55 protein-coding genes and 3 pseudogenes (1 of these 58 only partly in view) are annotated in these 55,818 nt (G+C 64.5%); 33 read left to right on the top strand and 25 right to left on the bottom strand.

Features of this window, described 5'->3' with window-relative positions:
• On the top strand, positions 1-1,695 hold the 3' portion of the coding sequence (gene traD / locus TMO_RS24060; protein WP_003116813.1) for a type IV conjugative transfer system coupling protein TraD. The gene continues 498 nt to the left of window position 1, outside the view; the window shows 1,695 of its 2,193 coding nt (coding positions 499-2,193); its start codon lies off the left edge, out of view; the stop codon is at positions 1,693-1,695.
• The gene (locus TMO_RS24055; RefSeq protein WP_003105620.1) at positions 1,692-2,441 is read left to right on the top strand and encodes a TIGR03747 family integrating conjugative element membrane protein; all 750 of its coding nucleotides are present in this window, start codon (positions 1,692-1,694) and stop codon (positions 2,439-2,441) included. The genes traD and TMO_RS24055 overlap by 4 nt, the downstream gene beginning before the upstream one ends.
• 40 nt (positions 2,442-2,481) lie before the next feature.
• On the opposite strand, the gene TMO_RS24050 is transcribed toward TMO_RS24055, so the two are convergent.
• The 8 genes from TMO_RS24050 to TMO_RS24015 are packed head-to-tail and all read right to left on the bottom strand — an operon-like array spanning position 2,482 to position 9,720.
• Positions 2,482-5,106, bottom strand: a complete 2,625-nt coding sequence (locus TMO_RS24050; RefSeq protein WP_003116812.1) for an AAA family ATPase — start codon at positions 5,104-5,106, stop codon at positions 2,482-2,484.
• Between the two features lie 9 nt (positions 5,107-5,115).
• The gene (nucC, locus tag TMO_RS24045; RefSeq protein ID WP_003050273.1) at positions 5,116-5,841 is read right to left on the bottom strand and encodes a CBASS effector endonuclease NucC; all 726 of its coding nucleotides are present in this window, start codon (positions 5,839-5,841) and stop codon (positions 5,116-5,118) included.
• Between the two features lie 38 nt (positions 5,842-5,879).
• Entirely contained in the window at positions 5,880-6,782 is a 903-nt protein-coding gene (locus TMO_RS24040) for a CBASS oligonucleotide cyclase (RefSeq protein WP_003105624.1), read from the bottom strand.
• Positions 6,782-7,282, bottom strand: coding sequence for a type III CBASS phage resistance system CD-NTase-associated protein Cap7 (cap7, locus tag TMO_RS24035; RefSeq protein ID WP_003090159.1), 501 nt, complete (start codon positions 7,280-7,282; stop codon positions 6,782-6,784). The genes TMO_RS24040 and cap7 overlap by 1 nt, the downstream gene beginning before the upstream one ends.
• Complete coding sequence (gene cap8, locus TMO_RS24030; RefSeq protein ID WP_003105626.1) at positions 7,279-7,749, bottom strand: type III CBASS phage resistance system CD-NTase-associated protein Cap8; 471 nt, start codon at positions 7,747-7,749, stop codon at positions 7,279-7,281. Before cap8 ends, cap7 begins: the two co-directional genes overlap by 4 nt.
• On the bottom strand, positions 7,746-8,660 hold the full coding sequence (locus tag TMO_RS24025) for an AAA family ATPase (RefSeq protein WP_003105629.1): 915 nt from the start codon (positions 8,658-8,660) through the stop codon (positions 7,746-7,748). The genes cap8 and TMO_RS24025 overlap by 4 nt, the downstream gene beginning before the upstream one ends.
• A 17-nt stretch (positions 8,661-8,677) precedes the next feature.
• On the bottom strand, positions 8,678-9,253 hold the full coding sequence (locus TMO_RS24020; RefSeq protein WP_003109777.1) for a PIN domain-containing protein: 576 nt from the start codon (positions 9,251-9,253) through the stop codon (positions 8,678-8,680).
• On the bottom strand, positions 9,250-9,720 hold the full coding sequence (locus tag TMO_RS24015; RefSeq protein ID WP_003050245.1) for a helix-turn-helix domain-containing protein: 471 nt from the start codon (positions 9,718-9,720) through the stop codon (positions 9,250-9,252). Before TMO_RS24015 ends, TMO_RS24020 begins: the two co-directional genes overlap by 4 nt.
• 203 nt (positions 9,721-9,923) lie before the next feature.
• On the opposite strand from TMO_RS24015, the gene TMO_RS24010 reads away from it, so the two are divergent.
• The 16 genes from TMO_RS24010 to TMO_RS23935 all read left to right on the top strand — a co-directional run bounded on the left by TMO_RS24010 (position 9,924) and on the right by TMO_RS23935 (position 23,963).
• Positions 9,924-10,307: an RAQPRD family integrative conjugative element protein gene (locus TMO_RS24010; protein ID WP_003105635.1), complete on the top strand. Its 384-nt coding sequence runs from the start codon at positions 9,924-9,926 to the stop codon at positions 10,305-10,307.
• Positions 10,304-10,537, top strand: a complete 234-nt coding sequence (locus TMO_RS24005; RefSeq protein WP_003050225.1) for a TIGR03758 family integrating conjugative element protein — start codon at positions 10,304-10,306, stop codon at positions 10,535-10,537. Before TMO_RS24010 ends, TMO_RS24005 begins: the two co-directional genes overlap by 4 nt.
• Before the next feature lie 16 nt (positions 10,538-10,553).
• Positions 10,554-10,913, top strand: a complete 360-nt coding sequence (locus TMO_RS24000) for a TIGR03745 family integrating conjugative element membrane protein (RefSeq protein ID WP_003090173.1) — start codon at positions 10,554-10,556, stop codon at positions 10,911-10,913.
• Between the two features lie 11 nt (positions 10,914-10,924).
• Positions 10,925-11,323: a TIGR03750 family conjugal transfer protein gene (locus TMO_RS23995; protein ID WP_003105639.1), complete on the top strand. Its 399-nt coding sequence runs from the start codon at positions 10,925-10,927 to the stop codon at positions 11,321-11,323.
• A complete protein-coding gene (locus tag TMO_RS23990) occupies positions 11,320-12,012 on the top strand; it encodes a PFL_4703 family integrating conjugative element protein (RefSeq protein ID WP_003105641.1) in 693 nt (230 codons plus the stop codon). Before TMO_RS23995 ends, TMO_RS23990 begins: the two co-directional genes overlap by 4 nt.
• Positions 12,009-12,920 (top strand): TIGR03749 family integrating conjugative element protein, encoded by a 912-nt coding sequence (locus TMO_RS23985; RefSeq protein ID WP_003105643.1) that lies wholly within the window; start codon positions 12,009-12,011, stop codon positions 12,918-12,920. Before TMO_RS23990 ends, TMO_RS23985 begins: the two co-directional genes overlap by 4 nt.
• Positions 12,910-14,328: a TIGR03752 family integrating conjugative element protein gene (locus TMO_RS23980; protein WP_003109776.1), complete on the top strand. Its 1,419-nt coding sequence runs from the start codon at positions 12,910-12,912 to the stop codon at positions 14,326-14,328. The genes TMO_RS23985 and TMO_RS23980 overlap by 11 nt, the downstream gene beginning before the upstream one ends.
• Positions 14,309-14,758 (top strand): TIGR03751 family conjugal transfer lipoprotein, encoded by a 450-nt coding sequence (locus TMO_RS23975; RefSeq protein WP_003109775.1) that lies wholly within the window; start codon positions 14,309-14,311, stop codon positions 14,756-14,758. Before TMO_RS23980 ends, TMO_RS23975 begins: the two co-directional genes overlap by 20 nt.
• On the top strand, positions 14,758-17,649 hold the full coding sequence (locus tag TMO_RS23970; protein ID WP_003105079.1) for a conjugative transfer ATPase: 2,892 nt from the start codon (positions 14,758-14,760) through the stop codon (positions 17,647-17,649). Before TMO_RS23975 ends, TMO_RS23970 begins: the two co-directional genes overlap by 1 nt.
• Positions 17,650-17,673: 24 nt before the next feature.
• On the top strand, positions 17,674-18,441 hold the full coding sequence (locus TMO_RS23965; protein WP_003090202.1) for a DsbA family protein: 768 nt from the start codon (positions 17,674-17,676) through the stop codon (positions 18,439-18,441).
• Positions 18,442-18,616: 175 nt separating this feature from the next.
• On the top strand, positions 18,617-19,111 hold the full coding sequence (locus TMO_RS23960; protein ID WP_003090203.1) for a JAB domain-containing protein: 495 nt from the start codon (positions 18,617-18,619) through the stop codon (positions 19,109-19,111).
• A gap of 164 nt (positions 19,112-19,275) precedes the next feature.
• A complete protein-coding gene (locus tag TMO_RS23955) occupies positions 19,276-19,722 on the top strand; it encodes a TIGR03757 family integrating conjugative element protein (RefSeq protein ID WP_003109772.1) in 447 nt (148 codons plus the stop codon).
• Positions 19,719-20,669: a TIGR03756 family integrating conjugative element protein gene (locus TMO_RS23950; RefSeq protein WP_003109771.1), complete on the top strand. Its 951-nt coding sequence runs from the start codon at positions 19,719-19,721 to the stop codon at positions 20,667-20,669. Before TMO_RS23955 ends, TMO_RS23950 begins: the two co-directional genes overlap by 4 nt.
• 9 nt (positions 20,670-20,678) lie before the next feature.
• Entirely contained in the window at positions 20,679-22,073 is a 1,395-nt protein-coding gene (locus TMO_RS23945) for an integrating conjugative element protein (protein WP_003109770.1), read from the top strand.
• Positions 22,070-22,429: a hypothetical protein gene (locus TMO_RS23940; RefSeq protein ID WP_003090212.1), complete on the top strand. Its 360-nt coding sequence runs from the start codon at positions 22,070-22,072 to the stop codon at positions 22,427-22,429. The genes TMO_RS23945 and TMO_RS23940 overlap by 4 nt, the downstream gene beginning before the upstream one ends.
• Before the next feature lie 13 nt (positions 22,430-22,442).
• Complete coding sequence (locus TMO_RS23935) at positions 22,443-23,963, top strand: conjugal transfer protein TraG N-terminal domain-containing protein (RefSeq protein WP_003090214.1); 1,521 nt, start codon at positions 22,443-22,445, stop codon at positions 23,961-23,963.
• An 11-nt stretch (positions 23,964-23,974) separates the two neighbouring features.
• On the opposite strand, the gene TMO_RS23930 is transcribed toward TMO_RS23935, so the two are convergent.
• The 3 genes from TMO_RS23930 to TMO_RS23920 all read right to left on the bottom strand — a co-directional run bounded on the left by TMO_RS23930 (position 23,975) and on the right by TMO_RS23920 (position 25,696).
• The gene (locus tag TMO_RS23930) at positions 23,975-24,340 is read right to left on the bottom strand and encodes a DUF3742 family protein (protein ID WP_003090216.1); all 366 of its coding nucleotides are present in this window, start codon (positions 24,338-24,340) and stop codon (positions 23,975-23,977) included.
• Positions 24,341-24,424: 84 nt separating this feature from the next.
• On the bottom strand, positions 24,425-25,057 hold the full coding sequence (locus TMO_RS23925; RefSeq protein WP_003090219.1) for an RES family NAD+ phosphorylase: 633 nt from the start codon (positions 25,055-25,057) through the stop codon (positions 24,425-24,427).
• Positions 25,058-25,069: 12 nt separating this feature from the next.
• Positions 25,070-25,696: a hypothetical protein gene (locus tag TMO_RS23920; RefSeq protein WP_003109769.1), complete on the bottom strand. Its 627-nt coding sequence runs from the start codon at positions 25,694-25,696 to the stop codon at positions 25,070-25,072.
• A gap of 315 nt (positions 25,697-26,011) precedes the next feature.
• Between TMO_RS23920 and mobH the strand changes: the two genes are divergently transcribed.
• The 4 genes and pseudogenes from mobH to TMO_RS23900 form a co-directional block, all read left to right on the top strand.
• Complete coding sequence (mobH, locus tag TMO_RS23915) at positions 26,012-27,859, top strand: MobH family relaxase (RefSeq protein ID WP_003109768.1); 1,848 nt, start codon at positions 26,012-26,014, stop codon at positions 27,857-27,859.
• Positions 27,860-28,152: 293 nt separating this feature from the next.
• Positions 28,153-29,349 (top strand): annotated as a pseudogene (locus TMO_RS23910) (efflux RND transporter periplasmic adaptor subunit).
• Between the two features lie 92 nt (positions 29,350-29,441).
• Positions 29,442-29,923, top strand: a pseudogene (locus tag TMO_RS23905) (efflux RND transporter permease subunit); the annotation flags it as partial.
• Between the two features lie 243 nt (positions 29,924-30,166).
• Positions 30,167-31,633: pseudogene (locus tag TMO_RS23900) on the top strand (chromosome partitioning protein ParB); the annotation flags it as partial.
• A 207-nt stretch (positions 31,634-31,840) separates the two neighbouring features.
• Here TMO_RS23900 and TMO_RS23895 read toward each other — a convergent pair.
• The 10 genes from TMO_RS23895 to TMO_RS23850 all read right to left on the bottom strand — a co-directional run bounded on the left by TMO_RS23895 (position 31,841) and on the right by TMO_RS23850 (position 39,908).
• Positions 31,841-32,371 carry a GNAT family N-acetyltransferase gene (locus TMO_RS23895; RefSeq protein ID WP_003107230.1) on the bottom strand — a complete coding sequence of 177 codons (531 nt, stop codon included), beginning with the start codon at positions 32,369-32,371 and terminating at the stop codon, positions 31,841-31,843.
• Positions 32,372-32,376: 5 nt separating this feature from the next.
• Positions 32,377-33,606: a chromate efflux transporter gene (gene chrA / locus TMO_RS23890; protein WP_003107233.1), complete on the bottom strand. Its 1,230-nt coding sequence runs from the start codon at positions 33,604-33,606 to the stop codon at positions 32,377-32,379.
• Positions 33,603-33,905, bottom strand: a complete 303-nt coding sequence (locus tag TMO_RS23885; RefSeq protein WP_003107234.1) for a PadR family transcriptional regulator — start codon at positions 33,903-33,905, stop codon at positions 33,603-33,605. The genes chrA and TMO_RS23885 overlap by 4 nt, the downstream gene beginning before the upstream one ends.
• 98 nt (positions 33,906-34,003) lie before the next feature.
• A complete protein-coding gene (gene arsC, locus TMO_RS23880; RefSeq protein WP_003107236.1) occupies positions 34,004-34,426 on the bottom strand; it encodes an arsenate reductase (glutaredoxin) in 423 nt (140 codons plus the stop codon).
• Positions 34,427-34,440: 14 nt separating this feature from the next.
• Positions 34,441-35,526, bottom strand: a complete 1,086-nt coding sequence (gene arsB / locus TMO_RS23875; RefSeq protein WP_003109696.1) for an ACR3 family arsenite efflux transporter — start codon at positions 35,524-35,526, stop codon at positions 34,441-34,443.
• Positions 35,527-35,536: 10 nt separating this feature from the next.
• A complete protein-coding gene (locus TMO_RS23870; RefSeq protein WP_003107241.1) occupies positions 35,537-36,034 on the bottom strand; it encodes an arsenate reductase ArsC in 498 nt (165 codons plus the stop codon).
• A gap of 12 nt (positions 36,035-36,046) precedes the next feature.
• On the bottom strand, positions 36,047-36,517 hold the full coding sequence (locus TMO_RS23865; protein WP_003107243.1) for an ArsI/CadI family heavy metal resistance metalloenzyme: 471 nt from the start codon (positions 36,515-36,517) through the stop codon (positions 36,047-36,049).
• 13 nt (positions 36,518-36,530) lie between these two features.
• Positions 36,531-36,860, bottom strand: a complete 330-nt coding sequence (locus TMO_RS23860) for an ArsR/SmtB family transcription factor (protein WP_003116799.1) — start codon at positions 36,858-36,860, stop codon at positions 36,531-36,533.
• A gap of 947 nt (positions 36,861-37,807) precedes the next feature.
• Entirely contained in the window at positions 37,808-39,244 is a 1,437-nt protein-coding gene (locus tag TMO_RS23855; RefSeq protein ID WP_051045613.1) for a Cu(+)/Ag(+) sensor histidine kinase, read from the bottom strand.
• A complete protein-coding gene (locus tag TMO_RS23850; protein WP_003097513.1) occupies positions 39,216-39,908 on the bottom strand; it encodes a heavy metal response regulator transcription factor in 693 nt (230 codons plus the stop codon). Before TMO_RS23850 ends, TMO_RS23855 begins: the two co-directional genes overlap by 29 nt.
• Positions 39,909-40,161: 253 nt before the next feature.
• Between TMO_RS23850 and TMO_RS23845 the strand changes: the two genes are divergently transcribed.
• From TMO_RS23845 to TMO_RS23805, 9 genes are all read left to right on the top strand, one after another.
• Positions 40,162-42,063 (top strand): copper resistance system multicopper oxidase, encoded by a 1,902-nt coding sequence (locus TMO_RS23845; RefSeq protein WP_081599071.1) that lies wholly within the window; start codon positions 40,162-40,164, stop codon positions 42,061-42,063.
• Between the two features lie 25 nt (positions 42,064-42,088).
• A complete protein-coding gene (locus TMO_RS23840; protein WP_005408883.1) occupies positions 42,089-43,069 on the top strand; it encodes a copper resistance protein B in 981 nt (326 codons plus the stop codon).
• 37 nt (positions 43,070-43,106) lie between these two features.
• A complete protein-coding gene (locus TMO_RS23835) occupies positions 43,107-43,592 on the top strand; it encodes a DUF411 domain-containing protein (RefSeq protein WP_006226241.1) in 486 nt (161 codons plus the stop codon).
• A gap of 26 nt (positions 43,593-43,618) precedes the next feature.
• Complete coding sequence (locus TMO_RS30860) at positions 43,619-43,960, top strand: DUF2933 domain-containing protein (protein WP_228382394.1); 342 nt, start codon at positions 43,619-43,621, stop codon at positions 43,958-43,960.
• A gap of 170 nt (positions 43,961-44,130) precedes the next feature.
• Entirely contained in the window at positions 44,131-46,437 is a 2,307-nt protein-coding gene (locus tag TMO_RS23825) for a heavy metal translocating P-type ATPase (RefSeq protein WP_232244050.1), read from the top strand.
• A gap of 140 nt (positions 46,438-46,577) precedes the next feature.
• Entirely contained in the window at positions 46,578-46,964 is a 387-nt protein-coding gene (gene copC, locus TMO_RS23820) for a copper homeostasis periplasmic binding protein CopC (protein ID WP_008063308.1), read from the top strand.
• A gap of 4 nt (positions 46,965-46,968) precedes the next feature.
• Positions 46,969-47,895 (top strand): copper homeostasis membrane protein CopD, encoded by a 927-nt coding sequence (gene copD / locus TMO_RS23815; RefSeq protein WP_014747685.1) that lies wholly within the window; start codon positions 46,969-46,971, stop codon positions 47,893-47,895.
• A gap of 128 nt (positions 47,896-48,023) precedes the next feature.
• A complete protein-coding gene (locus tag TMO_RS23810) occupies positions 48,024-48,308 on the top strand; it encodes a CopK family periplasmic copper-binding protein (RefSeq protein WP_003090336.1) in 285 nt (94 codons plus the stop codon).
• A gap of 231 nt (positions 48,309-48,539) precedes the next feature.
• Positions 48,540-49,430 (top strand): LysR family transcriptional regulator, encoded by an 891-nt coding sequence (locus tag TMO_RS23805; protein ID WP_003097524.1) that lies wholly within the window; start codon positions 48,540-48,542, stop codon positions 49,428-49,430.
• Positions 49,431-49,434: 4 nt separating this feature from the next.
• On the opposite strand, the gene TMO_RS30855 is transcribed toward TMO_RS23805, so the two are convergent.
• Positions 49,435-49,740: a helix-turn-helix domain-containing protein gene (locus tag TMO_RS30855; protein ID WP_003097526.1), complete on the bottom strand. Its 306-nt coding sequence runs from the start codon at positions 49,738-49,740 to the stop codon at positions 49,435-49,437.
• 107 nt (positions 49,741-49,847) lie between these two features.
• Between TMO_RS30855 and TMO_RS30850 the strand changes: the two genes are divergently transcribed.
• Positions 49,848-50,489, top strand: coding sequence for a LysR substrate-binding domain-containing protein (locus TMO_RS30850; protein WP_023657317.1), 642 nt, complete (start codon positions 49,848-49,850; stop codon positions 50,487-50,489).
• Between the two features lie 523 nt (positions 50,490-51,012).
• On the opposite strand, the gene TMO_RS30840 is transcribed toward TMO_RS30850, so the two are convergent.
• A protein-coding gene (locus TMO_RS30840) for an IS5-like element ISStma16 family transposase (protein WP_086009121.1) occupies positions 51,013-51,805 on the bottom strand; the annotation gives its coding sequence in 2 pieces (ribosomal slippage) (positions 51,013-51,547 and positions 51,546-51,805; 795 coding nt in all).
• Between the two features lie 206 nt (positions 51,806-52,011).
• Here TMO_RS30840 and TMO_RS23785 point away from each other — a divergent pair.
• A complete protein-coding gene (locus tag TMO_RS23785) occupies positions 52,012-53,319 on the top strand; it encodes a TolC family protein (protein ID WP_003097539.1) in 1,308 nt (435 codons plus the stop codon).
• 212 nt (positions 53,320-53,531) lie between these two features.
• Here TMO_RS23785 and istB read toward each other — a convergent pair whose 3' ends face one another.
• A complete protein-coding gene (gene istB / locus TMO_RS23780) occupies positions 53,532-54,323 on the bottom strand; it encodes an IS21-like element ISPa36 family helper ATPase IstB (RefSeq protein ID WP_003097544.1) in 792 nt (263 codons plus the stop codon).
• Positions 54,310-55,809, bottom strand: a complete 1,500-nt coding sequence (gene istA, locus TMO_RS23775; protein WP_003097546.1) for an IS21-like element ISPa36 family transposase — start codon at positions 55,807-55,809, stop codon at positions 54,310-54,312. Before istA ends, istB begins: the two co-directional genes overlap by 14 nt.
• Positions 55,810-55,818: the final 9 nt, after the last annotated feature.

The raw sequence follows: 55,818 nt of genomic DNA, 5'->3' as shown, positions 1-55,818 counted from the left end.
GGCCTGCCAAGGCTGCACGGCATCGAGCCCGACGAAGTGGACGTCAGCCTGCCGCTGGGCGAGCGCGTCGGGCACTCGCTGGTGCTGGGCACCACGCGGGTGGGCAAGACGCGCCTGGCCGAGTTGTTCGTCACGCAGGACATCCGCCGCAGGAATGCTGCCGGCGAGCATGAGGTCGTCATCGTCATCGACCCCAAGGGGGATGCCGATCTCTTGAAACGGATGTACGTCGAAGCCCAGCGCGCTGGCCGCGAAGGCGAGTTCTACATCTTCCACTTGGGCTGGCCGGAAATCAGCGCCCGCTACAACGCCGTGGGCCGCTTCGGTCGGATCTCGGAAGTGGCGACACGCATCGCGGGGCAGCTCTCCGGCGAAGGCAACAGCGCGGCGTTCCGCGAGTTCGCATGGCGCTTCGTGAACATCATCGCCCGCGCCCTGGTGGAACTGGGGCAGCGCCCGGACTACATGCTGATCCAGCGCCACGTCATCAACATCGACGCGCTGTTCATTGAGTACGCCCAGCACTACTTTGCCAAGACGGAGCCCAAGGCCTGGGAGGTGATCGTCCAGATCGAGGCCAAGCTCAACGAGAAGAACATCCCAAGGAACATGATCGGGCGCGAGAAGCGTGTGGTGGCGCTGGAGCAATACCTCTCCCAGGCGCGCAACTACGACCCTGTGCTCGATGGCCTGCGCTCGGCGGTGCGCTACGACAAGACCTACTTCGACAAGATCGTTGCATCGCTGCTGCCGCTGCTGGAAAAGCTCACGAGCGGCAAGATCGCCCAGCTCCTGGCGCCGAACTACTCCGACCTGGCCGACCCGCGCCCGATCTTCGACTGGATGCAGGTCATCCGAAAGCGGGCCATCGTCTATGTGGGTCTGGATGCGTTGTCTGACGCCGAGGTCGCCGCAGCGGTCGGCAATTCGATGTTCTCTGACCTGGTTTCGGTGGCCGGACACATCTACAAGCACGGAATCGACGATGGCCTGCCCGGCGCAGTGGCTGGCGCTCGCGTGCCGATCAACGTGCACGCGGACGAATTCAATGAACTGATGGGCGATGAATTCATCCCGCTCATCAACAAGGGCGGCGGTGCCGGCCTGCAAGTCACGGCGTACACGCAGACGCTCTCGGACATCGAGGCCCGCATCGGAAATCGCGCGAAGGCCGGCCAAGTGATCGGGAATTTCAACAATTTATTCATGTTGCGCGTGCGCGAGACGGCCACCGCGGAACTGCTGACGAGGCAGTTGCCGAAGGTCGAGGTCTATACAACCACCATCGTCTCGGGCGCGACGGACAGCTCAGACATCCGCGGCGCGACGGATTTCACGTCGAACACCCAGGACCGCATCAGCATGGCCAGCGTGCCGATGATCGAGCCGTCACACGTCGTCGGCCTGCCCAAGGGCCAGTGCTTCGCGCTGCTGCAGGGCGGCCAGCTCTGGAAGGTGCGTATGCCGCTGCCGGCGCCGGACCCGGATGAAGTGATGCCGGCGGACCTGCAGCAACTGGCCGGGTACATGCGCCAGAGCTACAGCGAGGCCACGCAGTGGTGGGAGTTCACCAGCTCGTCGGCCTTGCAGGATGCGGCCTTGCCCGACGACCTGCTGGACGATGCCGCTGCGGCCGAGCCCGGCGCGGTGGCCACCGGCGCCGACGATGGCGCGGGCAACGAGGCCGTGCCATGAAGGATGCCGCCTCGACCGCGCAGCGGGAGCAGAACCATCGCCAAGGCTTGATCGTCGGCACCATCACCTTACCGTTCCGGCTGCTCGGGGTGCTCATTGGCTCGCTGCTGTTCTCGATCGTGGTGGAGTGCGCCGGCATGCACCTGTTCTGGAAGGACCAGGGCTGGCGCCACTCCCAGCAGATGCTGCGGTACGAACTCGGGCACCTGTCCAACCACTTCACGCGCAGCGTGGTGGTACAGGAGCCCGGGCGCACGGCGCACGAGTTGGTGGATACCGGGTACGAGTGGGTGTTCGTGCGCTCGGGGTTGCTGGAGCGCATGAGCCAGACCGCCGAGCGCGTCCGCGCGCCCAGCCACGGGCAGAGCCGCAACTTCCGCTACTACATCAGCCAAGTCTATGTCTGGGCCGAAAGCTACCTGATCGCTGCGGCCTTCACGACGCTCACCTTCCTGGTGCGCCTGCTGGTCCTGGTGCTCACGCTGCCGCTGATCCTCACGGCGGCATTCGTCGGCCTGATTGACGGCCTGGTGCGACGGGATGTGCGCCGGTTCGGCGCGGGCCGCGAATCCGGCTTCATCTACCACCGCGCGAAGGCCAGCCTGATGCCGTTGGCCGTGCTGCCTTGGGCCACCTATCTCGCTCTGCCCATATCGGTGCATCCTCTGGTCATCCTGCTGCCCAGCGCGGCGTTGCTGGGGATGGCAGTCAGCCTGACCGCAGGCAGCTTCAAGAAGTACTTATGAGGTGACACGGGCGGCACGGCTCTGCAAAGCCGTGTGCCGTTCATCGGTTCTGCAGGGTATCAAGAGCAGCATCCAACGCCGTAACCGCCTCGACGACCGTTCTTACCGTCGCCCGATCAAACTCATGATCGCGCTGAGCGTCGTGCACACCGCTATTGAGGTAACCCCATTCAATACTCGTACCGCTGACATTGAGCAGCCGGACCAACGCCCCTACGGCATCCGGCGCACCCGCATGTTGCGCCGCGATACGCTCGACGGCCGACCGCAACTTGGTGCATTTATTGTTCAGCTCCCAAGGCGCGCGGGGCCCGCTCAGCTTGATGTCGATCCGGCCGTCCGCCCGCCGACCCAGCCACGTCCACAGGCGGTCCGTCAGACTCTCCAGCGCCGGCCGGGCCTGACGCAGTGCCTCGCGTTTCTCGTCAGCCGCCAACGCCTGCTGGGCCAGAAGAACATAGTTCTTCGCTGGCGGGTCGCTGTCGACCCGCAGTTCGTGCTCTCCCTGATGCGGGAGAAACTTGTAGCGCTTAATGGCCGCGGCGCGGCGCACGCCCAACTCCTGCTGGATGCGGTGCAGGAACTCCTCTGCGTGCGAGGTGAGGATAACCTGCTTGCCGTGGAGCAAACCGTCCTCGAAGAAGGTACGCCAGATGCCATCGCGATGGTCGTCGTCGATCGCGTTGACGACGTCATCGAATATGACCACGGGGCAGCCCTGCGCGAGGTTCTTGGCAAGCAGAATCGCCAGGCCCAGGCATTTGATGTGCCCTTCGCTGAAGACGATCAACGCGTCGTAGCGCGCGCCCGGCTCGCCGGCGAACTCCACCTCGATCTTGCCGTTCTCGGCCACGGGCAACCACAGCGCGTGCAGCAGATCGCCGGGCGGATCGGCCCGGTTGAATGCGTTGTAGAGATGGCGGGCTTGGTCTCCCAGCCCCTGTAGCAGAACCCCCGGCAGAGCGGTCAGGTATGCCTGAATCTCGGGCAGGAAACCGTCGTAGGCGGCCTTGACCCGCTGATGGTGCACCACCACCGGCATTTCGTCCGTGGCCGCCTGGATCAGGCCGCGGTTCGCGTCGTCGAATTGGGCCACGGTTTGGCGGGCGGCCGCCAGCTCCTGATCCGCAGTCGTGCGCATGGTCCGCAGCCGTTCGATCTCCAGCTGATGCTGTTGCAGGCGGTCCCGCTCCTGGGCCATCGCGCCGCGCTGGGCATTCACGTCGCGCGCCTGCGCGTCGAAGCCTTCGATGATCTGTGCGATCCGTAAGAGGGCTTGCCAGGCGCGCTGGTCCCCATTCACCCCGCCGCCGAGCCAATTGCCCGCCGACGTGGGAGGCAGCAGTGGCAGGCCCGCGGCCTGCGATTCGGCAGGACAAGCGACCCCAGCCGCCGCCACCACGCGGCGCATTTCGTCACACAGCGCTCGGACCGCCTCGCTCAACTGTGTCCGATGCCCGGCCTCCTGCTGCTGCAGGACGGCCAGTTGCGCGAGCTGCTCCAGGCCCATTCGCGCCCTGGCGAACGGGTCCTGCGCCACGGCGGCCAGTTCGGTTCCACATGCCGGACACGCGGTCGCCCCGTCCGCCAACGCTTGCACGGCCTCGTAGAGCTTCGCGTACGACACCTCGCCGGCGCGGGCCGCGAGTTGCGCGGAAGAGGCTTGCCACAGTCCCTGGACGCGGTAGGCCTCTGCCAGCAACGCTTGCAGGCGGGCCTGGGTCACCTCGTGAATGGCAGGCGGGTTGGCGTCCAGCTGAGCCTGGACATACGGTAGCCGTCCTTGCTGCTGCGGCGTACCCAGCAGCCAGTCCACGCAGGTTTGATAGGTCGCGCCAGGTGACATGCGCTGCGCCAAAGCTTGTTCCAGGCCCTCGACCGCTGCGATCTTCTGCGGGTAGGCGGCGATGGTCTGTTCGGAGTTCGCCAACTGCAGGCGACGCTGCGCCAGCTGCGCCGCCTGCACGCCGGCAAGCATCAGGTCCTGATCGAGCGAGGGGTTGAAGCCGCGCACGAACTCGCTGAACTGGTCCACGCCGAACAGGGTGGCGATGAGCTGGCGCTGATCGCTCGGGGTCCGCGCGGCGATTCGGGCGAAATCGTCGAGGCGGTTCTTCTCGATGAAGCAGAAGCGATACTCAGCTTCGTCGGGCTGGACGGCCTGCGCCTCGCCCGCCGCCGTAGACGACAGGACTGGCGCGATGTGGCGGCGCAGGCGAGCGTTGTTGCAGTACGTCCGCTGGTCGACCCGCTTGGCCTGCGCTTCGCTGATCGAACCGAGCATCGCCACTTCCAAGGCTTCGCAGAAGCTGCTCTTGCCGGTGCCGTTGGCACCGTAGACCAAGGTGATGTCATGGCTGAGGTCGAACGTCTCCTGCCGCATGAATCCTCGAAACGGCCCGACTTCGAGCTGGTGCAGTCGCCCGAGCGCCGGCCCGTTTTCGGGGCCGCGCGCGTCCCCGTCGTAGGCGACAGGCATCTGCGCCAGATGCGCGATGGCCAGCGGCGCCAAGCGCGTGGAGCGCCCCCGGCGTGCAGCACCGACCTCGGCCAGTGGCTGCAGGTGATCGAGCACCAGGTGCGCCAGCCGGCGCACGTCGTCGTGCACGTGCCGCTGCGTCAAGTGCGCCAGGAACCGGTGGTACTCCGAACGTATGCTTGCCACAGCGACCCCTCACTTGGTCAACCACTGACCGTAAGCCTCCACATCGATCATGGGGACCGTTCCACTGAACTGAAGCTGCGCGATCAGCTTGAAAAGAAACGCGGTCGCCGGCTTGTTTTCGTTGGTGTAGCTGTACGCGCCGCTGGCTTGGTCATAGAAAAAGTGCCCGTGGGCGGCAACGCATCCGATGTCCAGACGCCCCTCGGTGAGGTTTGCGTTCAGCGCCTTGTCCATGGATGGGCCCAATGCAGGACTCCATTCGCTCTCGAAGGTGAGCAAGCCACCCAGAATCGGAATCAACGGCTTCGCTGGGTAGGTCCCGCCAGCGTGCGGGATCGGCAGGCTCGTGCGGTGCAGCCTGCGCACACTGGCGACCTTCTCCTGGGCATAGGCCACAAGCCCCGCGTCAGCCGTCTGCTTGGCCTCGAACACGGCGTACACGCTTTCGGCTGGAATGATCGTCTCGTTCTCGTAGGTGAAGATAAAAGGCGAATATTGCCGATCAAACACCACCACATCGATCTGCTGGCTGAAGTTCCCCAGGCTGTCCACCACATGCGCCTTCGCCGCCTGGTACCGTTTGGGCAGATAGGTATCCAGCATGTCGATCCAGACGTTCTCGCTCGCATCCCCCTTCGTACCCGGGTGACCGAAGGTCTTGCGTACTACGGACAAGCGCTGCTGGATGTCTTCATGCAGGGACGACAGGAGCTGGGAAAGCGACCACTGGGACATGCTGTACCTCGATGGGACGTGTATGGAAGCCGATGGAATCAGGACAGTGGGAACTTGGGGCCAAACAGTGCGCGCCAGGCGCGAAGCGCTTCGATATTGCGACCACGACGCGCGTGGTCGATGGCGATGCTTGCGTCCTGGCTCGCCTGGAACAGCAGCTGCTGCGCGCGCTGCTTGCGCGCGGCATCCATATCGTTGCTGATCGCCGGGCCAAGTCCGGCGGGATCCGGCCACTCGTCATGAACACGATCGGCAAGCGTGGCAAAGAACGACTGGATCTCGCGATCGAACGATCCTCCCCAGCCGCCGTAAAGACACTCAAGGGCCATTACCTCGATCAGGAACGAGGGCTTCACCGGCTTCTGATCGCCGTGCTTGGGATTGTTGTTCCAGTACTTCACCATGCGCACGAGACCTTTCCACTCATTGCCATAGGCTTGGTGCGCTGCGGTCGCCTTGTCCTTATGGATCTCCGGGTCCGTCTTGATCCACTTTCCGGACGCCGTATCGGGGATCTCATACTGGTCGCCGGTGTCGAATGCGGGCACCGCATCCACGCTGACCACCCGGTAGTCCGTGTTGTCCTCCGCGTCGATGTGAACACCGAAATCCACGTTGATCGAGCGCGCCTGTTTGCGCACGGCCGCCGAACCGTATTTCTCCACCAATGCAGAGTGGAAATCATCCAGCACTACCGATGCGGCCTTGCCGTGGTAATGCTTCTCCGAGTCCTTCAGCACGAAGAAGATGTCGATATCCTTGAGCGGCTTCGTCTTCGTGTATCGAGCATAGGACCCGGTCAGGAAGCTGCGCGCAATGCCGAACTTGGTCTGCAGGTAGTCCCGCACTTCGTTCTGGCGTTGCGAGGCATTCTTCTGTTCGCGTTCGTTGAGTTCCAGACGCGACTTGAACTTGCGAAAAGCTTCATCGATCGACAGCATCAGCGTTGCCTCCAATATCCGGCCTGACCCGCCAGGCCGCTGTGTTCGACAGTCGAGCCTAGGCTCTGCTTGACCATTCCATCCGTCGAGCGATAACTTCCTTTGCTCCACCCCTCCACATCAGGCCGCCCTGGCTTTGTATCGAGCATTAACTTGTACTTGGCCTGCGATGGCAGCAGCCCAGCTTTCTTGATCGCGTACTTCAACTGCTCGGTATCCGTCCAGAAGCTGCCGTCGCCATCGGACCACCCATACACGATGTCGATATCCCATCGGGTCACGAGTTTGTCGGTTGCCGGGTTGTAGATCTCCAGAATCACCTTGCGCAGATCACCGGTCCCGAGCCACGTCTTGATGGCTCGGGTATTGCTCTCCCAGCGATCCGCGAAGTGCTCGGGGTCCAGCCCACTGAGCAGGATGATGTCTTTCAAGCTCTTGAGGATGTTGTCGGTCACATAGGTAACCGAGTGCGTGTACGAGTAGGTGGCGACGGTGCTCATGACTTGAGGAAACCTCCGAGGTCGAGCGACAGCGCTTGTCCAGCATCGGCCTGCGCCTGCGTGGCAATTCCTTGGCTCAAGTCCCGTGCAATGATGCGAGAACTGTGCTTTTTGAGCGCGGTTTGCACCCAGCCGAGCTGCTCCTTCGGACACGGCAGCGAGACTCCCCAGTCTCCCTTCAACGGCTCGAACCCCAAGACTTCTTCGTTGGCATCATCACCATCGATCGCGTCTTCGTCGAAGAGGCAGTAGATCCTGGTCCGTGGTCCATCGCATGTCGCAACGATGGGCGCGCTCTTGGGTGCCTGGTCGGCGATCAAGCTGGCGGCCACGCCCGCCACGGCCCTGAGTTCAGAGCGAGCCGTGCCGTCCTTGCCCTGAGTGAGCAGTTCGACAATGGCATCCCACGTCTGCAACGCATCGCGGTGCGGCGAGCTGCGAAACGTCCGGCTGACAACGGTGGTCATTTTTGCTTCCCTCCTTGAAGGCGCATTTGCGTTGCCTGTCGTATCGCACTGCGCAGGTGCTCTACGGAAAGCTTGTTCGGATCGATAGCCACTTGCGGGTCGGCCGCGAGGGCGTTGGCTACGACCTTGCGAATGGCCCGACCATCCAATCCGACGCACTCGCCAGCGCACGCGTCGAACTGGTGAGCCGAGGAAAGCTTGCCAATCCCCGGAAATGTCTTTGCCAGGCCATTCAGGCAGTCCACCAGGATCTGCTTGCAGGCATCCTTGCCGGGCAGTGGCACCTCCATCACCATGTCGCAACGAGATAGGAAGGCACTGTCGACGGCCTGTGGGAAGTTGCTGGTGGCCACGAACAGCAGATGCGGGTTGCGTTCGGCCAACATGTCCAACTGCACCAACACCGCGTCGGTGGCCCGGTGCACATCAACCGGGTTGGCTTCCAGGCTGAGCTTGGCTCGATCAGCCGCAAGCGTTTCGACCTCGTCCAGAAGGACGATCGTCGGGCCCGCCGCTGCGGATTCTGCGATCGATTGCGAGAACAGGTCTGCCACGGCGCGTTGAGTCTTTCCCATTGCAGAGCTCGTCAGCGTGTGAGGCTCTACTTCCAGCAATCGAAACTTCGCAGAAGAAAAAGATTCGGCCACACGATGCGCCAAGCCCCGTGCCAAGGAGGTCTTCCCAGTCCCCGGCGGGCCGACCAACAAGATCACGCCGTGCAGGGGGAGTACCGTGCGCTCCACCTTGGGGCGCACCGTGAAGTTGACGATCGCCTGTGACAGCAACTGCTTCTTGAGAGCTTCGTCCATGACGATGGAATCCCACAGGGCGCCCAGCGACGTGTCCGGCAGCTTCCAGCTTCGATGGATGCCTTTCGGCAAAGTGGCGTCTGATGAAGGATTCTTGGTCATCCGTGGCTCTCGGCGGGTCAGAGAATGGTGCGATAGGTCGCCAGCACCTTGGTCGTTTGCACAAGGCCCTGGCGCAGCAGGATTTCGAGATAGCGGTCCACCTCGATCGGCGGATGCTTGAGTTGGGCACGCTGGCGCTGCGCAGCCGACACCACGGCGGCCGCGTCCAGATCCAGTAGGTTGTCCACAAACTCATCGGGGTGCTGCGATTCGATGCCGTACGGAGCCAGCAGATCGTTCGGGAAATCCCGTTCGTTGAACGTCACAATCACGCTCGCACCGCAGCGAATCGCCGCAGCCAGGACGTGCCGGTCGTCCGGATCGGGCAATGTCAGGCCTGCCACGAGCGCTTCGTAGCCCTCCACCAAGCCGTCCGGAATTGCCCGGTCCATGAGATCCGACGTCCTGTCGACCTGAACCCGGGTGAGATCGGGGCGGTTGATCAACAGGTTGCGTTTCCACTCCTCATGAATGGCTTGGCTCCACCGCGCCCGGAAGCGGCCAGACAGGCCGAGCCACATCAGGAAATCCCGCAGTGGCGCGGGATATAGAACGCACGCGTCGTAGACGGCGGTGAATGGGGAATGCCTCATTCGTATCCCATTCCCAACTCTTGCGACTGCTGAGCGAGTTCGGCCATCGCCTGCTCACTGGCGCGCTCGCGCGCTTCCTTGTACTGCATCAGATCGGCGAACCTCACCCTGCGGTGCTTGCCGGTGCGATGAAATGCCAACACCCCATCTTCGAGCAGCTTGACGAAATGGGGACGGGACACGTTGAGCAAGTCCGCCGCCTCTTGGGTCGTCAGCTCTGCATGGACGGGCACCACCTTTACTGCATTGCCATCGGCCAACTCGGCCAGGATGTCGACCAGCAGGCGTAAAGCCGAGGTAGGCAGTTCCACCTGATGAGCCTGTTTGTGGTCATCAAAGATCTGGATGTGCTGCGTCTCGAACTGGGTTGCGAGGTAAGCCGCCAAGGCACGTTGACCCTGGACGGCTGCCTTCACCTCTCCCGCGGCGGGAAGGGTCATCTTGGATTGGGCAGTGGCGGTGGTCATGGGTAGCTCCTAAGCGAAAACGGTTGCAGAGCCGATCATATTCGAAATACTCGAAAAACGCAATAATCGAAGCGCGACCCGTGCTTTTGTAGGTTCGCTCGCAGCATGCCCAATCCGGTCGTCCGCCAGTTCCTATTGTTTGCGGCCTGAAACAGCCCTGATCTCCACGATCAACCCATTGCTGATCACACAGGAATGGCGCGATGGTGGCTTCGATCTGGCTGCGCGCCGCGCATCGCGGCGTGCCCACTTGTTTCGTGACGGCCCTCGTGCTGGGCCAGTCCCCGATGGCATTGGCCGAGTCCCCGGCGCAGCGCCAGGAGTTGGTCGCCGCGCTGCGCCAGCTCGACGCGCTGGAACGCACCGTCGCGGACAGCGCCGCGCATGCCCCCATCCAGCCGGGCGAGCGCTACCACTTCGATTACCCACGGCTGCTGGCTGACCTGGCGCGCGTGCGCGCCGGCATCCAGTTCCACCTGACGCCATCACGCGCTCAGCCGCGCGACCCCTCCGAACTGGCCGGCGACTACCGCACCGAGCGGGCCGCTTCGCCATCGCCGAAGACGACTGCGGAGGGCGAGCAATGAACGGCGCCCAGGTCTCGGCATTTCAAGCCAACAGCGGTATCGCGCCTTCCGCGATGGCGACCGTCCTGGTCGGCGTCGTGTTCGCGGTCCTGCTCGTGTGGGGCGTCTGGGCCATCCGAACGGCCTATGTGGGGTGGTCCGAGAGCCGCCTCAACCAGCGCCAGTTCCTCGGCGTCTGCATCCGCTTCGTCGCGATGTACCTCGTCCTGAGTTTCTTCCTCCTGTCCTGACATGAAAGGCCCGACCATGCACAACCGCAACCTCACTTCCCGTTTTGCCCAGCGCGCCGCCGTGGCCCTGGGCGCCGCCGCGCTGCCCGCACTGTCGTTCGCGCAAGGTCTGCCGCAGTTGGAGAACCCGACGCGCGGCACCGGCAACGGCATCATGGAGACCATCCGCAACTACGGCTACGACATCATCATGCTCGTGGCCCTGCTGGTGGTGGCGTCGATGTTCATCGGCGTCTGCTACCACGCCTACGGCACCTACGCGGAGATCCACACCGGCCGCAAGACGTGGGGCCAATTCGGCCTCACGGTCGCCATCGGCGCCGTGCTGCTCGTGATCGGCATCTGGCTGCTCACCGAAGCCACCGGCATCCTGTAAGCGAGGCCGGTATGTCCGAGCAGCAGCACGTCCGTGCGGACGGGACGGTCACGTTCCTTCCGCACCGGCTCAACCGCCATCCCGTGGTCGTGCGCGGCCTCACCGCCGACGAGCTGTGGATCTGCTGCGGCCTGTCCGGCGCGGCCGGCCTGCTGGTCGGCGCGCCGCTTTCGTGGGTGTTCCGCACGATCGCCATCGCACCGACGTTCGTTGTCCTGGGCGTGGCCTTGGGCGTGTTCATCGGCGGCGGCATCCTGCGCCGCCTCAAGCGTGGGCGCCCCGACACCTGGCTGTATCGACAGTTGCAGTGGCGCATCGCAACGCGCCATCCGCTGATGGCCGGCTGGGTGGGCGGCCACGTGCTGATCTCGCGCTCGGGCTTCTGGTCCACCCGCAGGAGCATGCGATGAGCCGCTTCAAGAACGAGATCGCCCACCTGCAGGCGCACATCAAGACCTTGCGCCTGGGCGCGGGCGCGCTGGTCATTGTCGCCCTGGTCATGGGCGGCGGCTGGTGGAGCGCGCCGCGCGACCTGACCATCCACGTCCCGCCCGACCTGCGCTCTGGCAGTACCCGCAAGTGGTGGGAAGTGCCGCCCGAATCGGTCTATGCGTTCACGTTCTACGTGTTCCAGACGCTGAACCGCTGGCCGACCAATGGCGAAGAAGACTACTCGCGCAACCTCCATACGCTCTCGCCGTACCTCACCCCGTCCTGCCAGGCCTTCCTGCGGGCGGACTATGACTACCGCCGCTCCACGGGCGAGCTGCGTCAGCGCGTGCGCGGCATCTACGAGATTCCCGGCCGCGGCTATGGCGACGACCCCACGGCGCGCGTGCGCACCGTATCCGATCGCGACTGGGTGGTGACGCTGGACATCACGGCGGACGAGTACTACGGCGCCGAGCAGGTCAAACGCGCCCTGGTGCGCTATCCGATCAAGGTCACGCGGGTGGACGTCGATCCCGCCCGCAACCCGTTCGGCCTGGCGCTGGACTGCTACGAAGGCGCGCCCCAGCGCATCAGTGCACCGGAGCCGGCGCGCCCGGCGCCGAGTGACCTGAATCCGCAAGCGCCTCAAGGAGGAAACACCCCATGAAGCATCCTGTACTCGCGCTGCTGGGGCTACTGGCCGTGGCCGCGGCACCCGTCGCCCAGGCGGTGGAGATCCTGCGTTGGGAACGCATGCCACTGGCAGTGCCGCTGAAGGTCGGTCAGGAACGCATCGTATTCATCGACCGGAACGTGCGCGTGGGCGTGCCCGCAGGCGTGGGCAAACGCCTGCGCGTGCAGAGTGCGGGCGGCGCGGTGTACCTGCGTGCCAGCGAGCCGATCGAGCCCACGCGGTTGCAACTGCAGGACGCCGACACGGGCGCGCTGATCCTGCTGGACATCGCAGCCGAACCGCCCAAGGACGGGGAAGCCGAGCTGGAGCCGGTGCGCATCGTCGAGGGTGACAGCGCACCGGGACGCTATGGCGAGCAGGCCGACAGTGCCGAGGCCCCGGCACGCGCCCAGGGCCAGGCAGGTGCGCGGACCGCGCGGCGCGAAACTCCGGTCCCTGTCGTGCTGACGCGCTTCGCCGCGCAGAACCTCTACGCACCGCTGCGCACCGTCGAGCCGCTTCCGGGCGTCATGCGGGTCAACCTTCCCCGCGACCTCGACCTGGACACACTGATGCCAACGCTGCCGGTGCGCGCGGCCGTGCTCGCGTCGTGGCGCCTGGAAGACCAATGGGTGACTGCCGTGCGCCTCACCAACACCGGCGCCGACTGGGTCGCGCTCGACCCGCGCGTGCTGCAAGGCGATTTCCTCACCGCCACCTTCCAGCACGAGGCGCTGGGCCCGCGCGGCACGACCGAGGACACGACCGTGCTGTACCTGGTCACGCGCGGCCGCGGCCTCGCGCAGTCGCTGCTGCCGGCGATTCACCGCTTCGACCCTGCCGTGCATCTGCCGCAGCCGGACGGCGACGAGAACGCCAAGGAGGCCCGCCATGCGCAGTAACGGCCTGCTCAAGTGGCTGATGATCCCTGTCGCCATCCTGGTGCTGTTCGCCGGTATCCGGCTGTTCTCGGGTGGAGGCGGCACGGCGCCACCCGCGGCGGACAACGGCGCCCAGCTCACGCCCGAGGAAATGAAGGCGCTGGGCATCGAAGGCGACACCCCGCGCGACACCGTGGCGACGCTCGTTGCCCAAGTGAAGCAGTTGCGCACCGAGCTTCAGACCGCGCTCTCGGACAACAAGTCGCAGCGTGAAGAGAACCAGCGGCTGCGCCAGCGCGAGAACTCCATCGACCAGCGCATCAACTCGGCGCTCGAATCCGAGCGGTCCAACCTGCGCCGCGACCAAGAGCAGGCGGCCAGCGCGCGCCAGCAGACCGAAGGGCTGCTCGCCGACCTGCAGCGGCGCCTGGACAGCATCGGCGGGCGCGGCGGCGGCCATGCGGACCTGCCCGTGGGCCTGGGGCTGCAGGGCGGCGACGAGGCCGGCATGGAGGGCGGCGTGCGGTGGGTCGAGCCGGACGACGCAAAGCCCGCCGAGGGGCGCAACGGGGGGCGTGGCGCGAGCGGCGGCATGAGCTTCCCCACGAGCTTCGGCCCGGCGCAGAGCACGCTCGAAACCACCGCTGAAACCGTGGCCAACGCGGGCGCCCGCGCCGCCGGGGTCAAGAATGCCAAGCCGGTCTATACCGTGCCGACCAACTCGACGCTAATGGGATCGGTGGCGATGACGGCCCTGATCGGCCGCGTGCCGATCGACGGCACGGTCAACGATCCCTATCCGTTCAAAGTTCTGGTCGGGCCGGACAACCTGACCGCCAATGGCATCGACATTCCCGACGTGGCCGGCGCCGTGTTCAGCGGCACCGCCTCGGGCGACTGGACGCTCTCGTGCGTGCGAGGTCAGGTGCGCAGCATCACGTTCGTCTTCAACGACGGCACGATTCGCACGATCCCCGAAGACCGCGAGGGCAACCAGCAGAACAACCAACAGCGCGACGGCTTGGGCTGGATCAGCGATCCCCACGGCATTCCTTGCGTCAGCGGCGAGCGGCGCAGCAACGCCCAGCAATACCTCGGCTCGCAGGCCCTAATCACCGCGGCCGGTGCCGGTGTGGCCTCGCTCATCGAGAGTGGCAGCGGCCGCATGTCCTATGTCGGCTCGGACGGCTCCATCGGCACCGTGGGCATCACCGGCCAAGAAGCGGTCGGCCAGATTCTCGCGGGCGGTGTCCGGGACATGTCGGCCTGGGTCAACAAGCTCTACGGCCAAGCCTTCGCCGCCGTCTATGTCCAACCCGGCGCCAAGGTTGCCGTCCACCTCGAAAAGCCGCTCGCCATCGACTTCGATCCCGAAGGCCGCAAGGTCGATCACCGCGCAGGAGAAAGCCATGCCCTTGAACTTGACTAACCTGGCCCGTGGCCTAGCACTGGCCCTCGCCGTCGCGGTGCTCGCCGGCTGCGCCACCAGCAAGGAAAAGCTGTTGACCCACGGTGACCGCACGATGATGGACATCTGGCAGCAGGAGGCCGGCGACGGCGGTGGCGCAGCCGGACGGAACGCCGGCCGCCAGTTGCTCGATGCGCGCCAGAGCCTGCGTCGGCCCCTGACCGACGCCGACGTGCAGGCCGCACCTGTCGAGCAGATGCGCTACACGCGCACCGCGCGCAATGAGGTTCACCGCCAGTTCCAGCGTCTGCCCAATCCCGATCTCGTGATGTACGTGTACCCGCACCTGGCCGGCACCGACCCCGTTCCCGTGCCGGGCTACACGACGGTTTTCCCCTTGTACCAGCGCGTGCAGTACGCGATGCCTGGCGAGAGGACGGAGGACTACTGATGCGGTGGAAACTTCCATGGCCGAAGCTGGCTGCCGTCAGCGCCGAAGACACCGCCGCCGACGAGCAGCCGGACGGCTGGCAGCGCCACGTCGAGGCCTTGCAGCAAGCCGGCATCCCCGAACCCGGCGCCGCGGTCCAGGGCCGCAAGCCGGCGACCGTGGCCGACGAGCAGGCGCTGTACGACGTCGCACCGTCCTTCGTGGAACTGCTGCCCTGGGTGGAGTTCTTGCCCGAGTCGAAATCGATGCTCCTGGAGGACGGCCAATCGGTGGCCGCCTTCTACGAGCTGGTGCCGCTGGGCACCGAAGGCCGGGAACCCGGCTGGCTCGCGCATGCCCGCGACGCCCTGGAAAACGCGCTTCAGGACAGCTTCGATGAACTGGACGAGAACCCGTGGGTGCTCCAGCTCTATGCCCAGGACGAACCGAGCTTCGACCAGTACATGCAGACCTTGCGCGATTACGTGCAGCCACGTGCGCGCGGCTCGGCGTTCACCGAGTTCTACCTGCGCTTCTTCGGCCACCACCTGCGCGCTGTGGCCAAGCCCGGCGGCCTGTTCGAGGACACGGTGGTCACGCGGCTGCGCTGGCGCGGCCAGACGCGGCGCGTGCGCATGGTGGTGTACCGCCGCGCGAGCGGACAGGGACAGGCAAACCGCCGCGGCCAGACACCCGAGCAGATGCTGGGCATCGTCTGCGACCGCCTGTGCGGCGGCCTGGCGAACGCCGGCATCCAGGCCCGGCGCATGGTCGCGGCCGACGTCCACGACTGGCTGCTGCGGTGGTTCAACCCGCGCCCCACGCTGCTCGGGCCTGGGGTGGAGGACCGGGAGCGCTTCTACGCGTTGGCGCGCTATCCGGACAGTACCGAGGAAAGCGAGGCCGGCGAGATCGAGCTGGCGAGCGGGCGGGATTTCAGCCAGCGGCTGTTCTTTGGGCAGCCGCGCTCGGACGTGGCGCAAGGGGCCTGGTACTTCGACGGCATGCCGCACCGCGTGCTGATCACCGACCGGCTGCGCATGCCGCCCGGCACCGGGCACCTGACCGGCGAGACCCGCAAGGGGGACGCGATCAACACGCTGTTCGACCAGATGCCCGAGGACACCTTGATGTGTCTCACCATGGTGGCCACGCCGCAGGACGTCCTCGAATCGGACCTCAACCATCTGGCGAAGAAAGCTGTGGGCGAGACGCTGGCGTCGGAGCAGACGCTCAAGGACGTGCATGAAGCCCGCTCCCTGATCGGCAGCGCGCACAAGCTCTACCGGGGCACTCTGGCGTTCTACCTACGCGGGCGCGACGAGGCGGAACTGGATCGGCGCGGCCTGGACCTCGCGAACGTGATGCTCAACGCCGGCCTGCAGCCGGTGCGCGAGGACGACGAGGTGGCGCCGCTCAACAGCTACCTGCGCTGGCTGCCGTGCTGCTACAACCCCGGCAAGGACCGGCGCCGGTGGTACACGCAACTGATGTTCGCCCAGCACGCGGCGAACCTGTCGCCAGTATGGGGCCGCGCCCAGGGCACGGGGCATCCCGGCATCACGATGTTCAATCGCGGCGGCGGCCCGATTACGTTCGACCCCTTGAACAGGTTGGATCGGCAGATGAATGCCCATCTGTTTCTATTTGGCCCCACCGGCTCGGGGAAGTCCGCCACGCTCAACAACCTGCTGAACCAGGTGACGGCCATCTACCGGCCGCGGCTTTTCATCGTGGAAGCCGGCAACAGCTTCGGCCTGTTCAGCGACTTCGCCAGGCGCCTGGGCCTGACCGTGAACCGGGTCAAGCTGGCCCCCGGATCGGGCATCAGCCTGGCGCCGTTCGCCGACGCACGCCGGCTGATCGAAACGCCCAGCGACGTACAGACGCTCGATGCCGACGCGCTGGACGAAGACCTGCCCCCCGATGCCTCGGCCATGGAAGCGGACGAGCAGCGCGACGTGCTGGGCGAACTGGAGATCACAGCGCGGCTGATGATCACGGGCGGCGAAGACAAGGAAGAAGCGCGGATGACGCGGGCCGACCGCTCGCTGATCCGCCAGTGCATCCTCGACGCCGCCGAACATTGCGTGGCCGAAAAGCGCACCGTGCTCACGCGCGACGTGCGCAACGCGCTGCGCGCCCGTGGCCAGGACCCGACGCTGCCCGAGATGCGGCGCGTGCGGCTGCTGGAGATGGCGGACGCGATGGACATGTTCTGCCAAGGCACGGACGGCGAGATGTTCGACCGTGACGGCACGCCGTGGCCCGAGGCCGACATCACGCTGGTCGATCTGGCGACCTATGCCCGCGAGGGCTACAACGCGCAGCTCTCCATCGCCTACATCAGCCTGATCAGCACGGTGAACAACATCGCCGAGCGCGACCAGTACCTGGGCCGGCCGATCGTCAACGTGACCGACGAAGGTCACATCATCACCAAGAACCCGCTGCTCGCGCCCTATGTCGTGAAAATTACAAAAATGTGGCGCAAGTTGGGCGCCTGGTTCTGGCTGGCGACGCAAAACATCGACGATCTGCCGCGCGCCGCAGAGCCCATGCTCAACATGATCGAGTGGTGGGTGTGCCTGTCGATGCCGCCGGACGAAGTGGAGAAGATCGCCAGGTTCCGCGAACTCTCGCCGGCGCAGAAGGCGCTGATGCTCTCCGCACGCAAGGAAGCGGGCAAGTTCACCGAGGGCGTCATCCTCTCCAAGAGCATGGAAGTGCTGTTCCGCGCCGTGCCGCCAAGTCTCTACCTCGCGCTCGCGCAAACCGAGCCCGAGGAGAAGGCAGAACGCTACCAGCTCATGCAGCAGCACGGCGTCAGCGAGCTGGATGCCGCCTTCAAGGTGGCTGAGAAGATCGACCGGGCACGTGGCATCGAGTCGCCGACCCTGGACCTGCCCTGAATCTGCCGTACACCGGAGAACGCCATGGAACAGAAACGCCCATCCATTCCGATGCAGGTACAGGCGTTCCGCCGTCGGCGCTGGAGGCTCAGCTGGCCCTGGGTGTTGGCCGCCGTGCTGGTAGCGCTGCTGCTGATCTGGCTCGTGTCCCGCTATTCTGGCAAGTCCACTCCCCAGACTTCAACGCCGGTCAGCGTGACGCAGGTGGCCGGGCCTCCGTGGCAGATGGGAAATCCGGAAGGGCGTTTCACGCTGACGCTCTACGCGGACCTCGAATGCCCGTTCTGCCGATCCTATTTCCCAGTGCTCAAGCGTTGGGTGGCCGGCAACGCGGACGTGGCCTTGCAATGGCACCACCTCCCGTTGGCCGCGCATGAGCCGGCCGCGTCTGCCGAAGCGAGCCTGGCGGAGTGCGCCGGCGAATCTGGCGGCCATGCCGCCTTCTGGCAGGCTGTCGAGTGGGTCTATGCCCACACGCGCAGCGACGGCCAGGGCTTGCCCGAGGACCTGCGGTACCCCGACCTTACGCCAGCCATCGAGCAGTGTCTGGCGAGCGAACGGCCCGAGGCGCCGATCCGCACCCAGACGGCGGAAGCCACGAGCAGCGGCGTGACCGCCACGCCGTCGCTGCGGCTGCACGATCGCGAAACCGGCAAGGCGATCCTACTGCAGGGTCCGATCGAGGGCGATGCCTTGCTGTCGGCCATGGACATGCTCGCGGCCGGCGATCCCGCCGCCACACCTACTACATCGGAAATGCCTGCCGACGTCGTCGGCGACATGCCCAGGTAGCCCCGGTCTTCAAGGCTACGGCGCAGTCCACTGCGCTGACCGAAACCCGTTCGCCTCGCATCCTGGCCGCGAACGATCACCGCTGCCGCGGTGATGGATGCACCTTGTTCGTTCCCCAGGAGGGCTTGCCCTCCCAGGGCGCGCGCCCTCCGATCTCACCGTCTGGAGGTTCGCCATGTCTTTCGTCGTCAATGACTCCTGCCTGGAGTCGCTTTCCGCCATCGCTGCCCAACACGAGGACTGGATCATCCAGCAAGCCATTGCACTGCTGGAGAAGCGGGTTTTCAAAGCGGGTGCGAAACTCCTCGACCCCACGGCCGTGCGCGACTACCTGCGCGTGAAGCTGGTCGCCGAGCCCAATGAGATATTCGCCGCGGTGTTCCTGGACAGCATGCACCAGGTGCTGGCCTACGAGCCGTTGTTCAGGGGCACGATCAACTCGACTTCGGTCTATCCGCGTGTCGTCGTGCAGCGTGTGCTGGAGTTGAAGGCCGCCGCGGTGGTCTTCGCGCACCAGCACCCCTCGGGCATTTCCGAGCCGTCGAGCGCGGATCGCATGCTGACCCAGCAACTGCAGGCCGCGCTGGCGCTCATCGATGTGCGGGTACTGGACCACATCATCGTCGGCCAGGGTGCCCCGTTCTCCTTTGCGGAGTCCGGCCTGCTGTAAGGGTTGCACTGCTTCGTTGATCAGCGCGGAGGCTTCGGCCTCCGCTTTTTTCTTTGCGGCGACGCAAGCAGGTATGCGGGGTGGCCGCGATGCGCATTGTTTGTTGGGGCCGCCTGGGGTTCGGCGTTTGACTATGGCCCTGATCAACTTCCGGGGCACATGACATGCCAGCAGCTTTTACCCGGTTCGCACCAGGCTGGCGAACCCTTGGCCTGGCCGTGGCGCTGCCGACGTCTCTGGCGGTGTTCAGCCCGGCCACCTTCGCCGCCGACGTGGTGGTCGTCACCGACAGCCGCCACCCGGTCAAGACCATGGGCGGCGAGCGACTGATCGAGTTGGGCGAAACGCCCCGGATCGAGGCCGAGCTTTCCGCGAATCTTCCAGCCGACCCTGAGCGGGCAGCAGCCATCGTCCGGCAACGCCTGAAGCAAGGCGGCACCGATCTTCAGCGCCGCATCGGCACCGCCTACCAGGGCGTCACCGACGCATGGAGTTTGGGTGTCACGACCATCCCGGCCGTCGTGGTGGATCAACGCTTTGTGGTCTATGGCGAGCCGGACGTGGCCCGGGCCGTCGCGCGCATCGAGCAACACCGGAGGACGCAGCCGTGACCCATCGCCCATTCGACCTGCTGCGCCGCCTGCGCGTCGCCGTGGCCTCGCTGCTGCTGATCAGCGCCACGGGCAGCTACGCCTTGAACACCGCCACCATCGTGTCCTCCGTCATGTCGCCGGACTGCCTGGAGTACCGGGTGGTGGGCATCTGCTACTGGCTCTACTGCACCTGGACGGGCTGCACGGTGCGCACATCCACCAAGGTCCGGCACTACGTGCCCGATGCGGTCGTCTCCAGCTACAGCAACACCGGAGAGAACCCCTGGGTCGAGGTGCAGGCGATGAGCACGCCCAACCCATCCGCACAGGCAGGTGGGGATGGGACCACGAACGAAGACCACGACAACAACCTCGCCAAATTCAAGAACAGCGATGTCATCGGCCATCCTGGCGGCGAGGTATTCAACCAGTTCGCATCGTCGTCGGGCTATTTCTGCCAAGGCGCGGGCACGGCCTTCATGCCGTATCTACTCAGCACCCTGGACACGCTGGCTTGGCGCTACAACGTGCCTGAAATGGCCTACCCGGAGGCGTTGATTCCGGGCATGCGCGAGGTCGGTGCGCGCACCACGATGAACCTCTGGGGCAATGTCTATCCGCGCGGCGGCTTCCTGCATCAGACCGATGACTACAAATCCGGGGCCGTCGTGGCCCAGCGCGCCGGTGATGTCGTCACGCGCCGCGGGCAGATCCACGTGTACCAGCCGCTGCTTGCCAACGCCCGCGACGGCTACTGGCCGGCCGGCGCGCTGATGGAGGGTGATGCCTCTACGGGCAAGTGGCAGGAGCTGACGCCGCGCCTGTCCAACACCTGCGTGGTGTTCCCGCACAGCGGCACGCTGACCCAGGCCCAACAAGGCGACTACGCCTGGGCGCTGTGGCGTCCCTATGCGTGCTGCGAACGCCGCGGGCAGGTGTTCCTGGGCAGCGTCGATTTCCTCTGAGGTGCCACGATGAAGCGTCCTGAATCGATGAACCTTTCCGCCAAGGCGTGCCGCCTGCTGCGCCCGAAGGCGCTGGCCGGCCCGCTCGCTCTGGTCTGCGGCCTGGCGTGGGCGCAGGTCGGATACCAGAACAGCGGCCCCGTCCTCGGCGATGACGTCATGTACTCGATCGGCGGTGGCAGTGCGGTGTCCATGGGCCGCGCGGCCGGCATGCGCTCCATCGGGGTCGGCGTGGGGTGGAACAGCAACCTGATCTGCGGCGACATGAGCATCCAGACCACGCTGCGCAATCAGCTCAACGGCATCACGAACGGCTTTCAGCAGATCATGAGCAACGTGATCCAGAGCGCGACCAGCGCGGTTGCATCGCTGCCGGCGCTGATCATTCAGCGCGCCGATCCGGGCCTGTACAACCTGCTGACCAACGGCGTGCTGCAGGCGCGGCTGGACTTCGACCGCTCCAAGCTGACGTGCCGCGCCATGGCGGAGAAGATGGCCGAGACTGCGGGTGGCCAGCTTGGCTGGAGCCAGATGGCCGAAGGCATGGCCTTGCGTGACGCGGTTGGCAGCAACGATGCCGTGTCGGCCGTCGAGCAGGCCGAGACGCGCCGCGGCAACGACGGCCTTCCCTGGGTGGGCGGCAGCAATGCCGGTGGCGCAGGCCAGTCCGCCATCCGCGTGGTCGGCGACGTCACCCGCGCGGGCTACAACCTGGTCAACGGGCGCGGCGTGACGGACACATCCTCCATCGCGTCCACCAGTTGCGCGAGCCTGTCCTGCCAGACCTGGACGTCGCCGCAGCAGGCGACCGAATGGGCCACCCGGGTCCTCGGGGAACAGGTGCAGCGCACGTGCGATTCCTGCACCAAGACCGAGACGGTGCCCGGCGTCGGGCTGACGCCGCTGATCCAGGAGGAGTACGAAGCCAAGCTGGAAGTCTTGCAGGAACTGGTTTCCGGCGTGCGCAACACCACCTTCGAGAACTTGCGCGAGGCCGGCAGCACGTCGCTGCCGATCACGCGCGGCGTCATCGAGGCGCTGCGCGACGAGCCGGACCAGGACCTGCTGGCGCGGCGCCTCGCGTCCGAGGTGGCGCTTTCGTCGGTGCTGGAGAAGGCACTGCTGCTCCAGCGCACGCTGCTCACCGGCAAGAAAGAGCCCAACGTGGCAGCCAACGAGTTGGCAGTCGAGGCCGTGAACCACGAGAGCGACACGCTCGACCGGGAGATCCGCAACCTCAAGACCGAACTTGAACTGCGGCGCGAGCTGGCGAACAACTCGCCGATGGCCATCATCCAGCGCCATGGCACGCGCGCGGCAGGCTCGCGCGGCATCTATGAGGGCGATCCGGTGCCCGACCGCCTCGACCAGTTGCAGAAGGGCAATCCGGGAGGCCGGCCATGAGCGCGGAGCGCATGGCCTGGCGCCCCTTGCGCTGGCTCATCAGCCGGCGTGCGGCGAAAGCACTGCTGTGGGCGGCCGTGATCGTCGCCGCTGCGGTGGGCGCCAACATCGCCGGCATCTATCTCGTTGGCAGCGTGGCCGGCTGGGAGCGGTGGCTCGCGGCCGCATCGGGCTACTTCTTCGTGTGGCGGTTGTTCCTGTACGGGGCGACGGCCTGCGGCTGGGTCTGGATGCGGCGGCGGCTGCTGGCGCGCGAGGACAGCACGCTGGCCCGACGCCGGCTGATTCGCGCTGAGGTCGCCGGCATTGTTGCCATCGTGGCGCTGGAAGCCAGCCTGTTGATGCAGGCCGCTTGAGGGGATCGAGGCCATGACGCTTTTCACGACCGACTACCTGGAGTACTACCTAACCCTCGTGTCCTGGATCGTCAACAACGGCATCTGGGCGGTCCTCGTATCCAGCGGGGTATTCGCGCTGCCTTTCGTCGCCATCATCGTGCAGGAGTGGTTGAAGGCCCGTGCGGAAGGCGCCGACGAGGGCAACAAAGGCGTGCTGAGCGCCGCCCGCATCGAGAACCGGGTCTTCGTCGCCATCGTGGTGGTGATGTTCGCCGGCATTCCGTTCATCGACGTGGACCTGAACACCATCCAGTACGACAGCTCGCGCTCGGCCCAGTGCCAGGTCAGCGTGGCGCAGCCCGGGGATACCGGCTGGTCGCAGTCCTTCAGCACCATCAACAACCAGTCGGCGAAGGTGCCGGTGTGGTGGGCGTTCATGCACGCGCTCTCGCGCGCCGTCACGGGCGCTTCGGTGGCAGCGATCCCGTGCGGCACGGACCTGCGGCAGATGCGCATGGAGATCGACGCTACGCGCATCGATGACCCGGTGCTGGCTCAGGAAGTAGCGGATTTCTCGCGGGATTGCTATGGGCCTGCACGGGCCAAATTGTTCATGCAGCGCCCTCAGCTCGATGAGCAGCAGATGCACGACGTGACCTGGATCGGATCGCGGTTCTTCACCGACACGAACGGCTACTACGACACATACCGTTCCAGCACCCCACGCGAGGACTGGCCCTATGACAGCACCCGCGACGCAGGGCTTGCGCAGGTGGCCAGCGGTGGCGGCTACCCGACCTGCCGCCAGTGGTGGAGCGATGGAAGTAACGGCCTGCGGGCACGCCTGCTGGGTCAGGTGGACCCGAGCCTGTTGAGTCGCCTGGCGGGCTGGGCCGGGTTCCTGAGCCGGGCCGAGGTGGACGACTCGGTGATCCGAGCCATCGCGTCACCGCGGCAGCAGAAGTTGAACCAGGGCAGCGTCTATACGGACTACGGAGGCCAGATCGACAAGACCTTGCCGAACATCGTGACACGGGCCACGGGAGACGTTGGGATGGCCGTCGGCGCGATTGCCGCGTTTCCCGCCATGGACGTCGTGAGACAGTCTCTACCCATGGTCCTCGCCTTGCTCAAGATGGCGCTGGTCATCTGCATCCCGCTCGTGCTGGTCGTGGGCACCTATGACCTGAAGACGGTCGTCACGGTCAGCGTCGTGCAATTCGCGCTGTTCTTCGTGGATTTCTGGTTCCAGCTCGCTCGCTGGATCGACAGCACTATCCTCGATGCGCTCTATGGCTGGGGCTTTGGCTGGAACCGGCCACACACGAACTTCGACCCGCTGGTGGGGCTGAACAATGCGTTCGGCGACATGCTCTTGATGTTCGTCGCGGGCACGATGTTCCTGGTGCTGCCAGGATTCTGGCTGGCAAGCCTGACCTGGGTTGGAATTCGGGCGGGACATGCCATTCAGGGGTTGTCGGACGGCAGCAAGAGCGCCGGCCAAGCCGGGGGCAAGGGGGCTGGGGCACTCACGGGAGGCAAGCTGAAGTAGCCCGGAGTCCGTCAGTCGTCGGTGTACAACTCGTGCGACGTATCGTTGTACAGATTGGGATCGTAGCCCGGTGTCTTGCGCAGTTCTGTGAGATCGGTGAAAGGCCACTCGTCCTCGTCAGAGGTATTGGCAGCAGCAGCCCACGCCGCCGCCACGACGCCCAACAACACGAGTGCGAACCAAAAAGCAACGTAGAGCAGCAATCCCACCACAGACAGCTTGACCACCCACACGAGCGCGGTGGCAACGGCCGCCGGCACCCCCTTGGACACCAACCAGTTCGACGCCCGACGTTCGCCGCGCGCGTAGGCGCGCCATCCGCGGCCAAAGGTGCGGCCGAGGCGTTCTGCGGTGCTGATGCGGGTCGTGGTGTTCATGGTCGTCTCCTGCTACAGAGGGATGCCTATTCCAGTTTGGTCCATTTCATTCTGTTTGGGGCTTCAATGTGCTCTCTTGCCGCTTCAGGACGCTTCGTCATCCGGTTCCACCGGCCCGGGATCAGGCTCCACGCCGACGCGATACGTGGCAACGAAGCGCGGCCAGTCCACATGGTCCACCAGGTCGATGTCATCGACAACGCCGACTCTTGCTGCCGCACGCTCGAACAGGGCGATGCTCTTGGCGGGATAGTTGTTGCGCGACGGATAGAGCACCCCGTCGAACAGCGGCTGGCCATCATCGCCGAGCATCGCATGCACCTGGGCGGACACCTGCTGCGTGTGCGTGTAGTCGCGGCTGGCCAACTGTTCCAGGTTCAGGCCGAAGTAACCCGCCATGACACCCTCGGCCGTGAGATCGGCCAAGCGCACGTCGTCCAGGACCCCCACGGCCCGCACGAGCCGGCTCTCGACTTCCTTCAGCGCAATCGAGCGCTTCTCGTCCGCCAGCCACTGGTGCTTGTGAAACACCGACTCCATCAGCGCCGTGGACAGGTCGCGGCCCAGGTAGAGCACGCCGTAGGTCCGCGCCGGGTCGTCGTAGCGATTGGTGCCGCTGCGGCCATAGTACAGCGGGCTGCCCCGATAGACGACGCGGCTCACATGCTGGAGCAGTTCACCCGCATCGATCAAGAACAAGGGCAGTTCGCGGCTCATGGCGGTCTTGCCTCAATGCACCTGGACGCCCAGCACGTTGAACACCGCTTCGGCCACGTCATCGATTGTGCCATGCGTCACCGCATCCACCGGCGAGCGTCCGCCCAAGCCTTCGAGCGGTTCGGATAGTGCGCGGTAGATCGTCCAGTGGTCGATGCCCTCGACCTCTTGAAGCACGGTTTGGGTCAACTGCTGCTTCACCGGGTCGAGCTGCCAGTCGGGCAGCTTCTGGCCGCGCGGCCCCACATTCAGCGCCAGCAGCCGGCGCGCGAGGATGTCCTTGTAGATCTGCTGGCGCGACTTGTCCGCCAGCTTGGCGTACTCGGGGATCGGCAGGTTGTGCGGCTGGTTGAAGGATTCCAGCAACACGGCGCGGCCTCGCTGGACGTCGGTTTCAGTCGGGGTCCAGCGCGTTTCGGTGCGCAGCGCGGCCGCCTTGCGCGCCAGGGCCTGCTCCACCGTTTCGCCTTCGAGGTTGGCTGGCAGTTTTACCGCCTCCACGCGCTCGTGAATGAACGCCTGCAACTCGGCCGCGAAAGCCGGCGCATCCCGGATTTCAACGGTATCCGCGAAACGGCGCACGTCCTCCACGGTGACGCGCGGCAGACGATCGGCAATGAATTCAATGGCGGTGGGCATGGTCATCTCCCAAGCAGGTTTGAGACAGGATTCACTCTAGTCGCCCTTGTCGCATTTGTCAACTTAGTCGCCTGAGCGAGAGCCTACCTGCCGGGGGTAGCGTCCCCGCAGCATAGGCAGGGGCCAGCGCCAGGTCTCCGTCCAATCCATTCGTGCGGGTTCCACATTGACGCTGGAGACGCAACCCAGGCCCGGCTATACCGAAACGGTTAAAGGCCAAAGGGCCGAAACGGCAAGGGAATGGGGTGCAAGGGGAAAGGCCCTACCTCGAAAAGGCGAAAAGGCCTCCCGGCCGGCCCCCCAGAGGACACCCGCATGCTCTCCCTGTTCCAGCGAAAACGGCCCCCGGTCGCTGCCCCGTCGCCAGCGCCCGCCACCGACCTCCCGAAAGGGTTGCTGCGGCCCGAATCGGCCGCATCGCTGCTGGCAACACCGCGCCGGCAGAAGCTGCTGGAACACATCTGGCAGCGCACGTCGCTGTCGCGGCGGCAGTTCGCCACCCTATACCGCACGCCGCTGGAGCACTACGCCGAGTTGGTCCAACAATTCCCCGCATCGGAAAGCCATCACCACGCTTACCCCGGCGGCATGCTGGATCACGGGTTGGAGATCGTCGCCTATGCGCTCAAGCTGCGGCAGTCCCATCTGCTGCCCATTGGCGGCAGTCCCGAAGACCAGGCGGCGCAGTCTGAAGCCTGGACTGCCGCAGTCGCTTATGCCGCGCTGCTGCACGACATCGGCAAGATCGCCGTCGATCTGCACGTCGAACTGTCCGACGGCTCGCTGTGGCACCCCTGGCACGGCCCGCTGCACCAGCCATACCGCTTCCGCTACCGCGACGATCGGGAATATCGGCTCCACAGCGCCGCGACAGGTTTACTCTACCGTCAACTGCTCGACCGTGATGCCCTGGACTGGCTCAGTGGCTATCCCGACCTGTGGGGACCGCTGCTCTACGTCCTGGCCGGCCAGTACGAGCGCGCCGGCGTGCTGGGCGAACTTGTCGTGCAGGCCGACCGGGCTTCGGTGGCCCAGGAACTGGGCGGCGATCCGGCCCGCGCCATGGCTGCACACAAGCATGCGCTGCAGCGCAAGTTGCTCGACGGGCTGCGCTACCTGCTCAAGGAACAGTTGAAGCTGAACCAGCCGGAAGCCTCCGATGGCTGGATCACCGAGGATGCCTTGTGGCTGGTAAGCAAGACGGTCTCGGACAAGCTGCGTGCGCACCTGCTGTCACTAGGCGTCGACGGCATCCCCGCGAGCAACACCGCCGTCTTCAACGTGCTGCAGGATCACGGCATGTTGCAACCGACGCCGGACGGCAAGGCGGTCTGGCGCGCGACCGTGACCAGCACGACTGGCTGGTCCCACTCATTCACCCTGCTGCGTCTCGCTCCCGCGCTGATTTGGGAGTCTGGAGAGCGGCCAGCGCCCTTCGCAGGGGCAGTGGCAATCGACGGGACACCGGCACCCAACAATGCCGATGCCTTGGTGCCCTCGCCGGCAATGACGGCAAAGCCAGCCACCGACGATCAAGAGTCCCTTCCATGGGAGGGCGTCGACGCCGCGACTCCGGTTCACTTGCCTGCCGCACAAGCCGCACCCGATGTCATGGAGGACCTGCTGGCGATGGTAGGAATCGGCGATTTGCTTGTTCCCCAACAGGATGCGGAAGCCGTCTCGGGCGACGCACCCGCCGCTGGCCCTCAAACGCCACCGCCAACCTCGATGGTGCCCGTGCCGTCATCAGCGCCGGTGCCCACGTCCTCGTCGGCGCAGCCATCGGGCGAGCACTTCATGGCGTGGCTGAAACAAGGTATCGCTACCCGCCGGCTGGTCATCAACGACGCGAAGGCGCTCGTGCATACGGTGGGCGACACGGCCTACCTGGTCAGCCCCGGGGTATTCCAACGCTACGCACAAGAACACCCCCAGGTCGGGACTCTCGCCAAGCAGGAGAACCAGCAGGATTGGCAATGGGTACAAAAGCGCTTCGAGCGCCTGCAACTGCATCGCAAAAAGCCCAGGGGCCTGAACATCTGGACGTGCGATGTCACAGGCCCCAGGAAGTCCCGCCGCCTGTATGGCTATCTATTGCACGATGTTCGGCTCCTGTTCGCAGAGCCACCACCGAACAATCCTTACTTGTCACTTCTCGCGTAACCGGCGGCTCAAGAGCCGTCCAAAAATGCGACGCGGCGGACCAATCCGCAACGGCGCGAATCAGAACGTCGATATCGCTTGACCTCAAGTTTTGAGGCTTTGTAATGCCGCCGAGGTCGGTTTGCGCGCGCGTTCTGCGACGAGACGAGAAGCCGACAACCAACGGGATTCGATCTCTGCCGCATCTGTCGCTCATGGTCTTGCGCTGCCAAGAAAGCAGCGTCAGGGGACAGCGTGCAGCGCGATCGCGCTCGCTTCATTCGCTTTACGACCTGACCACGGAACCTGTTCAGATGACGACTTCCAGCTCCGACCCTCGCGGCGTGCGCCTGCTTTGGATACTGATCTCCCTCAGCGCGATGGCGCTCGCAGGTTGTAAAGAGAACGCCGGAGCTGGCGCCGGAGGCCATCCACCGCCGCCGCAAGTCAGCGTCGCGCAGGTCGAGATCAAGCCCATCACGTAATGGGACGAATACAACGGACGCATCGAAGCCATCGAGAGCGTCGAGCTGCGCCCACGGGTGTCTGGCTACGTCGAGCGGGTCGCCTATCGCGAAGGAGACGAGGTCAAGAAGGGCGATGTGCTCTTCATGATCGATGCCCGAAGCTACCGCGCGGAACTGGCCCGGGCCCAGGCGCAATTGACCCGGGCGCGCAGCGAAGCCGGCCGCAGCAGAAGCGAGGCGCAACGTGCCAAGGTGCTGGTCGAGCAGCAGGCTGTCTCCACCGAGGCCTGGGAGCAGCGCCGCGCCGCTGACGAGTCCGCGCAGGCTGAGGTGCAGGCCGCGCAGGCTGCGGTGGAGACGGCGCAGTTGAACCTGGAGAGGACCCAAGTGCGCTCGCCCATCAACGGGCGCGCCAGCCGTGCCCGCTTTACCGCAGGCAACCTGGTGGCCGCCAGCGATGCAGCCAGTGTGCTAACCACCATCGTGTTCCAGGACAGGGTCTATACCTACTTTGAGGCCGATGAGAAGGCGTTCCTGCGCTACTCGCGCATGGCGCGCAAGGGAGAGCGCCCCAGCGAGCGAGGCGGCCAGCTGCCGGTCCAGATCGCCCTGGCGGACAAGGCGGACTTCTCTCACACCGGCACGGTGGACTTCCTCGACAACCAGGTGGACCGGGGCAGCGGCACGATCGCCGTGCGCGCGGTGCTGGACAACAAGGATCGCGTTTTCACGCCGGGCCTCTATACCCGCGTGCGACTGGTCGGCAGCGGCGAATTCTCGGCCGTGTTGATCGACGACAAGGCGGTGCTGACCGACCACGACCGTAACTACGTCTACATCGTAGACAAGGATGGACTGGCGCAGCGACGTGATGTGAAACTGGGTGGCAGTTCCCATTGGCTGCGCATCGTGCGAGGGGGGCTGGCGGCGGGCGACCGCGTGATCGTCAACGGCGCGCAGAAGGTGTTCTTGCCGGGCATGCCTGTGCAGGCCACGGCGGTGCCCATGGTGGCTGCTGCGGCGCCCGCGTCCGCCACCAAATGAAGCACCACGCCGGAGCGCGCCACCGATCGGACGTATCACACAACGAGCGGCGCGGCGCGCTTCCCCCTGGACTCCTTTCAAGGTATTAGCCCATGGACCTCTCCAAGTTCTTCATGGACAGGCCGATCTTCGCGGCTGTGCTGTCGATCGTCATCTTCGTCTCGGGCCTGCTCGCGATCCCGGCGCTGCCGATCAGCGAATATCCCAAGGTCGTGGTGCGCGCCGTGTATCCGGGCGCCAACCCCAAGGTGATTGCCGAGACCGTGGCGACACCCCTGGAGGAGCAGATCAACGGCGTCGAAGGCATGATGTACATCAAGTCTGTCGCCGGCTCCGACGGCGTGCTGGTGACCACGGTCACCTTCCGTTCTGGCATCAACGCCGATGACGCGACGGTGCGGGTACAAAACCGCGTCGCCCAGGCTCAGGCCCGGCTGCCCGCGATGTGGTGCGCCAGGGCATCACCGTCCAAAAGCAGTCCCCCGCCTTCCTGATGGTGGTGCACCTGACATCGCCCGATAAGCAGTACGACACGCTGTACCTTCGCAACTACGCCCGGCTGCACGTCAAGGACAGTTGCACATCGAGCCGCGCAAGACCGACAACGAGTAGTCCTGTCCCAAGCAGTCGGGCGTCCCGGCGTGCCGCCGTCGCGCTGTCGTGCTGCGCATTGAGCCTCGCTGCGCGAGTCTCGCCCCTGTCGGGCTTCCATCGCTGGCGCCTCCGGCCCGGCTCGCTGATCCGTGCCTGCGCGCTCCGCTTGCCGAAAACCGGCGTGCGTGGGTGGCGTGAGGGGGCGGTCTTGCTGTGTCCCTTCGCCGACGACCACGCCGCGCAGGAAGCCACGTTCTATGGTGCGCCGGAATGGCAGCGCAGCCCGTCCAAGCTGCGCGAGCGCCTGACCGAGCGCGAAATCGACGCCGCGCACGCGCTGGTGCGCTTCGTCGGGCTGGACGCCTACCGGCAGGCAGGCGGCGGCATCCGCCGCGACCTGTTCGCGGAAGGCGATGCCGGAACCTACCTCACCGATACCGCAGTGCTGGAAACGCTCGTGCGCGACAAGCTGGCAACGCTGGCCGAGGACGTGCGCGCCGAGGGCTGGGCATGGGTGGAGGCCGTGCCGCATCTGGCCTACGAGGAACGGCAGGCGTTCCAGAACGCCCCGCGCCACCGCCGCGAGCCGACCACCCGCGAGGCCCGCCGCATCGCCTCGCTGGAAACCCGCCTCGAAAAGATCGACGCCGAACTGGAAGAAGCCTGCGACGCCGAGGACGAGGCCAAGGCCGAGAAGCTGGAACAGCGGCGCGATCAGGTGGTCGGAGAACTGCAAGACGCGGAGAATGCCTTGCAAGGCTACGCCCCCGAAGTGCGCGAGGTGGCCGGTGCCATCGTCACCATCGACCGCAACGGCGAGGCTGTTATTCATCGCGGCCTGCTGCGCGAAGCCGAGGCCAAGGCGCTGCGCACGCTGGAAAAGCTGCGGCGCGGCTTCGGCAGCACCGAAGGCGAAGCCGCCAACGAGGAGCACGAGGACGCCGACGACCCGCCCAAGGCCGCGAGCCTGTCCGACCAGCTGGCGCAGCGGTTGAGCGCCCACCGCACGGCGGCGCTGCAAATCGAAGTGGCCCGGCATCCGCACGTCGCGCTGGCCGCGCTGGTGCATGGCATGGTGCAGAAGGTTTTGCAGGACAGCTACCACGGCCACGACCTGCCGCTGGGCGTGAGCCTGAAAGTGCAAGACCGGCTGGAAGGCATGGCCCCGGACTGGCCGGAGTCGCCCGCCGCTGTGGCGCTGCGCGAACTGCAACAGGTAGCCGGGGAAGCCTTGCCGGAGGACAGCGCCGAACTGTTCGCCGCGCTGCTGGCGAAGTCGCAAGACGAACTGGTGCGGCTGCTGGCCGTGTGCGTGGCTTCCACGGTGGACGTGGTGACGCCCCGTGCCACGCCGCACCAGCCCGGCGCAGAACTGGCGCAGGCCGTGGGCCTCGACATGGCCGCATGGTGGAAGCCGACCGCAGAAGGCTACTTCAAGCACGTTTCCAAGGCCGTGATTCTGGATGCCGTGGGCGCGTTTGCACCGGAATTCGTCACCCGGCTGGCGAAGCTCAAGAAGGCCGACATTGCCAGCGAGGCCGAGCGGCTGGCCGATGGCACCGGCTGGATGCCCGCCATCTTCAAGGCCGAAGGCCCGCAGGAGGCCGCGCAGGAAGAAGGCCCGGAGCAGGACGCCCCGGAGGATACCGAGGCAATGGCGGATGAACCCGCCGAGGCACTGGCCGCTTGACCCGCGCCGAAGGCAAGCGCCCCGGCCTCGACCGGGGCGCTTCGCTTTGTGTGGTGGCGCATCGAGACGAAGGAATAACCGCGATCAGCACCGCGCCCAGGCCGTTCCGCCCTGGGCGCGGTGGACGCGAAATCCGGGTGCGACAGTGGCCGCGCCCGGTGTTCAAGGCCAATAGCCGAATTAAAACGCCGCCGCCTTCGCGCTGGCTCAGGCGGCGGCGTTGAAGGCATCGCTGTAGTGCGCGATGCCTTCCGGCACTGTCCCATGCAGGGCCAGCGCCATGAAATAGCCGGGCGGCACGCCCGGCAGTTGCAAGCCCGCATGGGCCTGGAAGCCAAAGCGCGTGTAGTACGTTGGATCTCCCAGCAGCACGCAGCCTGCGGCCTGCATAGCCCGCAGTTCAGACAGCGCCTGTTCCATCAGGCGCGAACCGATGCCTCGCCCCTGCCTTGGCGGCAGGACGGAGATCGGCCCCAACCCATACCAGCCCTCGGTCTTTCGCCTGTGCTCATGGGTGATCGTTACTGGCGACAGCGCGACGTGACCGACGACGCGCCCATGTTCTTCGGCCACGATGGAAAGCGTCAGTTCGTTGGCGGCACGCAAGGCGCGCACGATGAATTGCTCGGTGTGGCTGGTGTGTGGTGCATCAGCGAAGGCGGCGGTCGTGACCGCTTCGATGGCGGCAATGTCGTCGGCGGTTTCGTGTCGGAGCTGGATGGTCAGGGTGTGCCACATGAGATTCAGACGCCCATCGCCATGACCCAGCCCACCAGCCCGGCTAACAGCACCACGAGCGCCGGCGGCACGCGCCCCACCGTCAGCAGTCCGAACGAGAGCAGCGCCAGCCCAAAATCCGCCTTGCTGTGGATGGCACTCGTCCATACCGGGTCATAGAGGGCGGACACCAGAATACCGACCACGCCGGCGTTGATGCCGGCCATGGCCGTCTGGATGCCCGCGCGGTGGCGCAGCCCTTCCCAGAACGGCAGTGCACCGACCAGCATGAAAAAAGCGGGGAGGAAGATCGTGCCCAGGAGTGCCAGCCCGCCGATCCAGCCATGCAGCGGTCCGTGGGCGACCGCGCCGAGGTAGGCCGAGAAAGTGAACAGCGGCCCCGGCACGGCCTGCGCCGCACCGTAGCCGGCCAGGAAGTCGGCATTGCTCACGACGCCGCTGGGCACCACCGAGGCCTGCAGCAGCGGCAGCACAACGTGTCCACCGCCGAAGACCAGTGCACCGGAGCGGTACACCCCTTCCAGCAGGGCTATCGTGGACGAGTCCGTGGCTGCCGCCCACAGGGGCAGCCCGACGAGCGGTGCGGCAAACAGCAGCAGCGCCACGATGCCCAGCTTGCGCGAGACGGGGTAGCTGTGGGCGTGGCCGCCGCCGGGTTGCGCGATCTTCAATGTCCACCAGCCCAGCAGCCCTGCCACCGCGATGGCGGCAAGCTGTCCCGCGGCCGAGGGCAGGACCATGGTCAGCAGCGCCGCCAGAATGGCCAGCGCGGCGCGCGGCCGGTCCGGGCACAACGACTTGGCCATCCCCCAGACCGCTTGCGCCACGATGGCCACGGCGACGACCTTGAGCCCGTGCACCCAGCCGGACTGGGCCAGCCCCTGGTACTCGGCGATGCCAAAGGCGAACAGGATCAGCGCAATCGCCGATGGCAAGGTGAATCCGGCCCAGGCCGCCAGCAGCCCCAGCCAGCCCGCGCGGCCCAACCCCAGCGCCATACCGACCTGGCTGCTGGCCGGCCCCGGCAGGAACTGGCACAGGGCGACCAGATCGGAGTAGCTGCGGTCATCCAGCCAGCGGCGACGCTCGACGAACTCCGAGCGGAAATAGCCCAGATGCGCGATCGGCCCGCCGAAGGAGGTCAGCCCCAGCTTGAGGAAGGCGCCGAAGACTTCGACGGGTGAGCCGCGCGCGGCAGCGGCCTCATGCTGCAAGGTGTTGGTGGAATCTGTCATTTGTGCATCGCCTCCCCGGTGAACTCCCGGATGCGGTCCTTGGCCAGCGCCAAGCCTTCCTTGCCCTTGGGCGTGATCGTGTAGAGCTTGCGCACGGTGCGCCCTTCACGCTCCTGGCGGGAGACGAGGTAGCCGTCGCGCTCCATCTTGTGCAGCATCGGGTACAGCGTTCCGGGGGAGAGGCGGTAGCCGTGGTGGGCCAGCTCGTCGATCATCCATTGCCCGTAGATCTCCTGCTCGGCTGCGTGGTGCAGCACATGCAGGCGGATCAGCCCCGACAGCAGGTCGTGGTGCTCCATGGCACGTGGAGTAGGTTTCTCTTTCATATCGAATATCGATAACGAAATTCGATAATACCAGCCTCACTTCAGATTGCCTGCCGCTTGTGCGGGAGGTCTCAGACCCTGCGACCCTCCGCATCCACCACGGCTTCGCCGTCTTCCTTGCGGAACGCGCCGCGCTGCGGCTGCGGCAGGATGTCCAGCACGGCCTCTGAGGGCCGGCACAGGCGCGTGCCCAGCGGGGTCACCACGATGGGCCGGTTGATGAGGATGGGGTGCTGGAGCATGAAGCCAATCAACTGCTCGTCACCCCACTTCGGGTCATCGAGGCCCAATTCCGCATAGGGCGTACCCTTCTCACGCAGCACGGCGCGCATTGGCGCGCCCATGTCCGTGATCAGGCGTTGCAGCGTTTCGCGGTCAGGCGGTGTCTTCAGGTATTCGATAACGTTCGGCTCTTCGCCGCTGTTGCGGATCAGAGCCAGCACGTTGCGCGACGTGCCGCAGGTGGGGTTGTGGTAAATGGTGATGTTGCTCATGAGTCGTGTCTTGGTTATCCGCGGGCAGGGTTCGGGCCGCACTCATACCAGCCCTTGCTTTGGTTGACGATCCGAACGACCAGTAGCATGACTGGCACCTCGATCAGCACGCCGACCACGGTGGCCAGCGCGGCGCCGGACTGGAAGCCGAACAGGCTGATGGCGGCGGCTACGGCAAGCTCGAAGAAGTTGCTGGCGCCGATCAGCGCCGAAGGACAAGCGATGCTGTGCTGCTCGCCCGCCTTGCGGTTGAGCCAGTAGGCCAGGCCGGAGTTGAAGAACACCTGGATCAGGATCGGAACGGCCAGCATGGCGATGACCAGTGGCTGGCGGATGATGGCCTCGCCCTGGAAGGCGAACAGCAGCACCAGCGTGAGCAGCAGCGCCGCGATGGACAGCGGCCCGATGCGCTCCAGCGCCCGGTCGAAGGCGGCTTGGCCCTTGCTCAGCAGGGCGCGGCGCCAGAACTGGGCCAGGATGACGGGAATCACGATGTACAGGCCGACCGATACCAGCAGCGTGGCCCACGGCACCGTGATGGACGATAGGCCCAGCAGCAGGCCGACGATGGGCGCGAAGGCGAACACCATGATGGTGTCGTTCAGCGCGACCTGCGACAGCGTGAACACAGGATCGCCCCCGGTCAGCCGGCTCCAGACGAACACCATGGCTGTGCAAGGTGCGGCGGCCAGCAAGATCAGGCCCGCGACATAGCTGTCGAGCTGGTCGGCGGGGAGCCACTGCGCGAAGACCTGGCGGATGAAGATCCACGCCAGCAACGCCATCGAGAATGGTTTGACGGCCCAGTTGATGAACAGCGTCACGCCGATGCCGCGCCAGTGCTGCTTGACCTGGCCGAGAGCGCCGAAGTCCACCTTGAGCAGCATGGGAATGATCATCACCCAGATCAGCAGGCCCACGGGCAGGTTGACCTGAGCCACTTCCGTGCGGCCGATGGCCTGGAACACGCCCGGCGCGAACTGGCCGAGCGCGATACCGGCGACGATGCACAGCAGCACCCACACGCTCAGGTAGCGCTCGAAGACGCTCATGGTGGGGGCGGCCGGCACGCGGCCGGCCGTTTGGGTTCCAACACTCATCGCGCCAACCTCACTTCGTACCAATGCTGCGCAGCTCGTGCTGCAGCGACATGGCATCCAGGCGCTGAATCGGCAGCGACAGGAACAATTCGATGCGTCGGCGCAGCGTCAGCGCCGCATCCGTGAACGCCTTGCGCTTCTGCTCGTCGGTGCCTTCAACGGCTGCAGGATCAGGCACACCCCAATGCGCCGACATCGGGCGCCCCGGCCACACGGGGCAGACCTCGCCGGCGGCGTTGTCGCAGACCGTGAAGATGAAATCCAGCTCCGGCGCACCGGGCGCCGCGAACTCGTCCCAGTTCTTGCTGCGGTAGCCGGCGGTCGGCATGTGCAGCCGCTCCAGCGTGGCGAGCGCCAGTGGGTGGACTTCGCCCTTGGGGTGGCTGCCCGCCGAGTAGGCGCGAAAGCGCCCCTGGCCCAATTCATTGAGGATGCCTTCGGCCAGGATGGAGCGGGCCGAGTTACCCGTGCAGATGAACAGGGCGTTGTAGGTCTTGTCGGTGGTCATGGGTATCTCACATCAGCAGCAGGAGGAAGCCGGCTTCACCGCAACGCCCACCGGCTTGCCGCGCACCGGGGTACAGCACGCTGCGGCGGAAGTCGCTGCAGGCGCCGCTTCGTTAAAGACCGGAATGTTGCCCAGCGTGTGGAAGTGCTCCCAGGCCACGCCCTGCGGATCGGTGATCCAGTGCTTCTCGCTGCGCGCGTAGCAGCAGGTCGTGGTGCCCTCGTCCAGCAGCGTCATGTCGGCCGCCTCGGCGCGGGCCTTCAGCACCGCCAATTCCTCGGCATCGTCGGTCTGGATACCCAGGTGGTCGATGCCCGGCTTGTTGCCACGTGTGGAGATGGCGAAGTTGACCGGCGGGTCTTCGAGCATCCATTTGGCGTAGTCGCCTTCGACGCGCGCGGGCTGCGCGGCGAACAGTTGGGAATAGAAGCCGATGCTGCGGTTCAGGTCATCGACGTGCAGGTGGACGTGAAAGCGCTTCATGGGGGTGATCCTTTCAGCAGGAAGTACAGGCAGAGGAGGATTCGGTGACCTCGCACGCGCCGCCCTGGCAGCAGTGCTCGGTCAGATAGCCGAGCAGCCCATTCATCTGGGTGAAGTCGGCGCGGTAGATCAGGTTGCGGCCCTGCTGCTCGATGGTGACCAGGCCGGCATGGGCCAGTTCTTTCAGGTGGAAGGACAGGGAGTTGCGGGCCACGTCGAGCTGGTCGGCGAGGACGCTGGGTGTCAGCCCTTCGGGGCCGGCGACCACCAGGGCGCGGAACACGCGCAGCCGCTGGGTATGGGCCAGGGCGCCGAGGGCGGAAATGGCTTGGGTCTCGTTCATGATTCGATAATACAACATTTATTGAATCATTGGCAAAACGCTTCAATTGAATGGAGCCTGCGCGCTTGCGAGGCTTGACTTTCAAGACAGTTGCTCACGCCTTCGCGCCTGCGGCGCTGCGCGCTTCGCTTGCCTCCAGGGGAAAGCCCTGCGGGCTATCCCCGCCGCGCGATGCTTGGCGCCCCTCGATGCCGCCGAACCGGCTGCGCCGGATCGGCCCGGCCAGCGCCCCGCCGCGATGGACGGGACGCTGGCGAACACGCTGGCGCTTGCTGCGGCAGGTTGTGCAGGTGCGTGCCGTCCTCAACGCGGTTCAGGGACAACCCGCCCGGCATCGCTATGGAGCTTCCACGCCACGCCTCAAGACCGGCGCTGCAAGGCATGGCGGGGCGTTCTCGCCTGTCGTTGTGGGGTTGACCTGGCCCGCGTCAGCGGGCGAGTCGGAGAAGCCTTCGGGCGGGGTGCAGTGGTCAAGTTTTAGTGGACACCTGCATAGGTAGTTTTGGCGGTTGGCTGCGTTCATATGCAGCCGGCGCCTGATAGCAGTACCTTGATCTTGATCAATAAGACTCTCTGTACCCAGCTACGGGTACATATACCCGCGCAACGAACCAGCAGACCAACTTCCAACTCACCTCAGGGGCTCAGCGCACACAGCCAGGTCTGCGCGCGATCGAGGCGCCGAGCAGGCAGACGTTCGGCACTGACCGCTGAGGCTATCGACGATCGGTGACCGGATCACGACCGAGCAAAGGCCCCCGCGCGCGGTGTGGACGTAGCGATGGGATACACAAGCGCATGATGTCGGCGCCTGCCGCTAGGACTGGGCACGTGGCAGTCACGGAGAAAAAATGTCCCGCTCGCGTAGCAACGTGGCCGGCCGGGTAGATCCCAGAATCAGGCAAAGAGATACGCCAGTTGGCTGGACGGACCGCAGCGCCCTCGGACTACTGCCGCAGATGGGGCAATACCAAGTCAAACCTGGTGACAAGCTCACTGGAGGTCACGGCAACGGAGCCACCATGTGCCTCCGCAATCGATTTCACGATGGCAAGGCCAAGACCGGCGCCCGCCGTATTTCGTTGCCGTGCCGGATCAACTCGGTAGAAGCGGTTGAAGAGCTTTGGTAGATCGCGCTCAGGAATTCTCTCACCGGGATTGACCACACTGATCGTTGTCCACTGCTCGTCCTGCGAAAGCAAGACCGTGATGCTCTTGCCGCGAGGCGTGTGTCGAATTGCATTCGAGAGAAGATTGTTCAGCGCCCGGGTGAGCATTTCCCGATCCGCCGCTATGCTGCCGATCGCCCCTTTAACACCAAGCGTAATGCCGCTATCTTCTGCCAGCGCCTCGAAATAGTCGAACAGACTCCGCACCAATTCGGACAGATCAATGGTAGACAGACGCAAGTTGCGGGGATCATTTTCCGTTTGGGCAAGAAACAGCATGTCACCAATCATGCGTCCCATCCGATCAAACTCTTCCAAATTTGAATAGAGGATTTCTCTGTATTCCTCGTTGCTGCGCGGCTGGCCAAGCGCCACGTGAGTCTGCGTGACCAGGTTGGTGACGGGCGTGCGCAACTCGTGCGCGATGTCTGCGGAAAAGTGTGATAGCCGGGTGAAGCCTTCCTCGATTCTCGCCAACATATCGTTGAAGGCGAATACCAGTTCCGCCAGTTCGATCGGCACATCCCGAGGATCCAGCCTCACATCCAGCTTTGAAGAGCGAATCGCCCGAATCTCTTCATTGACCTTGCGAATCGGCAGGTGGCCCCACTGCACCGCCAGCCAAGCCACACCGAGCGCCAGGCACATGACCAAGCCGGTTGCCCACCAGAGCATGCGCTTGAACTCCGCCAGGAAGTCGAGATGAAAGCCGATGTCCATGGCAGCGACGATGCGGTAGCCGGGCGCCGCTGAATCGTCAGCAGGCAGTTGCAGCACCACACCTCGATATGACCTCTGATCCTCCTGCCACACGATCAAATCGTCAGCGGTGATGCGGTTGACCAACTTTTTGCTACTGGCAAGTTTAGACAGGTCAGGACCGGGCGTGGCATAGATGCTATTGCCAGCCCCATCGTAGACGCCGTACGTCATCCCATGATGTCCTGCGACTGCGTTGGCCAAGTGTTGCTTCAGTTCGTCGCTTGCGATGTCACTTGCAAGCTGGTGCAAGGGCTGAGCCAAAGCGGTTGTCACTGCCTCCAGTTCGTGGGCATCCTGTTGAGCAAAGTGGTTCTCCAACGACCGGAGAATGACCCAATTGAACACAAGAAACACCAAGGTCGTGGCGATACCAACGAGGGCCGTGACCCTCAATGCAAGCGACGCTGGACGGCTTTGCCGCGGCTTATGGCGCAGGGGCATCATCGGGCGCATCGAGCGTGTATCCCATTCCACGCACGGTGTGGATGAGCTTCGGATTGAACGCATCGTCTATCTTCGCGCGTAGACGGCGGATGGCTACATCGATGACGTTGCTGTCGCTGTCGAAATTCATGTCCCATACCTGCGACGCGATCAGAGACCGTGGAAGGACCTCCCCCTGGCGACGGGCCAGGAGCTCAAGCAACGCGAACTCCTTGCTGGTGAGATTGATGCGTTGGCCAGCGCGCGTTGCGCGCCGGCGCGCCAAGTCCAGCACCAAATCGGCAACCTGGATGCGATCAGGCTGGCTCGGAGCGCTTCCGCGTCGCAGCAGCGTCCGCACCCGCGCCAGCAACTCAGAGAACGCGAATGGCTTGACGAGGTAGTCGTCCGCTCCCAGTTCCAATCCCTTGACACGGTCGTCTACACCGCCACGCGCCGTCAGAAAGAGCACAGGGACCTGTTTACCGGCATCTCGAAGGGCACGCACGATGCGCCAGCCATCGACATCCGGCAGCATGACATCCAAGACCACCAGATCGTATGTCTCGCCCATGGCCAGGTGGTGTCCGTCCAATCCGTTGCGCGCCAGATCCACGACGAATCCCGCCTCCATGAGACCTTGGCGGACGTAATCCGCCGTCTTGTTCTCGTCTTCAACGACCAGCAGTTTCATCGCATGTCCCATGAAATCGCTGCGGCGCAGAAAAATAGCCGCTCACGATGTACGCATTCATCCACTTCAATCAGCAATTTACTGGTTGCCAGCTTCCACGAACATGACACGAACATTACATGAATGTAATTCAAGGGTCATTCGGTGGAAAGTGCCCAACCCATAGCATGACCTGCATTGCGTCGAACTGTGCCGCTCAGGATGGGGTGGCGTTTAGAACGACTTCCGAGTCATCTATGGAGGATTTCAGGCCATGCCGCCTCGTTCACCCTTTTTTATCGTGCCCCCACAGGGCCTTTCTCGTCGGCGTTTCGTCCAAGGGTTAGCCGCCGGCGGCGTTCTCGCTGGGCTGTCCACGCCGGCGTTCAAGGCATTTGCCCAGCAAGGCTCCGCGACGCGCGGTGCCGCCCCTGTGCTAAAAGGCACCGAGTTCGACTTGGTGATCGCCGAATCGCCCGTGAACTTCACGGGCAAGCCAGGCGTGGCTACGACCATCAACGGCTCGCTGCCGGCACCGACATTGCGTTGGCGCGAGGGTGACACCGTCACAATCCGTGTGACCAACAAGCTGCGTGAAGCCACATCCATCCACTGGCACGGGATCATCCTGCCGTATCAGATGGATGGCGTGCCGGGCATTAGCTTCAAAGGCATCGCTCCCGGCGAGACCTTCACGTACCGCTTCAAGGTTCAGCAAAGCGGCTCCTACTGGTACCACTCGCACTCCGGCTTCCAGGAACTCACGGGCATGTACGGGGCGATCATCATCGACCCCGCTGGCGCCGAGACCATCCGCGCCGACCGTGACCACGTGCTGCTGTTCTCGGATTGGACCGACGAAGACCCGATGCGGGTGTTCACCAAGCTCAAGTCCCAAAGCGACTACTACAACTACAACCAACCTACCGTCTTCGACTTCTTCCGGGACGCCTCGCGCGACGGCATGGCCGCTGCGATCGACAAGCGCAAGATGTGGAACGAGATGCGGATGAATCCGACGGATCTCGCCGATCTGTCCGCCGCCACGCTGACCTATCTGGCCAACGGCGTCACCCCCGCCGGCAATTGGACGGCGTTGTTCCGACCGGGGGAGCGCGTGCGGCTGCGCATGGTCAACGGTGCGGGCAACACCTTCTACGACGTACGCATTCCCGGACTGAAACTCACGGTGGTGCACGTCGATGGTGTTGACGTGGAGCCGGTGACCGTCGATGAGTTCCGATTCGGTCCGGGCGAAACCGTCGATGTGATCGTCCAGCCACGGGATGACGCTTACACGATCTTCGCCCAGGCGATGGACCGGACAGGCTACGCGCGGGCCACGCTGGCCGTGCGTGAAGGTCTTCAAGCTCCCGTGCCTGCCCTCGATCCGGTCGAATGGCTGACCATGAACGACATGATGGGCAGCATGATGGGGGGCATGGACCACGGCGGGTCCGGCCAGGCCATGGAGATGACGGGCATGACGGGCATGACGGGCATGACCGGGATGACCGGGATGGGCTCGGGTTCGATGTCCGGGATGGATCATGGGGCGATGGCTGGCATGAATCACGGCGCCATGAACCACGGTGGCATGGCGATGGATCACAGCCAACACGCCGCGGCGGCGGGGGGACTGGCCGTGCCCAGCACTACTGCTCGCCACGCTCGCACCGAGTATGGTGCCAGCACGGACATGCGCGTTGACATGGCGCGCACCAACCTCGATGACCCCGGCATCGGACTGCGCAACAACGGTCGGCGAGTGTTGACCCTCGCGGATCTGCATACCCCGTCGGGGCCGCTGGACAAGAGAGGCCCTGGCCGGGAGGTCGAACTGCACCTCACGGGCAACATGGAACGCTACGCATGGTCCCTGGACGGGCTGGAGTTCGGAAAGTCCACGCCGGTGCACTTCAAACACGGCGAGCGGCTGCGGGTCATTCTGCACAACGACACCATGATGACCCATCCCATGCACCTGCACGGCATGTGGAGCGAGCTGGAAAGCCCCGACGGTCGCTTCCTTGCGCGCCGCCACACCCTGCCGGTGCAGCCGGCACAACGCATCAGCTTCCTGGTGACAGCCGACGCGCTCGGCCGCTGGGCGTGGCACTGCCACCTGATGTTCCACATGGATGCCGGCATGTTCCGCGAAGTCGTGGTGTCTTGAACCCAGCGCACAAGGAAGACCAAGAATGTCCAAAGCACTCCCCACTCGCGCACTGGCCACGACGCTTCTGGCCCTGGTAAGCGTCGCCGCCCAGGCACAAGCACAGAACGACCATGCAGCGCACGGCCAGGCCGACGCTCAAACGGCCGCGCCATCCACTCAGACCGTGGCTCCTGCCGCCGACCCGCACGCGGGTCACGCGACGTCGGCGAGCGGCTCGACCGCGGCCCCGGCCATGGATCACGGCAACATGCAGATGCAGGGCGGGTCGGCGCCTCCTGACGCCCGCGATCCGCATGGCTACTCCAATGGCCTGACATTGGGATCGGGCGACTACGCCGTACCCGGTGTGCCGCGGCTGATGCTGGCCGACGAACACAGGTTCTTCTCGTTGCGCGGCGAAACCCTGGAACGCCGCTTCACGCGCAAAGGGGACGATTCCACGGCCTACGACCTCCAGGCTTGGTATGGGACGACCTACAACAAGGCCGTCGTGAAGGCCGAAGGCGATATCGCCAAAGGAAAGCTCGAAGAATCGCGTACCGAGCTTCTCTGGGGGCACGCCGTCGCACCGTACTGGGACACCCAGCTCGGCGTTCGGGTGGATAACGGAGAAGGCCCGAGCCGTCAATGGTTGGCTTTCGGCATCCAGGGCCTCGCCCCCTACTGGTTCGAGCTGGAGGCGACGGGCTACGTGGGAAGTGGCGGACGTACGGCGCTGCGTGTCGAAGGCAGCTACGAGCTGCTGCTGACCCAGCGACTGATTCTGGAGCCTCGTGCCGAATTGCAGTTCTATGGCAAGGACGACCCGGAACGCGGTATCGGCAAGGGCTTGGCCGAAGCGTCTGCTGGCTTGCGCCTGCGCTATGAATTCAGTCGCCAGTTCGCCCCCTACATCGGCGTGGAACGGGCGGGCAGCTTCGGACGCACAGCGGACTATGTGCGTGCCGAAGGTGGCCGCGCGCAGCAGACGCGCTGGGTGGCTGGCGTGCGATTCTGGTTCTAGAACCTTGTGGGTTTGATCATCTGATGAGAGGCAATCTATGAACATGCACTACGACAGAAGCCAGGGCAAAGTGCCGAGACGCCAAGCATTGATCGCTGGCTTGTTGGTGATGGCACTCGCAGGACCGAGCCTGGCGCAGAGCCGACCGATCGCCAAGGTGTGGAAGGACCCGAGCTGCGGTTGCTGCAAGGACTGGGTCTCACACCTGCAAGGCGCAGGCTTCGATGTGCAGGTTCTTGACACCGGGAACACGGCAGCGCGCACGCGGCTGGGCATCCCGCAGAAGTACGGTTCGTGCCACACGGCGCAGATCGGCGGCTATGCCATCGAGGGTCATGTGCCTGCCTCGGACATTCAACGCTTGCTGCGCGAAGCCCCGCAGGCCATCGGCCTCGCGGCGCCGGGCATGCCGGTCGGTTCGCCCGGCATGGATGGTCCGGCCTATGGTGGACGCAAGGACGCCTACGACGTGCTGCTGATCGGGAAAAACGGTAGTAGCACGGTCTATCAGTCGCATCTCTGACCATCCATCAACTCTTTTCCGTGGAGATATGCCATGCAGCATCAGCACACACACAGACCCCCAGCGATCGTCCCCGGTTCTGGCGATCGCGCTACGGCGTGGCGTTCCTCATCATCGCCGCTGTCGCCGCGTATTTCCTGCTCAAGGAGCACACGGCACATGTTGCCGGCTATCTCCCCTTCCTGCTGCTGGCGGCTTGTCCGCTGATGCACCTGTTCATGCACCGTGGTCACGGCCACGGCGGACACGATCATGCCGCGCGTCAGGGTGAGGAAGGTGCCGCACCCGCCAAGGAGACAAGCGCGCCTGCGGCCTGCTGCGATCACCAGACACCAACGGTTAACGGCGGAGGGCACTTGTCACTATGAATTCACCCAGCAAGTCTTCAGGACATGAGCACGCAGGCATGGCGGCGGGTGCCACAACGTCCGGCCCGCATAAGCACCACCATCACGCCAGCCATGCCGGCAGTGACGACGCGGGCGGGTCCTCAAGCCACTCGCAGCCCGATGCCGCGACGCGCGATCCGGTGTGTGGCATGGCGGTCACGGCGGCGTCGGAGCACCGCTCCACGCACTTGGGGAACACGTACTTGTTTTGCAGCACCGGATGCAAGGCCAAATTCGACACCGATCCGGCGCGATATGCCAGCGGTGGCGCGGGCATAGGCACAGGCAGCGGCCATGCGCCGCATCACCATGCCAGCACCGCAGTTTCACCGGCCCCGGCGGCATCGCCAACCGCACCCGGAACGATCTACACCTGCCCGATGCACCCGGAGATCCGCCAGGATCATCCGGGAACCTGCCCCAAGTGCGGGATGACGCTGGAGCCCCTGCTGCCCGACCTCGACGACGACAACCCGGAGTTGCGTGACTTCTCGCGTCGCTTCTGGTGGACCTTGCCGTTGACGCTCGTGGTCCTGGCGCTGGCGATGCTGGGCGAGCGGCTGCACCTGATGGACATGGCTACGCAGAGCTGGGTCGAGTTGGTGCTGTCGTTGCCGATCGTGCTGTGGGCCGGCTGGCCCTTCTTCTCCCGCGGCTGGCTGTCCGTGGTCAACCGCAGCCCGAACATGTGGACACTGATCGGCCTGGGAACGGGTGCGGCATTCATCTACAGCGTTGTGGCAACCGTTGCGCCGGAAGTGTTTCCAGCTTCCTTCATGTCCATGGGACGGGTCGGCGTGTATTTCGAGGCCGCCGCCGTCATCATCTCGCTGACACTGCTCGGCCAGGTGCTGGAACTCAAGGCCCGCTCCCAGACTTCGGCAGCCATCAAGTCGCTGCTGGGGCTGGCACCCAAGACGGCGCGGCGCATCAATGCGGACGGCAGCGAGGAAGACGTGCCGCTCAGCCATGTGCACGTCGGCGACCTGCTGCGCATCCGACCCGGCGAGAAGGTGCCGGTGGATGGCATCGTGCACGAGGGCAGCAGCTCGATTGACGAATCCATGCTGACCGGCGAACCGCTGCCCGTCAGCAAGCGCGCGGGCGACAAGGTCATCGGGGCCACACTCAACACCAACGGCGCGCTGGTCATGCGTTCGGAGCGGATCGGCTCGGACACCGTTCTATCGCAGATCGTCCAGATGGTCGCCCAGGCGCAGCGTTCCAAGGCACCGATGCAACGCATGGCCGATGTCGTTGCCGGCTACTTCGTGATGGCCGTCGTCGCCATTGCGGTCACGACGCTCTTTGTATGGGGATTCTTCGGGCCACAGCCCACCTGGGTCTATGGACTGATCAATGCGGTGGCCGTCCTGATCATCGCCTGCCCGTGCGCGCTGGGTCTGGCCACGCCGATGTCGATCATGGTCGCAACGGGCCGTGGCGCCACGCAGGGCGTGTTGTTCCGCGATGCCGCGGCGATCGAGAATCTTCGCAAGGTCGATACCCTCGTCATCGACAAGACAGGAACCCTGACCGAAGGCCGACCTGCTTTCGATCAGGTCGTCGCAGCACGCGGCTTTACGAACGATGAGGTGCTGCGTCTTGCGGCCAGCCTGGACCAGGGCAGTGAACACCCCCTGGCCGACGCCATCGTGCAGGCCGCGCGTGCCCAGGGCCTCCAACTCGTGAAGCCTCAGAGCTTTGAATCGGGAACCGGCATCGGCGTGCGCGGAAAGGTTGAGCACCGGCAACTGGCGTTGGGCAACACAGTGCTGATGGAACAGTCTGGCGTATCGGTGGAACCGCTCGTACCCCAGGCCGAAACTCTGCGCGGCGAAGGGGCCAGCGTCATGTACTTGGCTGTGGACGGGCAACTCGCGGGTTTGCTCGCCGTATCCGACCCGGTCAAGGGCAGCACCCCCGAGGCCCTGGCCGCGTTGAAGGCTGCGGGCCTGCGGGTCATCATGGCCACCGGGGACGGGCAGACCACCGCCAAAGCCGTCGGTGCACGCCTAGGCATCGACGAGGTGCATGGTGAGGTCAAGCCGGCGGACAAGCTCATGTTGATCGAGCGGCTGCAGAAAGAAGGCCGCATCGTCGCCATGGCCGGAGACGGCATCAACGACGCGCCGGCCTTGGCGAAGGCAGACGTGGGCATCGCCATGGGAACGGGAACCGACGTGGCGATGAACAGCGCTCAGGTCACGCTGGTCAAGGGCGACCTGCGTGGCATTGCTGTCGCTCGCACGCTCTCGGTGAGTACCGTGGGCAACATGAAGCAGAACCTCATGTTCGCCTTCCTCTACAACGCGCTGGGCATCCCCATCGCCGCCGGGGTTCTCTATCCCCTCACGGGCTGGTTGCTGTCGCCCCTGATCGCAGCATTGGCGATGAGCCTGAGTTCGGCATCGGTCGTGGGCAACGCCTTGCGGCTGAGAGCGAGCCGACTGTGACCGAAACATCTTTCAGAACCAACAGGAGTCTGCTATCGCCCAGCGAACCGTTTCTTTCGTTCCACGCCGTTGCGAAGGTGCAAGCCTTATCTCGGCATTTCGTTCTTAAACCACCCTCACACATCAAGGTAGGAATCTCTATGACCCGTTCACATTTCATCGCCAAGCTCGTCGCGCCGATCGCTGCTGGCCTGTTCGCCACCGCCGCATTCGCGCATCCTTCGCTGGTGTCTTCAACGCCGGCCGACAAGTCGCAGGTTTCCGCGCCAGCCACCATCGAGCTGAAGTTCTCCGAAACGCTGGTGCCGCAGTTCTCCGCCGCAAGCCTTGTCATGACGGGCATGCCGGGAATGGCGAGCCATGGCCCGATGAAGATCAACGCCAGCGTCGCGGGTGCCGGCGACGGCAAGACCATGGTCATCACGCCGGCACAGGCGCTCCAGCCCGGTGACTATCGCGTCGAATGGCGTGCCGTCTCCTCGGACACGCATCCGATCACGGGTAACGTCACCTTCAAGGTGAAGTAAGCCCATGGCCGGGGATTGGTTGACCATCGTCCTGCGCCTGGCGCTGTATCTGGACCTGGCGGCGGCGTTTGGCGTCGCCATGTTCGGTCTCTATGCTTTGGGCAACGACGAGCGATCCGCGACGATCTCGCGCCGCTATCGCGTCCTCATTGGCGCATCCGCTGCCATCGGCATTGCCCTGTCGATGTGGGGCATGACGGTCATGGCCAAGGCCATGTCCGGTGCCCAGAGCTACGCGGAGCTGTCAACGCACGTCTTCGACATGCTCATTACGGGCACGCACATGGGCATCGCCTGGTGCATTCGCATCCTCGCGCTGTTGGTGTGTGTGCTCGTCGCAATGTTGAAATTGAACGCTACCTTGCGATTTGCAGTGATGGCGCTCTCCACCGGCGTGGCGCTGGCGACCCTTGCGTGGGCAGGCCACGGCGCGATGGACGACGGCGTTCGCGGCTACATCCATCTTGCGTCGGATATCACGCACCTCTGGGCAGCGGGCGCTTGGGTGGGCGCATTGGTGGCGTTCTTGATGCTGGCATCCCACAAGCAGGATGTCGCGCAAGACCCGGTAGCGGTCCTCAGTCGGACGTCGAATGGCTTTGCTCGCATAGGTACAGCGATCGTGGCTGCACTCGTCGTGAGTGGAATTCTCAATTACCTGTTGATCGTCGGACCATCGTTTGATCCGCTCATCTCGACGCTGTATGGCCGGCTGCTGATGGTAAAGCTCTTGCTTTTCGCAGGCATGCTGGCGTTGGCTGCTGCCAATCGGTATCGGTTGAGCCCGAGCCTGGAGGCTGCTTTGAAGGCAGGCAATCGCGCACAGGCAGTCATCAAGCTTAGGCAGAGTCTGTTCACGGAGGCGACCTTGGCCGTTTTGGTTCTGGCGAGCGTTGCATGGCTTGGCATCTTGTCTCCCACTGGACCCTAGTCCTTCATGGGCGGCAGATGACAGCACATGAATTGAATGTAATGCACGGGTAAGCGCTCTGTAGACGGCCTGCTTCTACATTTAACGACGCGGCGCAAGTTGTCGTCGTTTTTACAAAGGAGTCGATCATGAAATCGCAAATTGTCATTGCCGCCCTGTTGAGCGCTCTCTCCGTGCCAGCCTTCGCCGGTCATGCAGCAGCCCAAGCAGCCAAGGAGATGGTTCCCTTGGCTGACGGTGGAACGCTGTACATCTTCAAGGACGGAAAGATGGCACAGGAAAGCCGCTTCGGGCGCGCCGTCTATCTCAATGTCGGAGCTTCGGTGTCGACGAAGGATGGGCGCAACATCGCGATCACCAGCAATGAAGTCGCTCGCCTCGGGTCGCTGCTACAAAAAGAGCACGGCGGATGACGCCGCGGGTGTGCGGTGCTTTTCAAAGCTTCTGCACAGTGTGACAGAGACGCGCGCCCCGATTGGGCGCGCGCGCTTGGGACGCGTCACGAGCAACCACGAGCGCTCAAGGTGCCAGTTTTTGCGATGTCAAGCGCATCAACTTCCCTGAAATGGATCCAGCCTCCCCGTCCACCGTGATTCGTCCACGGGACATCTGGCGCGAATGAGAACTTGCGAGGAGCCCGATTTATGGAGTTGCGTCATCTACGATGCTTTGTCGTCTTGGCAGAGGAGTTGCATTTCACGCGGGCGGCCGAGAGGCTGCATATAGAGCAACCCCCCTTGTCTCGCGCGATCAAGGAATTGGAAGATGAGCTTGGGGTCACGCTGTTTGACCGCGACCGCAGGGGCACACGGCTGACCGTGGCGGGGGCGGCATTCTTGCAGGACACCCGCCGACTCTTCACTGTCCTGGAGCAAGCGCGTGAAAATGCCAGAGCCATTGCCGCGGGCCTGAGGGGCAGCCTGCGCATTGCAATTTCCGATGGTGCGATGGACCCACGACTATCGGCGTTCCTAGCTCGTTGCCGCGCGGAAGAGCCCGAGGTCGAGATACGTCTCTCCGAGGTACCGCTGACCGAGCAGATACGGGGCCTACGGTCTGGCGACTTCACGATCGGATTTGCACACGCGGCGGATGTTGGCGAAGGCATCGTGGCTGAACCGATCTGGCGAGACCCGATTGTGATCGCCGTGCCAGCGCGGCACTCGCTTCTTGCGCACAAGCAAGTTCCGCTGAACGAACTTCAGGGTCACCCACTGGTTCTGTGCGACAAACTGGCCTGCGAAGGCTACTGCCGAGAACTAAATCGGCTGCTACAGGTTCTGGAACACAGACTCAACGTTGTCGAAGAAGTGTCGTCGCTGGACATGATGCTAACGCTCGTCGGCGCAGGCTATGGGATTGGTTTCATGACGGCGACCAAGATTCCCATCAGCCAGAGGCCGGACGTGGTGATTCGCCCTCTGGCGCAGGACACGGCGGTAATCACAACCTATCTGCTTCGGCCAGAAAGCAGCAACTCATCGGTTTCGCTGGATCGCTTCATCGAACGTCTGCGAGGACCTCCGGATGACTAAAGCGTCAATGCCTATCTGAATCGTGCGCCGCGGCACGAAGATTGCGTTCGGCTGCGCTGACGAGTTCCGCAGCACTGAGCTTGAGTCCGGCGGCGATTCTTAAGATCAGAGCGAGAGTGGGCATGTGCTCCCCACGCTCTATTTTGCCCATGTGCGATCGCTCGATCCCTGCTTTCGCAGCCAGTTCTTCCTGAGCAACACCTTGCGTCAGGCGGGCGACACGAACGGCCGCTCCGAATGCCAACGCTGGCTCGGCGTCGAAAGTGGTAGTTCCTGGGGGACGGCCTCGTCGGACAGTTCGCTTCTCCATCCTTGGAAGCGTCGAACAGTCCAAACAATTTAACCACGTTAAGTTTAACTCAAACTAGCTATCATGAAGACTTTCCATCCTTGTCTTATCGCTTCTTGGGGCCTCTCATGCACGACGCCACCAGCCCACGCCCACAGCTCAGGCTCGCCATAGCGCCTGGTGTGGCCTCTTCGTACCTAGCTGCATTGCTTGCCCTGCAGCGCGCGGAGGAGCCCGAAGTTTCTATGGAATTTAATGAGGTTACGGCGAGCGATCTCATTACGGGCCTCTACAAACGGCGCTTCGACGTCGGCCTTTCTCTGAAGCAGGTGAGCGATTCTTCGCTGAAGAGTCTTTCTATTTGGTTCGAGGCGACAGCTCTTGCCACGCCGCTGCGATACCCACTGCTCCGGCAGCAGTCAATCAGAATAGACGAACTTAAGGAGCACTCCGTGTTTCGATGGAAGGCCGAATATTCTCCTTCGCTGGACCAGTACCTGTCCTCCATGTCATCAACGGAAAGGCCGAATGTCCAGCATGTCAGTTCTTTTGAGATGTTATTGCTCTGGGTCGCAGCTGGATATGGCGTAGGGATTTCCTCGCGATCACGCATCGAAACCGCTAGCCAGTGCGGAATCTGCACGCGCCCAATAGCCGATGGCCCCTACGAGGTCATTACGCACCTGCAGCGACTCTCGGGACAGACGAATCTTGTAGCTGATCGATTTGAGCTTAGAGCCTTGCGAGTTGCCGAGGCGCGTAAAGCATGACAACCACGTGCGGTGCCCGCCCTTGCCGGTGGATTTGCAGCGGGTGCCGGTTCGGGCCAAGGCGCCGTCCAGACGCATCAATTCATCCTGGAAACTGACCTTGATCAATTCAACTCCCTACAACTTCCAATAGTATGTCCGCATGATCGGCTTAAGGCGCCTTCTCGCAAGATGGAGCCGCTGGATTACCAGCGGCCTAGTCGTAACCTTGCTTTTCTCGCAGGTTGCGATGGCGATGTACGTCTGTCCCAAGCCAGACCCGAGGGCATCTGTGGAAACCACGCAAATGCGTGCCACGATCTCGATGCAGCAGGCTGACAAGTTGCCAATGTCGGATTGCACCGGCATGCCTGATTCCATGGACAGCGAAGCGCCACAGTTGTGCCACGCTCATTGCAGTGGCGATCGGGAGTCGGCGCTTTCATGGCAGGGGCTGGACATTCAGTTTCTCGCGGCGCACGTGATGTGGCTCGCCAACTCGCTGCCCGGGTTGGTTCTCGACCGGGTAGCCCTCAGAGCGTGTTCAAAGTCTTTTGAGCAAGAGCACCAAGAATGCCAAGTGGACGAACTGCAGGCTGGTGTTGAGCCATCGCTCGCAGTTCTTCCACAGCCTCCTGTTCTTGTCCAGCCAGGCAAAGCTGCGTTCCACGACCCAGCGCTTGGGCATCACTTTGAAAGTGTGAAGCTCGCTTCTCTTGGCGATCTGCACCGTCACATGCCCTCCCAGAATCTGCTGCACGCCTTGCGCGAACGGCCGACCGATGTAGCCTGCATCGCACAGCAGGCTTTGTAGCCGGCTCAACCGGGGCTTGCAGCGCTGTAGCGCCTGCAGTGCGCCTTTGCGGTCCGTCACCTCGGCCGTGGTCACCGCTATCGCATGCGGCAATCCCTGGGTGTCCACCGCGATGTGGCGCTTGATGCCCGAGACCTTCTTGCCTGCGTCATAGCCCTTCAAGCCCGCCGTGTCCGTGTTCTTCACGCTCTGCGCGTCCACGATCAAGAGCGTGCTGCAGGCGTTGCGCCCCAGTTTCTCGCGGGCCGCGCCAACCTGATTTTTTTAATGCCTGCTCCAGCAGGCTGCCACCCTCGCGTGGCTCGCTCCAGATGGCAAAGTACGAGTGCACGGTGCGCCATTTGGGAAAGTCGCTGGGCAGTGCCCGCCACTGACAGCCCGTGCGCAGCAGGTACAGCACGGCGCAGAACACCTCGTACAGCTCCACTTTGCGTGGGGCAGTCTTTCTGCGCGCACTCTCCAGCAATGGCCGGATCACCTCGAACTGCTCGCGCTTGATGTCGCTGGGGTAGCCTTTTCTCACCCAGCGAGCTTCTCACATCAAGAGGGCGAGACTTTGAACACGTTCTCAGGCGGCACGTTACCTACATTCCTCCCAATCCCCGCGCGGGCTTTCCGCCGATCTACCTCACGTTCCAAGTCCTGCGGAATTGATTTATGTGTCCGTGCTCGCCGCGCACCGATGCGGCAGACCACGTGATTTCGTGAATACCAATTCCGAGGACAACCATGTTTACTCCCTTTTTTGGCGCCCCCGAGGGGCGCCCGTCGGCGTACGGCCGAGGCACAACGCCGGCCTCGATGCGAGTGCATCGTCTGAAAGCTATCAGCATCGCGTTGGCGGGCAGTGCGCTTGTCTCGCCTGTAGCCTACGCCCTCGATTTTGCTGAGGCACGCCTTATCGCGGAGCAGCAGAGCCCACGCATAAGCGCGCAGCAGTTGCAGGTTAACGTCGCCGAATCCGTGCAGAAGGCAGCAGGCTCGCTGCCCGACCCCAAGCTCTCGCTCGGCATCGAAAACTACCCCATCAGCGGCATGGATCGCTGGAGCATGACGCGCGAATCCATGACGATGCAGCGCTTGGCGCTCATGCAGGAAGTGCCCAACAGGGCCAAGCGCGACGCCCAGGTCGCCAGCGCGCAGGCGCGTGTGGATCGAGAACGCGCGGCGCTGGTTTTGCAGCGATTGCAGATCCGCCAGGAACTCAGCCTGGCGTGGATCGCCGCGCAGGCGGTGGAGCAACGGGAGATACTGCTGACGGAACTGCTCGCGGAGAACCAGCGCCTGCAAGACAGTCTCCCCGCTCGCGTCGCCGGCGGCACCGCCCAGGCTGGCGATCTGTTGGTCGCGGAACAGGAGGCGCTGACACTCACGGACCGCCGTGACGATCTACAGCGGGACCGGGCCAAGGCCAGGGCCGCGTTGCGGCGCTGGGTGGGCTCCAGGGCCGACGAAGCACTGCAAGGCGATCCAGGCCCGCTCACTCGCCCCGTCGCGCAACTGCGCACAGAACTGGCGAATCACGCGGAGCTTGAACTCTATCCGGCGATGCAAAGCATGGCCCGGGCCGAGTCCCGCGAAGCCCAATCAGAGACCCGCGGCGATTGGGCCTGGGAGATAGCCTATAGCCGGCGTGATCGCCGATGGGGCGACATGGTGTCATTTCAGGTGACATTCGATCTGCCTTGGCAGAAGGATCGACGCCAAGTGCCCATGATCGAGGCAAAACGGCACGAGTTGGAACGTCTGGACGCCGAACGCGAAGACGTGGCGCGGCGGCATTTGCAGGAGCTGGACGACAGCGCCGCCGAACTCCAAGCGTTGAACAGCCAGATCGACCGCCTGCAGACCGCCGGCTTGCAACTGGTACGGAACCGAGCGGCGCTTGCATTGAGCAACTACCGATCCGCCAAGGGGGACCTGAGCGCTGTGCTCAGTGCACGCGCCCAGGTGCTGGAGACGCGCATGCGTCTGATCGACCTTGGAGCGCAGCGCGACAGCCTCGTCGCCCGACTGAACAGCCTGATCGCGGACTGAGTGGAGACCCTCGCCATGAATACCTCTTCGAGAAACATCCTTGCCGGCTTGACGCTGGTTGCTGCCGGTATTGCCGTTGGATGGGGCGTCGCCCAATGGCGCGCCGGCCACCTCAGCGGCTCCCCCGCTGCCAACGTCTGTTGGCGCGCACTTAAAACTGACCCAGGCTGCGCGTTGAACTTTGACCCACCCGGTGTACGGGGCTGAGGGTATCAGTTGGTGGTCTGGGTGGTGGCCTCCTTTGCCCTGATTCTGGCTTTGGTCTTGTTGGCGGCGGTGCTGTTGCGCAGCCGCCAGGAGTCGTTGCCGGTCTCCAGGATGTGGCAGTGGTGGGTGATGCGATCCAGCAGCGCGGTGGTCATCTTGGCGTCGCCGAACACCTGACCCCATTCGGAGAAGGCCAAGTTGGTGGTGATGGCGAGGCTGGTGCGCTCGTAGAGCTTGCTGATCAGGTGGAACAGCAGCGCGCCGCCTGAGGGGGTGAACGGCAGGTAGCCCAGTTCATCGAGGATGACCAGGTCGGCATAGGTCAGGCGCAGGGCGATCTGCCCGGCCTTGCCCTGGGCCTGTTCCTTCTCCAGCGCATTGACCAGTTCGATGGTGGAGAAGAAGCGCACGCGCAGGCGATGCTGGCGCACGGCCTGGATGCCGATGGCGGTGGCCAGGTGGGTCTTGCCGGTGCCCGGTCCACCGACAAGGACGACGTTCTCGGGGGTGTGGATGAAGTCACCCTGGTGGAGTCGTTCGACCAGTGCGCGATCAACGGGACTGGCCGCGAAGTCGAACCCGAGCAGGTCACGATGGACGGGGAAACGTGCGGCCTTCATCTGGTTGGCCTGGGCACGAACCTGCCGTTCGGCGGACTCGGCCTGCAGCAGTTCGGCCATCCAGTGTTCGGGCTCCATGGTGTGCAGGCGCATCTTGGCCAGCAGTTCGGGCCACTGGCTGGCCATGCCGTGCAGCTTGAGCTGCTGCATGCGCAGCGGCAGGTCAGGCGTCGACATGATCTGCCTCCCGCAGGGCGTCGTAGCGGGCCGGATCGGACACCGGCGGATGACGCAGCGTCACTCGCGAGGCGACCGTCTCGATCGTGCGGTCCGGATGCTGCAATCGCCCCAGCACGTTGAGCACGTGGTCGGCGCGCACCAGGCCGGACTCGAGTGCCAGTTCCACCGCCACCAGTACCGCTTCGAGCCCGTGCACGGGTACGGCGGCCAGCACCTGGGCCATGGCGCGGTCGCCGTGAGGCTGGCGCAGCAACACCTGCTGCAGCTTGCGCAGCGGATCGGGCATGGACAGGAACGGCGCGCCGTCACGCAGTGCCCCCGGCTTGCGCTGGACCAGGGCGATGTAGTGCTGCCAGTCGTAGTGGACCCGATCACGCTCGAAGCTGCGCCGGTGGCGGGCGACCTCGGCCTCGCCGACCACCACGGCCAGTTCGAAGGGATACACGCGCAGGCTGGCGACGGCGTGGGCGTGTTCGCACGGCACGCTGTAGCGGTTGCGCTGGAAGCTGACCAGCGCGGTCGAACTGACCCGCACCGGCCGCTCGATGTAGCCGTCGAAGGGCGCGGGCATCGGCATCAGGTGGGGCTGTTCGTCCTCCAGAGCTTCGGCCACGGTGATGTCGGAGGCATCCGGATGCGCCTGCATCGGCCAAGCGGCGCGGCACTCGCTGGCGAGCCAGGCATTGAGGGTGTCCAGATCTGGCCAGTGGCGGGCCCCGGCCTCGATCCAGATCTGTCGGCGCCGGTCCTGCACGTTCTTCTCGACCCGCCCCTTCTCCCAACCCGCGGCGCGGTTGCAGAACTCCGCGGCGAACAGGTAGTGGCTGGTCATGGCGTGGAAGCGGGCGTTGACCCGCCGTTCCCGGTGCTGGCCGATCCCGTCCACCGCCGTCTTCATGTTGTCGTAGATGCCGCGGCGCGGCACGCCACCGAAGGCGGTAAACGCCTGGGTATGAGCATCGAACAGCATCTCGTGGCTCTGGGTGGGATAGGCCACCAACCAGAAGGCGCGGCTGCAGGCCAGCTTCACGTGGGCGAGATCCAGCGGCATCTTGGCGTGGCTGCCGACGAAGGCGTACTCGCGGCTCCAGTCGAACTGGAAGGCTTCACCCGGAGGAAAGTGCAACGGCACGAAGGCCGGGCGGCGGCTGGCGCCGCCGGCCGCCTTCCACTGGCGGATGAAGGCCGTCACCCGGGTGTAGGTGCCCGGATAGCCGATCGCCTGCAACTGCGAGAACAGCACCTTGGCGGTGCGTTGTTCCCGCCGGGGACGATGGCTGTCGGCACGCAGCCACGTCTCCAACTGGGACCGGTAGGGATCGAGCCGGGAGGGCGAGGCTCGCCTGGGATAGACCGGCTCGGACTGGCCGCTGCGCAGCCATCGCCGGATGGTATTGCGGGATAGGCCCGTGCGCTTGGCGATCTCGCGCAGCGGCAGGCCATCGCGGAAATGCATCCGCCGGATCTTGGCCAACATGACCATGGTGATCAC

Source organism: Tistrella mobilis KA081020-065, from assembly GCF_000264455.2.
Taxonomy (GTDB): Bacteria; Pseudomonadota; Alphaproteobacteria; order Tistrellales; family Tistrellaceae; genus Tistrella; species Tistrella mobilis.
The sequence above is the reverse complement of the archived record's forward strand: the minus strand, read 5'-3'. Positions and strand labels throughout refer to the sequence as shown.

Coding starts and splice junctions, on each gene's coding strand:
- TMO_RS23920 (WP_003109769.1), bottom strand. CDS start 25,696: ATGCCCACCGCCATTGAATTCATTGCCGATCGTCTGCCGCGCGTCACC.
- nucC (WP_003050273.1), bottom strand. CDS start 5,841: ATGTCCCAGTGGTCGCTTTCCCAGCTCCTGTCGTCCCTGCATGAAGAC.
- TMO_RS30855 (WP_003097526.1), bottom strand. CDS start 49,740: ATGGAGAAGCGAACTGTCCGACGAGGCCGTCCCCCAGGAACTACCACT.
- TMO_RS24040 (WP_003105624.1), bottom strand. CDS start 6,782: ATGCTGTCGATCGATGAAGCTTTTCGCAAGTTCAAGTCGCGTCTGGAA.
- TMO_RS23930 (WP_003090216.1), bottom strand. CDS start 24,340: ATGAACACCACGACCCGCATCAGCACCGCAGAACGCCTCGGCCGCACC.
- TMO_RS23985 (WP_003105643.1), top strand. CDS start 12,009: ATGAAGCATCCTGTACTCGCGCTGCTGGGGCTACTGGCCGTGGCCGCG.
- TMO_RS23810 (WP_003090336.1), top strand. CDS start 48,024: ATGAAATCGCAAATTGTCATTGCCGCCCTGTTGAGCGCTCTCTCCGTG.
- TMO_RS23955 (WP_003109772.1), top strand. CDS start 19,276: ATGCCAGCAGCTTTTACCCGGTTCGCACCAGGCTGGCGAACCCTTGGC.
- chrA (WP_003107233.1), bottom strand. CDS start 33,606: ATGACAGATTCCACCAACACCTTGCAGCATGAGGCCGCTGCCGCGCGC.
- TMO_RS30850 (WP_023657317.1), top strand. CDS start 49,848: ATGCACGACGCCACCAGCCCACGCCCACAGCTCAGGCTCGCCATAGCG.
- TMO_RS23940 (WP_003090212.1), top strand. CDS start 22,070: ATGAGCGCGGAGCGCATGGCCTGGCGCCCCTTGCGCTGGCTCATCAGC.
- copC (WP_008063308.1), top strand. CDS start 46,578: ATGACCCGTTCACATTTCATCGCCAAGCTCGTCGCGCCGATCGCTGCT.
- TMO_RS24000 (WP_003090173.1), top strand. CDS start 10,554: ATGCACAACCGCAACCTCACTTCCCGTTTTGCCCAGCGCGCCGCCGTG.
- TMO_RS23785 (WP_003097539.1), top strand. CDS start 52,012: ATGTTTACTCCCTTTTTTGGCGCCCCCGAGGGGCGCCCGTCGGCGTAC.
- istA (WP_003097546.1), bottom strand. CDS start 55,809: ATGGTCATGTTGGCCAAGATCCGGCGGATGCATTTCCGCGATGGCCTG.
- TMO_RS23970 (WP_003105079.1), top strand. CDS start 14,758: ATGCGGTGGAAACTTCCATGGCCGAAGCTGGCTGCCGTCAGCGCCGAA.
- mobH (WP_003109768.1), top strand. CDS start 26,012: ATGCTCTCCCTGTTCCAGCGAAAACGGCCCCCGGTCGCTGCCCCGTCG.
- TMO_RS23865 (WP_003107243.1), bottom strand. CDS start 36,517: ATGAAGCGCTTTCACGTCCACCTGCACGTCGATGACCTGAACCGCAGC.
- TMO_RS24025 (WP_003105629.1), bottom strand. CDS start 8,660: ATGACCAAGAATCCTTCATCAGACGCCACTTTGCCGAAAGGCATCCAT.
- TMO_RS24020 (WP_003109777.1), bottom strand. CDS start 9,253: ATGAGGCATTCCCCATTCACCGCCGTCTACGACGCGTGCGTTCTATAT.
- TMO_RS23935 (WP_003090214.1), top strand. CDS start 22,443: ATGACGCTTTTCACGACCGACTACCTGGAGTACTACCTAACCCTCGTG.
- TMO_RS23990 (WP_003105641.1), top strand. CDS start 11,320: ATGAGCCGCTTCAAGAACGAGATCGCCCACCTGCAGGCGCACATCAAG.
- cap8 (WP_003105626.1), bottom strand. CDS start 7,749: ATGACCACCGTTGTCAGCCGGACGTTTCGCAGCTCGCCGCACCGCGAT.
- copD (WP_014747685.1), top strand. CDS start 46,969: ATGGCCGGGGATTGGTTGACCATCGTCCTGCGCCTGGCGCTGTATCTG.
- TMO_RS24005 (WP_003050225.1), top strand. CDS start 10,304: ATGAACGGCGCCCAGGTCTCGGCATTTCAAGCCAACAGCGGTATCGCG.
- cap7 (WP_003090159.1), bottom strand. CDS start 7,282: ATGAGCACCGTCGCCACCTACTCGTACACGCACTCGGTTACCTATGTG.
- TMO_RS23835 (WP_006226241.1), top strand. CDS start 43,107: ATGAACATGCACTACGACAGAAGCCAGGGCAAAGTGCCGAGACGCCAA.
- TMO_RS23925 (WP_003090219.1), bottom strand. CDS start 25,057: ATGAGCCGCGAACTGCCCTTGTTCTTGATCGATGCGGGTGAACTGCTC.
- TMO_RS23825 (WP_232244050.1), top strand. CDS start 44,131: ATGGCGGTCACGGCGGCGTCGGAGCACCGCTCCACGCACTTGGGGAAC.
- istB (WP_003097544.1), bottom strand. CDS start 54,323: ATGTCGACGCCTGACCTGCCGCTGCGCATGCAGCAGCTCAAGCTGCAC.
- TMO_RS23855 (WP_051045613.1), bottom strand. CDS start 39,244: ATGCGCCCGATGATGCCCCTGCGCCATAAGCCGCGGCAAAGCCGTCCA.
- arsC (WP_003107236.1), bottom strand. CDS start 34,426: ATGAGCAACATCACCATTTACCACAACCCCACCTGCGGCACGTCGCGC.
- TMO_RS23965 (WP_003090202.1), top strand. CDS start 17,674: ATGGAACAGAAACGCCCATCCATTCCGATGCAGGTACAGGCGTTCCGC.
- TMO_RS24055 (WP_003105620.1), top strand. CDS start 1,692: ATGAAGGATGCCGCCTCGACCGCGCAGCGGGAGCAGAACCATCGCCAA.
- TMO_RS23975 (WP_003109775.1), top strand. CDS start 14,309: ATGCCCTTGAACTTGACTAACCTGGCCCGTGGCCTAGCACTGGCCCTC.
- TMO_RS23845 (WP_081599071.1), top strand. CDS start 40,162: ATGCCGCCTCGTTCACCCTTTTTTATCGTGCCCCCACAGGGCCTTTCT.
- TMO_RS24010 (WP_003105635.1), top strand. CDS start 9,924: ATGGTGGCTTCGATCTGGCTGCGCGCCGCGCATCGCGGCGTGCCCACT.
- TMO_RS23895 (WP_003107230.1), bottom strand. CDS start 32,371: ATGTGGCACACCCTGACCATCCAGCTCCGACACGAAACCGCCGACGAC.
- TMO_RS23995 (WP_003105639.1), top strand. CDS start 10,925: ATGTCCGAGCAGCAGCACGTCCGTGCGGACGGGACGGTCACGTTCCTT.
- TMO_RS23885 (WP_003107234.1), bottom strand. CDS start 33,905: ATGGAGCACCACGACCTGCTGTCGGGGCTGATCCGCCTGCATGTGCTG.
- TMO_RS23860 (WP_003116799.1), bottom strand. CDS start 36,860: ATGAACGAGACCCAAGCCATTTCCGCCCTCGGCGCCCTGGCCCATACC.
- TMO_RS23980 (WP_003109776.1), top strand. CDS start 12,910: ATGCGCAGTAACGGCCTGCTCAAGTGGCTGATGATCCCTGTCGCCATC.
- TMO_RS23850 (WP_003097513.1), bottom strand. CDS start 39,908: ATGAAACTGCTGGTCGTTGAAGACGAGAACAAGACGGCGGATTACGTC.
- TMO_RS24015 (WP_003050245.1), bottom strand. CDS start 9,720: ATGACCACCGCCACTGCCCAATCCAAGATGACCCTTCCCGCCGCGGGA.
- TMO_RS23805 (WP_003097524.1), top strand. CDS start 48,540: ATGGAGTTGCGTCATCTACGATGCTTTGTCGTCTTGGCAGAGGAGTTG.
- TMO_RS23840 (WP_005408883.1), top strand. CDS start 42,089: ATGTCCAAAGCACTCCCCACTCGCGCACTGGCCACGACGCTTCTGGCC.
- arsB (WP_003109696.1), bottom strand. CDS start 35,526: ATGAGTGTTGGAACCCAAACGGCCGGCCGCGTGCCGGCCGCCCCCACC.
- TMO_RS23960 (WP_003090203.1), top strand. CDS start 18,617: ATGTCTTTCGTCGTCAATGACTCCTGCCTGGAGTCGCTTTCCGCCATC.
- TMO_RS23945 (WP_003109770.1), top strand. CDS start 20,679: ATGAAGCGTCCTGAATCGATGAACCTTTCCGCCAAGGCGTGCCGCCTG.
- TMO_RS23870 (WP_003107241.1), bottom strand. CDS start 36,034: ATGACCACCGACAAGACCTACAACGCCCTGTTCATCTGCACGGGTAAC.